Origin of the sequence: Peptoanaerobacter stomatis, assembly GCF_000238095.2 — a bacterium.
Lineage (GTDB): Bacteria > Bacillota > Clostridia > Peptostreptococcales > Filifactoraceae > Peptoanaerobacter > Peptoanaerobacter stomatis_A.
On record NZ_JH815226.1, the window covers coordinates 152,192 to 209,862 of the forward strand.

Below are 57,671 nucleotides of genomic sequence, written 5' to 3' on the forward strand. Positions count from 1 at the left end.
GCTCCAACAGATAAAACCGTCTTTAAGTTGAGTCCGAATCCTAACAATATAACGGCATATTGTAATACTTTTTTAGATGTAAATGCAATGCCACTCAAAAAATCGCCCTTATCCTTAAAAAATATACCTATTATCATACCGAACAGTATGGCAAATACAGGAGCACCTATTACAGGCTTAATATTTCCGAGTATCCATGCAGGAACAGCTATCAGTATGCACATTAAAACACCTTTAATATTTTTACTCATCTTATTCACTCCTTTTAAAGCTAAATTTTTCAATAAATCTTATTTTCAATAAAATATATATTTATAAAAAATGAAATCCATAATATTGCATAACAAATAGTAGATATCGTAAAATAACTATAAAATAAATGTATTATTAAACTTATTATTTTTTAATATAAAACAATAGCAAAAATTTAAAAATATACAACTTTATAACCTAATATATTAGTATTTTAGTTTAATATTGATATAATCTTTCATTAAAAACAAAATTCTAAAATTGCAATTTAAATTATACTACCTCATAATTATTTTTTCAATAAAAAATCAGTGCTCAAATAATAAAGCACTGATTTCTTAATTAACTGCAATATATAATTTATAATGTATTTAAGTAAAAATTTTACCAAAATTTTACTTTTTCTTTTTATTTGTATAGAATGTGTCTTCCATAGGTAGTTTTGGTCTTAACTTATGATCTCTCGCATAATATGCTCCTTGAACTGCCGGTGCAGTAGGTATTGTGGCTATTTCTCCTATTCCCTTTGAACCATATGCAACTCCGAGCAATTCGTCTTTTTCTACATATATAGCATTTATTTTCGGTATATCTATTGATTTCATAAGACCTAATGTACCAAATTTTGATTTAGGAACACAATCTTGAAGTTTAAAATCTTCCGTAAGTGCATATCCAAGCGACATAAGCACTCCACCTTCAATTTGTCCTTGTATAGATATAGGATTTACAACTTTCCCTGAATCATGTGCAGCATAAACTTCTTTTACCTTGCCATCATCGTCCAATATAACAACATGAGTCGCATAACCGTAAGCAACGTGTGATTTCGGATTAGGTACATCTGCACCTAATTTATCTGTAGGCTCAAAATACTCATCATAATATTCTTTTCCATCGAGTTTGCTTAAATCTCCGTCTACCTTATCGAGATCATTTTTAAGTAATGATGATACACGTCTTACAGCTTCTCCACTTATAAGTGTTTGTCTTGAACCTGATGTAGTTCCTGAATCAGGTGCAATCTCAGAATTACAACCCATATTTTTAAATTTTGACTTAGGCATATTTAAAGTTTCTGCAGCCATTTGTATAAAAATCGTAGCACAACCTTGCCCTATCTCAGAACCTCCGCAATAAATTTCAATAATTCCGTCATTTACTATTAATTTTGCACGTCCTGTGTCAGGAAGTCCAACTCCAACACCTGCATTTTTCATAGCACAAGCTATACCTGCATTCGGATAATTCTTTTCATACACATCTTTTACCGCATCAAGTGTTTCTTTAAGTGCTGTTGAACAATCTGCTATCTGTCCGTTAGGAAGTACTTTTCCAGGCTCTATAGCATTTCTATATCTTATCTCCCATGGAGATATTCCTACCATTTCTGCGAGTATATTTATATTTGACTCCAATGCAAACTCACTTTGGCATACACCAAAACCTCTAAAAGCTCCGGCAGGGGGATTATTTGTATAATAACCGTATCCTCTTATATCCGTATTTTGATAACAATATGGACCTACTGAATGCGTGCAGGCACGTTCCAATACAGGCCCACATAATGAAGCATATGCACCTGTATCAAAATATATATCACAATCAAGGCCTGTAAATATACCGTTTTCGTCACAAGCAAGGGTAAATGTTCCATGCATTGCATGACGTTTCGGATGAAATGCCAATGATTCATCTCTCGTAAACTTGGCTTTTACAGTTCTTTGTAATTTCACTGCACAAAGAGCAGCTATATGCTGAACTGACATATCTTCTTTTCCGCCAAATCCACCACCTACAAGTTTATTTTCTACAACTATTCTTTCTTTATCCCAACCTAACATTATAGATACTTCTTTTCTCGTATCAAAAACACTTTGATCTGAGCTGTATATCTTTACACCATCTTTGTAAGGAAAAGCTATAGCACATTCCGGTTCTAAAAACGCATGTTCCGTAAAAGGTGTATCATAAGTACGAGTAACTACATATTTAGAGTTTGCAATAGCTTCTTTAGCGTTACCTCTAGTAACGTGTCTGCTTTGACACAAATTGCCGTTAGGATGTAACTTAGGTGCATCTTCCTTCATAGCTTCATCTATATTTCTTACAGGTTCTAAAACTTCATATTCAATTTTTACAAGAGGTTTTGCTTTTTTAAGTATTTCTTCACTTTCTGCAACAACCAAACATATGGCATCTCCCATGCATCTCGTAATATCACCTTTTGCAATCATTACATCCCAATCTTGCTGTATATGTCCAACTTTATTATTCGGTACATCTTCTGCTGTTAATACTGCTACTACTCCATCTAATTTGAGTGCCTCAGAAAAATCTATATCTATAATCTTAGCTCTCGGATATTTTGTTCTTACGGCTGAAACGTGTAACATATCATCTATTTCAACATCATCTACATATTCTCCATATCCAAGAACTTTTTCACGCACATCAATTCTGAAAGCATTATCTCCTACACCATATTTATGGCCTTTTTCAAGTTCTTCATCTATACTGCTTTCCCCTCTTAGGATTTTTGCAACTAATTGTATTCCTTCGATTATCTTTTTATAACCTGTACATCTGCATATATTATTTTTTAACGCCTCTTTTATTTCATCTTCATTAGGATCCGGATTGGTATCAATCAAGGCTTTTCCTGATATAACCATTCCAGGTATACAAAATCCGCATTGTACAGCTCCCTTTGCACCAAAAGCATATACAAACGCTTCTTTTTCTCTGTCACTAAGACCTTCAACTGTTATAATATTTTTTCCTACCGCTCGTTTAGTTGTCAATATACAGGCTCTTGTAGCTTTGCCATCTACTATTATTGTACAAGTTCCGCAAGCACCTTGACTACATCCGTCTTTTACTGATTTAAGCTTCATATCATCTCTAAGAAACCTTAAAAGCGACTTGTCTTTATCAGTCTCAATCACATTACCATTGACCGTAAAACTATAAGTTTCAGGCATAATTATCTCCCCTTTTATTATCTCCCAATAATATTATTATTTTTATACAATCACATAATAATATATAAATCTTTCATGTAAATACAAAAATTTAGTTGCTTAAAAAACAATACAATAATTTATCCAACGAATTTAAAATATACACTGATAAAACTCTCGTTTAATCAGTTGTGCAAAAAAATAATATTCTAAATTCATTTGCACTCATAAAGACAAATAGTATAGTTTTTTAATTTAAATTTTTGTGTACACAAATTTTTTATATGATATAAATAAATTTGCAATTGTTTAATATATATTAACATAAAATATAAAAAAAATAAATAATGATTTTTTGTTTTCAAACCCTTATATCAAGGTGTTATAAATATTTTATCCATTTTTTATCATTACGATAATTATAAAAATAAACATACTATATTTATAAAATTGCTCGCTTAAAATTTTAAATAAAAAGTTTTAAATAATATATCAAAAATTTTTTTTAATAACAAAATAGATAATTGCAATGTATCTACAAATTTTTAAAAAAGTCAATAATTGATTTTAAAAAAATTTGTAGTAAAATATTATAGCACACAATATATAGTATTCTAATATTAAAATTTAACAAAATATTGTGTATTAGAAAGTGCGTTATACTATTACATAAAAATTATTACGACATATTGCACTTTGATTTACTTTTAAAGAAAAGGTTTTAAAATATTTTTTACTTTTTATAAAATTGATATATTTTATAAAACTCTTGTAATTTTCTGTAAATAATTTCTAAGCATAAATTAATTTCATAATTTACTTAATAATACGGCATATTTAATACATTATCAATACTGACACAACGTCTATGAAATTAGTTTAGAGAATTGTGATTTAAAGAATATATTTGATGTTTTTATTATTTTTAAATATAGATTTGCTTCGATAAAAAACGGATAGGGGATTAAAATGCAAATTAAAGTTATAAAAAGAAATGGGAAAGAAGTAGATTTCGATAAACAAAGAATAGTCAGAGCTATTGAAAAAGCTATGAAATATGGTAGCGGTATCTACTCATATCAAATTGCTGTAGATGTCGCAAAAGAAATATATAGTGAATGTGTAAACGAGAATATAACGAAAATTTCTATATTTACAATAGAAGACAAAGTTTTCAACAAACTTATAGCTCACGGTCAAAATACAACAGCACAGGTATATGAAGCTTATAAGGCTGTAAGAAAATATCAAAGAGAAAATAATACTACAGATGAAAATATAATGACTCTTATAGATAGAACAAATGAGCAAGTAATAAATGAAAATTCCAATAAAGATGCTATCCTCAACTCTACTCAAAGGGATTTGTTGGCAGGTGAGATATCAAAAGATATTGCAATGAGAAAATTAATCCCTGCTCATCTTGTACAAGCTCATAAAAACGCAAGCATTCATATACATGACATGGATTATATCCTTCAGCCAATGACAAATTGTTGCCTTATAAACATAGGTGATATGTTTGAAAACGGAACTGTTATAAATAAAAAACAAATCAAAAAGCCACGCTCTTTTCAGGTAGCTTGTACAGTTTTGACACAGATAATCGCACAGGTTGCAAGTAATCAGTATGGTGGTCAATCAGTAGATTTAAAGCATTTAGCCCAATTTTTACCTATTTCATACAAAAAATACTACAACAGCATAATAGATGATGTAAAAGATGAAGAAACTGCAAAAAAAATAGCTTCCAAACTCACAAAAAAAGAACTTCAATCAGGAATCCAAACTATACAATATCAGGTAAATACACTACTTACTACAAACGGTCAAGCCCCTTTTGTAACCATGTTTATGGATATAAAGGAAGGTATGCCGTATGAAGACGAAATGGCAATGATAATAGAAGAAGTTTTGAATCAAAGGATAGAAGGAATCGAAAATGCAGTCGGAGTAAAAATAACTCCATCTTTTCCAAAGCTTGTATACGTTCTGAATGAAAGCACAACAAAAGGCGGAAAATACTATTATCTTACTAAATTAGCTGCAAAATGTACAGCTAAAAGAATGTATCCTGACTATATAAGCGAGAAAAAAATGTCGGAGATATATGAAGGCAATACATTTTCTCCTATGGGTTGTAGAAGTTTTTTACCTGCTTACAAAGATGAAAATGGCGAATATAAATTTGAAGGTAGGTTGAACATAGGAGTGCAGACACTTAACTTACCACAAGTAGCTATACTTGCAAACAAAGATAAAAACCTATTTTACAACATACTCGAAGAAAGACTTAATTTAATAAAAGAAATGGGACTTCTAAGATATAATCTGCTTAAAAATCAACCGTCAGATGTATCACCTATACATTGGCAATATGGTGCAATAGCAAGATTAGAGCAAGGCGAAAAAATAGGAAAATTATTTTTAGACGGTTATGCTACAATATCTGTCGGATATATAGGTTTACATGAAGCTGTATATGCTATGTTAGACGATTCTATAACAACAGATGAAGGACATCAATTTGCACTTGATATACTTAATTTTATGAAGAGTAGAGCAGATAAATGGAAATTGGAAACAAGATTGGCATTTACATTATATGGTACACCAAGCGAATCAACTGCCGGTAGACTTTGTGAAATAGATGCAGAAAACTTCGGAATAATAGAAGGCGTTACAGATAAAGGTTATTACACTAATTCATATCACGTAACACCATCAGAAGAGATAGATGCATTTAATAAGCTAAAACTTGAATCCGATTTTCAAAAAATATCAACAGGTGGCTGCATATCATATATAGAAATACCTAATATGACAAACAATATAGAAGCTATAGAATCTGTAATAGATTTTATGTACAACAATATAACTTATGCAGAATTTAACACGAAGTCTGACTACTGTCAAGTATGCGGCTATGATGGTGAAATTATAGTAAATGATGATTTAGAATGGGAATGCCCACAGTGTCACAATAAAGATATGCAAAAAATGAATGTAGTAAGACGTACTTGCGGATACTTGGGAGAAAATTACTGGTCAAAAGGAAGAACAAAAGATATAAAAGACAGAGTAATGCATTTATAATTGTTTACACCCAATTTGCTTCACTACAGCTACTATAATAAATATCTTTAAATATTTGTAAACAGCTTATTTATCTCAAATTTAGTATTAAATTAAAAGGGGTACAAAATTAAACGTACTCCTTTAATTTTTTATAAATATCTTAAAAACAGATATTTATAAAAAATTGCCTAAAGCAAAATATATCTGAGTATTATATTAAAAGTATCTACGTTTCATTGGATAATAGTATAATCATATCTTATACTAAACACTAATTAAAAATACATTACAATTATATGTTTAAAAATTTATATTTTTTCGAAACAACAAATTATCTAAATTTTATAATTTGTAATAGAGTTTAGTATAAAATAAAAATTTTTCAGTATCTAATTAGGTTTTTGTATAAATTTATAAAAAGTAGGAATTGTTATGAAATATGCACAAATAAGACATTATGATATATCAAACGGTCTGGGAATAAGAACAAGCGTATTTTTTACCGGCTGCACACATAACTGCTATAACTGTTTTAACAAAGAATACCAAGATTTTTCGTACGGAAAAGAGTTTACACAAAAAGAGATTGATTTAATAATAAAATATATAAAAGAAGATGAAGTCTCCGGTCTCACCCTGCTCGGAGGAGAACCTCTTCAACAAAATGTAGACGAGATGTGTAACTTTTTATCTCAAGTAAGGAAAGCATCTGATGATGTGAACAAAAAAATATGGATATATTCAGGTTATACATATGAAGAAATTTTAGAAGATTCAGAAAAAACAAAAATTATATCATATTGTGACATACTTGTAGACGGAAGATATGTAGAAATATTGAAAAATCTAAGATTGAAATTTAGAGGAAGCACTAATCAAAGAATTATAGATATTCAACAATCATTAAAAATGGGTAAAATCATAGATATATCAGACTATATATAATTTAAAAAAATACAAATATCATTAATAAAATTCCTAAATCTTTAAATAATTATATTTTCAAACTTCAAATATATGAGATAAATCTATAAAATTTTTAAACAAAATTAATATAAAACAATATTTTTAAAATATAGTCAAAAATACTTGTTGTAATTTATATAAAAGTGTATAATAAGTTGTTATTTTCATATACTTTTTATAATTTTATAATAAAGGTTAATAGAATAACAGATATTTTCTGTTTTTAAGAATTTATTAGCTAAGCGAAGTTAAGTATACTTAAAATAAATTATATAAATATATCCATTAATTAAACAGGTATTAATATCAGCTTTTATTTAAGTATAAAAAATAACAAAACTGCTAAAAACAATTTAAATAAAATAGATTTTTTAATTGGGAGATTTTTTTATGCAAAACAAAAAAATGGATTTAAAACAGACTCAAATAGCTATAAAAACTGTTAAAGACTATTTTCAAAACAATTTATCTAAAGCTCTTAACTTAACAAGAGTTTCTGCTCCTCTTTTTGTAAGACCTGAAACAGGTCTTAATGATAATCTTAGCGGAATTGAAAAACCTGTATCTTTTGATTTAGGAGATTCCAATATACATTTGGAAATAGTGCAATCTCTTGCAAAATGGAAAAGATTTGCTCTTCTTAGATACGGTTTTAAACTTAATGAAGGATTATACACAGATATGAATGCCATAAGAGCTGATGAAAAATTGGATGAAGTTCATTCAATATATGTAGATCAATGGGATTGGGAAAAAATCATAAGCGTAGAAAATCGCAATGAAGAATATTTATATTCTATAGTAAATAAAATATATGATGTATTTAAAAATACAGAAAAAATGATTAATGAAAAATATGAAGGTTATTTTTCTCAAAAATTACCGGATGAAATATATTTTATAAAGTCACAAGAACTTCTTGATATGTACCCTGATTTAAATTCAAAGGAAAGAGAAAAGGCAATCTGTAAAGAAAAAAAAGCTGTATTTATACAAGGTATAGGAGGCAAACTTTCAAACGGTGCTTCTCACGACGACAGAAGTCCGGATTATGATGATTGGTCATTAAACGGAGATATACTGTTTTGGAATCCTGTAATGAATGATGCCATCGAACTTTCAAGTATGGGTATAAGAGTAGATAAAAATTCATTGTTAAATCAATTAAAAATTTCCGGTAAGGAAGACAGACTTGAACAAAGTTACCATAAAGATCTTATAGGCGAAAAACTTCCCCTCACAATCGGAGGTGGTATCGGTCAGTCAAGAATATGTATGTATATGCTTGAAAAACGACATATAGGAGAAGTTCAGTCATCTGTTTGGGATGAAAAAAATATTAAAAAATGTGAAGAATTAGGAATAGAATTATTATAATATAAAAAAGGATATATTTTAACTTTTTAAAGTTGTATATCCTTTTTTCAATACCTTTTGTAGTATTTTTCAATCATTTCTATATGTTGTGTCATAACTTTTCTCGCCATCTTCTCATTGTTTTCTTGTATGGCTGATATTATATCCTCGTGATGTTTTGTTATCATAGGTCTATTTTCACCGGCAATTATATTTTCTCTGGTAATCAAGATAAATGATGTCATTATATGGTTTACTCCTCTTAAAAGATTTGTAAAAAATATATTTTTAGATATTTTCGCAATTTCATAATGAAATTGTCTATCATACTCTGCACTTTCTGTTGGATTTTTCCCATTTTCAATTTTGTCAAAAAGTTTTTTTAATCTTAAAATATCAGATTTATCCGCATTTTTAGCCGCCAATGATACCGTCTCTATTTCTATAGCTCGTCTTAATTGCACTACCTGCTCATAGCTGTGTCCGCTTAGGGAAAATAAAAGTTCTATTGATTCCGACAAATTATCTTCTATGTTGTCATTTACATAACTGCCATCTCCCCATATGGTTTTAATTACCCCTATCATCTCCAGAGATCTTAACGCTTCTCTTACGGACGCCCTTGAGGCTCCTGTTTTTTCTGCTATTTCTCTTTCTGAAGGCAATCTGTCTCCCGGTCTTAATTCTTTATTCATTATATTTGTCTTTATCTGTTCCATTATCTTGTTAGGAATATTTATATTTTTTATAGGTTTCATTATCATGATATGCACCCTCATTTTAAGTTTATAGTATATAACTCTTCATCATAATGTATTTGATTAATTTACATAGTTATTAATAAAAATATAATTATAATTCATTTTTAATCAGTTTTTTATTAATAGCTTAAAGGCTATTAAAAAGGCTTATTTTAATTATCGCTGAAAAAAAAATTAGATTTCAACCACATAGTTCAAATACTACAAGAATAAATTTTTTCAACAGTTGAAAAACAGTCTGCCTTTTAAATAGCCTTTAATTTAATATTCTTTACAATTTTTATTTTGCAGATTTTGGATTTACGATCACAGATATTCCTTCAGGAATAACCGCTATTTTTGCATTTTTACCCTTTTTCTCAAGAGCTATTTCTAATGCTTCCTTGATAGTAGGTACATATTGCATATGCATATCTTCCAATATTTGTTTTGCTGATTCATCTGCTACATACAATACTTCATGTCTTGCCAATATTCTTGCCAATATTTGACTTTCCCATTGATCAGCTATTGTATCTTCCATCTTCACTTTAAGTATTGTATCTTCGACTTCTTGTGCAGATTTTGCATTTTTAAATGTTTGGTAGAAGGATTCTCCCCCATGACCATCGTTGCATTTAGATGCTTCGATTATTATTCCGTCAGGTTTTGCACACGCTTCAGCAGCAGTCATACTCTTAACTGACTGATATATATTTTGATCTAACGGATATCCTCCATTTGTAGTAATAACAATATCTGCATCAGTACCTTCTACAACTGAAAGACCTTTTACAAATGCACAGCCTTCTTCGTGTGCCTTAAACGGATCTCCTGCAAATGCTGCAATAACTTTTTTATCTGCATCTATCGCAACATTCAATATAAATGCAAGTTTAGCCTCTTTAGCTGCAAATTCCATATCTTTGTGGATTGGATTTCCATCAAGATTTCCTGTTCTTGATTTATCAGATGCTATAAACTTCGCACAGTGATTTCCAAAAACAGTCTTTTGTGATGCTATTCCGGGAAGTATTGATTTTCTTCCACCTGAAAATCCTGCAAAGAAGTGAGGCTCAATAAAACCTTCCGATACCAATAAGTCTGCCTCTACAGCTAACTTATTTATAAGCAAATCTCCTCCTGAAGGTAATTTTCCAAGATATACCATATCTTCATCATTTTGCGATTTATGGATTACAAATTTCTCACTTTTTACTATATCTTCTCCATATTTGTCTATCATTTCTTCTTTTGTTGTTTCTCTATGGAATCCTGTAGCAATAAGTATAGTTATATCACAAGTCGGATTATTTTTTCTAATCTCCTTTAAATATAAAGGCAAAGTAACTTTACTTGGTACAGGTCTTGTATGGTCAGAAGTTATAATAACTATATTTTTCTTTCCTACAGCCAATTCTGACACTCTCTTACTACCTATAGGATTTTCTAAAGCTTCTTGTACAAGCTCTTCTTGTGATTTGGTAGGTACATATTCTGTAGCTTTTGATTCCAATACGTCAGTAGAATCAGGCAACTCTACCTCAATTTTTTCTTTTCCAAAAGGAAATTTTATTAACATACTGTATCTCTCCTTTAAACTAAGGATATTTACTAAAAAGTTATCTCAATTATTAATAATTTAATTAATACTGAAAAATTATTTTACTTTTTTTATTTCTTCCATAAAAAGCGGTATTACTGCCATAGCATCGCCTACTATACCTACATCTGCAACTTCAAATATAGGTGCATCTTCATCTTTATTAATTGCTACTATATAGTCTGAACCTAATATTCCTGATAAGTGTTGCACTGCTCCTGATACACCGCAACCTATATAAAGTTTAGGTGCAACTATTTTTCCTGATTGTCCAACTTGTTGTGTTCTTGCAACTAATCCGCTTTCAGTTACAGGTCTTGTAGCTCCTATTGCTCCGCCTAATTGTTTTGCTAAGTCTTCTACTAATTTATATCCTTCAGGTGTACCCATACCTCTACCACAAGCCACAATTATCTCAGCTTCTTCAAGATTTACACTCTCAGATATTTCAGTTACGCTTTCTTTTATGATTGTCAATAAATCTTTTATTTGTTCACTACAATCCTCTTTTATAATTTCCACATTATCAACCGGCGATAATACTTTTTTAAACGCCCCGCTACTAAGAAGGGCAAATTTTGTAGTATCTGAATTTATAGAAGCATCTCTTAAAACCGCTCCACCATATAAAGCTATAGTAAATTCAAAATCATCTTGCATTTTTATATCAGATACATTGGATAAACTTACCATATCCAGCTTTGAAGATGCATATGCAGTTACATCTTTTGCAACCGGTGTAGTTCCTGCTAAAAACAATTTTGGAGAATATTCTTTAACCAATTTAACTACAATTTCTCCATATGATTTTATATTGTATTGCTCAACATCCGCTTCTATTATTTTATTTGCACCATAATCTTTACATATCTTTTCAGTATTTTCATCAAATTTTCCTATCAAAACTGCTATGACATCAAGATTATTTTCTTTTCCAAGCTCTACTCCTTTTGATAATGCTTCTAATGACGCATTTATAGGAGTATTTTCATCACATTGTATATATACCATCAAATTATTTGTATTAGACATATAAACCTCCTATAATACCTTTGCATCACTCATCAAAGAAATAGCTTGAGCTACTGCTTCTTCAGGTGTTTTACCTACAATTTTCACTCCGGCTTGTCTTTTAGGGCGTGAGTATGTTTTTTTAACAACTATCTTACTGTCATCAAGTGATATGTCTGATATTTCATCTATTACTTTTTTTCTGGCTGCCATTTTATTTTTTACAGTAGCATACCTTGGATCGTAAGGAGGTTTGCTAACTGTAACAACACATGGAGAAACGCCTTCTATCATATCATATCCCATTTCTGTTTCGTGTTTTCCTACAACTTTTCCATCTACATAGTCTATATCGACAAGGTCTGTTATAACTCCCATATTCATAGCATTGGCAAGCATAACTCCAACTTGACCTGCTGTATAGTCTGTAGTTTCTTTACCGCAAAATATTATGTCAAATTTATTGCCTATTTTTTCTTCTATTTTCTTTATTCCTTGTGCAAGTGCATTTGCTATTGAATATGAATCTGAATCTTGATATTTATCATTTAAAATTACAGTAGCCTCATCTCCACCTACAGCCAAACCGTTTTTCAACGCATTTTTAGAAGCATCTGTACCTATAGATAAAAGCGTAATATGTGTGTCACCTATTTTTTCTTTAAGTCTTGTAGCCATTTCAAGTGCATAAGTATCAAACGCATTTTCTACTTTTTCCACATTTTCAGGCAAGAATTTATTAGATGTCTCATCATACCCAATCTCTACAGAATCATCAAATACCTGTTTTATACAAACTAATATATTCATCTGTTCATTGTATGATACTTTGAAATACCATACTCTCCTTTCTTTTAAGTAATTATTTTAGATTGATCGTAATTAAAAAAACTGTTCTAATCATTATAATAAAACAATATTTTATTTTTTTCAACATAAATAAACTATATATTTTTTGAGAGTGCGGATAAAAATATCTACACTCTCAAATTGTATATGCCTTAAAATCTCCATATGAATTATCTTCACTTTATAAAAAATACGTAAATAAATCATCTACAAGGGCTATTATTTTTTAAGCAAAAATCATCCATACGTCTGTCTTAAAACATAATCAAACAAAACCAATTTGATTAAATAATATTTGAATTATATTTTAATTTTTTTAAATCTCTATGCTATTATATTGTTACCTACTACTATTCTTAATATTTCATTTGTTCCTTCAAATATTTGGAATATTTTTGCATCTCTTAAAAGTTTTTCTACAGGATATTCCCTTGAATAACCGTATCCGCCAAATGATTGTATAGCTTCACTTGCTACTTGCATTGCTATATCTGACGCATAGCATTTTGCTATTGCTGATTCCATGCTGAACGGCAATCCCATATCCATTTTTGTAAGCGCATGCGCTACCATTTGACGAGCTGTTTCAATTTTTATTTCCATGTCTGCAATTTTGAAATGTATAGCTTGATTTTTGATTATAGGTTTTCCAAATTGTTTTCTTTCTTTTGTGTAAGCTATTGCTTCCTCCATAGCTCTTTGAGCTATACCTGTAGCTACACAACCCATCCAAGTTCTTGCTTGATCCAATGTTTGCATTGCAATTTTAAATCCTTTGCCTTCTTGTCCTATTAAGTTTGATGCAGGTATTTTACAATCTTCAAATACTACATCACAAGTATTTGAACCTCTTATACCCATTTTATCTTCATGGTGACCTGTGCTTAATCCGGGTGTTCCTTTTTCTACCAAGAACATTGATATTCCTTTTAAGCCGGCTTCTTTGTCTGTCATAGCTGTAACACAATAAAAATCAGCCATTTCCCCATTCGTTATGAAGCATTTTCTACCGTTTAATACATAATAATCTCCGTCTTTTACTGCTGTTGTTTTTCCTGAACCTGCATCAGAACCTGCTCCCGGTTCGGTAAGTGCAAACGCAGCAAATCCGCCGTTTAATATTATATCACAAACTTTTTTCTTTTGCTCTTCGTTTCCTGCAATAAGCACAGGTTTCATTCCCAATCCGCTTGCTGATATAGTTGTTGCAAAACCTGCGTCAGCTTTTGCCATTTCTTCCATAAGTGCCGCAATATCTACTCTTGATAAACCTATTCCACCATATTCTTCCGGTACTTCAAGCGCTGTATATCCTTGTTCTATAGCCTTGTCATATATTTCTTTTGGCCATTCGCCTGTTTTATCATATTCTTTCGCTTGTTCTCTTACCTCGTTATCACAGAATTTTTTAATATCTTTCAATAAATCTTTCGCTTCATCAGAAATAATATATGCCATGATCATAACCTCCTAATTTTTAACTTTGTAAAATTTATATTAAAACAATTATTCAATTAGTTTATAAACCACACTCAACTTTTTAATTAACTTTGTAGCAAACTTTTCCTGGATTAAGTATCATCTTAGGATCAAATGTTTCTTTTATTCCCTTCATCAATCTCATTTGCACTTCACCTGAGAAGCTTGCCAAATAATCACGTTTACCAAATCCTATACCATGCTCTCCTGATATAAGTCCGCCCATTTCAGCAGCCTTATTATAAGCATAATCGAAAAACTCAGCTACTTGTTTCTTAAATTCATCAAGTTGCATATCATTTGAACAAGTATAAATGTGTAGGTTTCCATCTCCTGCATGGCCGAAGCTTTTAACTGTAAAATCGTATTTTTCACCGATTTCATATACATATTTTAAATAGTTAGCTATTTGATTAACAGGAACTACGACATCACACTCATCAAGTAATTCAGTTTCAGCTTCTATTGCTTCAAGGAATGTACTTCTTGCTGCCCAAGCATCTTTTTTCTTAGTTGGTGTATCAGCCACCAAAACATCTACTGCTCCGGCTTCCAATACGACTTCAGCTGCTCTTTCTGTAACTTCTTCTAATTGAGCCATATCTTCACCGTCAAAAGTAAGTAGAAGATATGCACCTATATCTACTCCTTCAACCTCTTTCGGATATACCGCTCTTCCTATATATCTCTCAGATGCAAGCACTATTTCTTTTTCCATAAATTCTACAGCTTGAGGATTCAAGTGATTCAAGAATATTTGTGGAACAGTTGCTATACAGTCATCCAAATTTTCAAACGGAACTATAAGACTTATAGTTTCTTTTGGTGCAGGGATCAATTTAAGAGTCAACTCTGTTATTATTCCAAGAGTTCCTTCTGAACCTACCATAAGATTTATAAGACTGTAACCTGTACTTGTCTTTGAAACTGTAGCACCTAATTTTATGATTTCACCTGTAGGCAATACAACTGTCATAGCTCTAACATAATCTCTTGTAGTACCGTATTTTACAGCTCTCATTCCACCTGCATTTGTAGCCACGTTTCCACCTAAAGTTGCAAATTTTTCACCCGGATCAGGCGGATATAAAAGTCCTTGCTTTAAAGCATCCTCTGCCAAATCATTTAAAAGAACTCCCGGTTCAACTTTCACAACAAAATTCTCTTTATCATATTCAAGAATTTTATTCATCTTAGTCATATCGAGCATAACACCGCCATACATAGCAACAGCTGCTCCTGTTAAACCCGTGCCGGCTCCTCTTGGTATAATAACTATATTGTTGTCATAACATATTTTAACTATCTTAGCTATATCTTCTGTATTAGTTGCTTCTATAAGTACGTCAGGATATCCATTACCATAAATAGGCATTTCATCGTGTGAATAATCTTCATTTATATCATCCGCTGTATGTACCTTACCGGGTACGATTTTTTTAAACTCCTCTATAATTTCCGGAGTCACCTTATTGTATTTAGTTTCGCTCATTTTACCCTCCTACATTTTTTATTTTTTTAATAACAATACTATATTATATTGCAACAAAATATTTAAAAAATATTGTGCAAAAATTATAGACAATGATTTAAATTTAAAGCTCTGATTATTTATGTCGAAATCAAGTTTTTCTTATATAAACAAGTTTGCTCCAAAAAAGACAACCAATCCATATATAACAGCAAATATCACAAAATATTTAACTACTCCGTTTAATATTTTACTTTCTTCACCTACTATATTGGCAGCTGCAGTTGCTACTGCTATACTTTGAGGAGAAACTATCTTTCCTGCTGTAGAACCTAATGTATTTGCAGCAACTAACCATGTCGGATTCATACCGAGCGTCTGAGCTGTTGAATACTGCAATTTTGAAAACAACACACTGCTTGATGTTGAACTTCCTGTAACAAAAGTACCTATTGCACCTATAAGCGGAGCAATAAGCGGATAGAAATTACCTGTTGTTGCAACCATAAAGTTTGCAATATCTTGTGTCATTCCTGAATATCCCATTATTTTAGCTGTTGAAATTACTGCAACTATAGTTATTATAGTCTTTTCCATCTGTTTTACTGAAGAAAACAATATACCGAATATTTCTCCTAAAGAACATTTTTGAATCAAACCGCCTAATATCCCTGCTAATATTATAAGTACTCCCGGAGTAATAAGCCAAGAAAATTCATATGGTTTCGCTCCTTCTCCTGAATAAATTTGAACTGCAGTTTTTACAACTGCAAGAGGTCCTCTTATTGCAGGGAATAATGAAGATGTTATAACCAAGAATAATAAAACGAATATAAATGGACTGCAAGCCACAAGTCCTTTATTTAAATCTATGCTCTCATTAGATTTCTCTGAAGGTAAATCAAAATCACTTTGTTTATCTCCTATAAATATCTTGGCACAACCGATTGTAACCCCCATACAAAAAACAGAACCTATTATAGATGGAAGCTCCGGTCCAATAAATCTGGCTGTAAAATATTGTGGAACAAAGAAACTGAAGCCTGATATAAGTGTTGTAAGAAAGACTCCTTTGAATGATTCTCCAATACCTTTTCCATTTTGTTTTCCAATCATAGCGACTAAAAAAAACGGAACCAGTATACTCATAATACCTGATTGTAACACTATACTTGTACCTGTCATTATAGGATCAAGTTCAGTTACTTTTATTGCAGTAACTGTCGGAATACCTATTGAGCCGAATGCGACGGGTGTAGTATTTGCAACCAAACATATTATAGCGGCAAATAAAGGTTCAAACCCGACAGCCACAAGTATACCCGCCGGAATTGCAACAGCTGTTCCGAAACCTGCCATGCCCTCCATAAATCCGCCAAAGCCCCATGCTATTATAAGGGCAAGAATACGTTTGTCTTTAGATACGGAAACAAGCATTTGCTTGATTACTTCCATATACTTAGTATGTACAACAAGATTGTAGACAAATATGGCTGCAATAATTACAAGACATATAGGCCACAACGCCATAGCAGCTCCTTCAAGAAAACCTGTAAATACATCTTTTGCAGGTTGTTTCCATATGAAAAGTGCCTCTAAAGCTGCAATTATCAAGGCAATCGGACAGGCCTTAAAACCAGGCATTTTAAAATAGCTCAGCACAATTATCAAAAATATTATTGGTAATAATGCCAAAATAAAATTTAACACAAAATCACCTCCATTAATAATTGGTTACAGGTCAGACCAGATACTTATATTTAAAACTTTATTTTTATTTTTGTCAACTATAGATATTTTTTTCACAACACTTTATATTAAAAATACTTTTTCTCATCTTATTCTTTTATTTATTTATAATATATTTAGTCAATAAATAATTTTTATATTTTTTATTTTTTATAGATAAACGATATTTATTGTTAAAAATATAACTTTTAAAAATAAAAAAAAAGAGCATCAAAAATTAAATGCTCTTTGTTATAAAAATTATTTATTTTAATCTATGTTCATTCGTCAAACAAATTTTAGTATTACATTAAATTTCAAAATATGGTGGTAGATTTCTCTTATGTTCTGATTTTTGATGTAAAAGCAATATTGTTTTTTCATCTTTTTCAGATATTTTTTCTCCTCGCATATATTTTTCTATACTGTCATAGCTTACTCCCATTTCCGCTTCATCTGTTTGATTTTCCCACAAATCTGCTGATGGTGCTTTGGATAGTATGCTTTGAGGAACTCCTAATATTTTCCCCATTTCATATACATCCGATTTGAAGATTTTTTTCAACGGCAAAATGTCCACTCCACCATCTCCATATTTGGTAAAATATCCGGTGTATGTTTCATCTGCATTGTCCGTACCTACTACCATATATCCTAAATTATTTGCTATTGCATATAGAGTTGACATTCTAAGTCTTGCCCTCAAATTTGCATCTGTCATCCTTGAATACTCATCTTTATAAAGCCCTATATTCTTTAATTTTTCCATAGATTTTTCAAACAGTTTTGAATGTTCTTCACTTATATCAACAGTTAGGCTGCTTATTTTACATTGTTTTACAAGTAAATTTGCATCTTCCACACTATTTTCACTTGAATTTATAGGCAATATTACTCCAAGCGAATTATCAGGACACGCTAATTTTATTAGATTCGCAACCACAGCAGAATCAATTCCTCCTGATATTCCTACCAACAGCCCCTTTGAATTGGATGATTTTACTTGCATTTTCAACCAATTTACTATTTCATCTATCAGTATTTTATTATCCATAATTTCAAAAGCTCCATTTATAAATTTTACACCATTACCTATTTTAAATGCCTTATAGTTTTGCTATATTTATTGATTTATCTCAATTATATATATTTTTTTAAAAGGTCTTTAGTATTAGATAAGGATTTGTTTTATTCACCTGTTAATATAGCATATACGCAATCATCATCTACATAGTTTATATCAGCTTTTTTTACTTTTTCTATGACTTCTTCATTAAATGTATGTGGCTGAAACCACAGATTTTTAACTCCTTTTTTTATAGCTTCATCTACTACAAGCATTGATATATTAGGATTTACTATCACATCTATACATTCCACTTCTTCTGTTACTTCTTCTAATGAACCGTACACTTTTATACCTAATATGTCTTGACCTTTATACTTCTTGTTTATTCCGATTACGTTGTATCCTTTCTCTTTCATCACTTCCGGTATTTTATAACCGAATTTTTCTGCATCTGCTGTTATACCGTATATAGCCCAATTTTTTTTACTTAACATTTCTTTTTTTATACTCATAGCTATCCTCCAAAGTTAATGATTAAAATAAATTTACTACAATTGCTCATATTTATACTTTTTACAATTCAAGATAACACTAATTCTAAATAATACTTATCACTAATAGAATAATTTTATACCATTTTTATATTACTGTAAATCTTAATTTACAAATTTTAAAAATAAAAATAGAGCCACACATTTGTATATGGCTCTCAAGTAAAGCATATTATTTTTTTTCTTTTATGATTTTTACAGCTGTGTCAAAAACAGTACGGTCTCCACTGCCATGTGGTAATGTCAAAATTCTTGCATCTAATTTTTGCAATATTTCTTCTGCCTCTTTTTTGCTTTTTGTACTTTCAATTTTTTTAATGACATTATTGATTTTATTTTTAACTATCTCAGCATCACTTAGCATATCAGGATATTTAGTGCTTAGAAAATCTTCTTGCGCCTTTGCAATTTCTTCCCCTCTTGCTATTCTTGCAGCTATTGCAGCAGCTTTTATCCTTTCCAGAGACTCTAAGTATGCGTTTGTACCTTGATCTTCTCTGTTTGTTCCTACAGATGACTTATTTTCATTTCTTTCAATCTTGGAATTTTTCTTTTCCTTAATCTCTTTCATAAGCTCATTATGACGCTGCATTATAATCGTCTTATCATCTTCCCTGCCACTTTCAAATACATCCTGTATTTTCATTCTCACACCTCCTTGTGAATCTTTACTACCATATAGTAGTTATCGTAAAAATTTTTTTAAAGTTTAGGGATTAATTTATATAATTATTTTTATAAATCATATTCTTCTAATTCTTTTATATTTTTGTCTATCCTTGAGTTTATCTTCTCAATGTTGGAATTCAATTTTGTAAGCATTTCTATCGCATAGTTTCTTGCGCCTTCTTTTATCTGTTGAGATGTCATAATTGCTTCTTCTTGTATAGCTCTTGCATTTTCTTGTGCCAGCTTTGTTATTTCGCTGTCTTGTATCTTCTCATCTACATATTTTTGAGCCTCTTCTATTTTTGAATCAGCTTGTTTTTTGGCATCGTCAATTATCTTTTCTTTCTCTTTGTTTACCCATTCAGCTTGTTTAAATTGATTAGGCAGGCTTATTTTTATATCTTTTACTATCTCTAACAGCAATTCTTTGTCTACTGCAACTTTCCTGCTGAAAGGTATGTTTGAAGCCTCATCCAACATTTCTTCTATTTCTTCAAGTCGCTTTATTATATCTCCATCTATAACAGCCATACGATTTTCTCCTTAATATTAATATTTTATCTTACTTAAAAACAATGATACTATTTTTTTATCTTTTTTTCAATCAAATTTAGATTAAATTTTAATTTCATAAAAACTTTTTTGTAAGCTCATCACATACAGGCTTTGGCACTAAATCACAACATCTTCCTCTAAACATAGCTATTTCCTTAACTGTACTTGAGCTTATATAAGAATGTTTTGTACTTGTAACTAAAAATACCGTATCAACTTTTCCTTTGCTCAAAAAATCATTCATATGCGCCATTTGAAGTTCTAAATCAAAATCTGATAATGCTCTCAACCCTCTTATAGCTATATGTATTTCTTTCTGAGTACAATAATCTACAAATAATCCAGAAAAACTGTCAACTTCAACGTTTGGTATATCTACTGTACTTTTTTTTATAAGTTCTACCCTTTCTTCAACCGTAAAAAGCGATTTTTTTTGTTTATTCACAAGCACTGCAACTACCAACTTATCATACATTTTTGACGCTCTCGTAATTATATCCATATGTCCGTTAGTTATAGGGTCAAAACTTCCGGGATATACTGCTATTTTCTCCATTATTTTCACATTACCTTTCCAAATTATTAATCTTCATCACTGTTAATTTACTTATGGAATATATTTTCTCTTTTTCTATAATAAAATCGGAGCATCCCTCTAATGTAAAATCTTTTTCAGTTTCTATTATCAATATTCCCTTATCACTTAAAAGTTTATTATCTGACACTGTTTTTATAATTTCATTTATTTTAGAATAATCATATGGAGGATCTGCAAATATTATATCATATTTTTCTCTTGATGTTTTCAGAAAATCTATGACATCTCTATTTACAAGCTCTATGTTATCCTTATTGACATTTATGGATTTTAAATTTGCGTTTATCAATTTTAATGAATCTTTGGCATTTTCTACCATAGTTATATGTTTTGCATCTCTTGAAAATGCCTCTATACCTATAGCACCGCTTCCGGAAAACAAGTCTAAAAACTTACTGCCATATATATAGTTTTGTATCATATTAAACATAGATTCCTTCACTCTGTCAGTAGTAGGCCTTATGTAGTCATCTTTTGGTGATAATAACTTTTTGCCTCTATATTTACCACTTATTACTCTCATATATTCCCTTTTTTATATTTAAAATTAATTAAAAAGATGAACAATAAATATTTTAATCAATATCAATACTAAAACCTGTTTTAATTAAGATATATACATAAAATGGTAATTGATTTTTTAATGATTATAAGTTAAATCTACCTATTATTTTATCAGGTATTAGTATAAAACTTATTTTAAAAAACATATGTTCCATCAGATAACAGTATAAGCTTATTATTTTATTCATTTACTTTTATGCAAAGCAAACTCCCTTTTTCTATGCTTACAAAAACTTTTTCACTTTTTGCCACATTAGATGTGAGTATACTGCTATCATGACTTAAGTTATAGTTTTGCAATTCATATTCAAAGCCTTTTAAACTTATACCGCAAACATCACCTGATATGCTTACAAATGATATCGTCTGTCCTACATAGGTATCAATAAAATTTTCTTTTTTATTTAATAAAATTATTTCATTGTTTTCATCTAAAATGGACATATCTATATTCAATTTATCTGCATAATAAAGCAGATTTATATTTGTAAGCAAGTGGTCTATTCTATTACCGATTGCACCTATCATAACAATCTCATTCATGCCGAGGCTTTTTATAATATCTATTGATATTTCTGAGTCTGTCTTATTTTTTTTAACCGGATACTTATGTACAACCACATTTTGTGAATTGTAATAAGACAGCGTATCCTCACTTATAGAGTCTAAATCTCCTATAATAAAATCCGTATGAATTTTATATTTATATAGCAGATTTGCCCCGCCATCAGCACAAACAACAACCTCAGCGTTTGACAATATATCTTTATAATAAGTAATATCATCTATATTTCCATTTACTACAAGAACTGCATAACCCATAAATATGTCACCTTGAATAATTAATTTATCTGCACATTTTTTCTAAATTTTCTACATTTTCTTTTATGCCTTTTTCGTTGAATACTGCTGAACCTGCCACTAACAACTCTGCACCTGCATTTACTGCTTTTTTTATTGTTTTTTCGTTTATTCCTCCGTCAACTTCTATTATATAGTCATAACCATACTCTTTTTTCCATTTTGACAACATTTCTATTTTATATAAGCTGTTTTCAATGAAACTTTGTCCGCCAAATCCTGGATTTACACTCATCACAAGCACTAAATCCACTAAGTCAAGCACCGGTTTTAACATCTCTATAGGAGTTGAAGGATTAAGTGTTACTCCGGCTTTCATTCCAAGAGATTTTATATGTTCAAGTGCTCTATGCAAGTGAACACAAGATTCAAAATGTATTGTGAGTATATCTGCCCCACACTTTTTAAAATCTTCTATATATCTTTCAGGTTTTTCAACCATCAAATGCACATCAAATTTCATAGAAGTTATTTTTCTTATAGACTTTATAAAAGGTTGACCTATCGATATATTAGGCACAAAATTTCCATCCATAACATCTATGTGAAGATACTCACAATTTGTATCATTTTCAACCGTTTTTATATCTTTCTCAATATTGGCAAAATTAGCTGACAATATTGACGGAGCTATTTTAATCATTAATACTTTCTCCTTTTTTCAAAATTTTTTATATCATTAAGAATTTTTAAATATGAATCATATCTTGATTTTTGAATTTCTCCATTTTGAACTGCATTTTTTATACCACAACAAGGTTCGTACTCATGTAGACACTTGCTTGCAAATTTACAATCATCTTCAAATTTTTTGAACTCCAAAAAATAATCTTTAAGCTCATATTTATCTATATCTGTAATTTTAAGCGATGTAAATCCAGGTGTATCCGCTATATATGAGTTTTTGGCAAACTCAAGCAAAGTTGCATATGTCGTAGTATTTTTTCCTTTTTGAAGTTTCATACTTATATCTGAAGTTGTTTGTGAAAATCTGTCTGAAATACAGTTTATAAGACTACTTTTTCCTGCACCTGAAGGTCCTGCTATAACTGTAATATTTCCACTTATTTTGAGCTTTATATCCTCAATACCTATATTATCATTAGATGATATTTCTACTGTTTGATAACCTATATTTTGGTATACCTTTACTATATCTTTATAATTTTTGTCTTCATCCAAATCAATTTTTGAAAAACAAATCACTACGTCTATCTGCTCTTTTTCTGCTATCACAAGAAAATTATCTATTAAAAATGTATTTAATTTCGGATTTTTGACAGAAAATACCAATATCATTTTTGTTATGTTTGCAATAGACGGACGAATCAGCATATTTTTTCTATTATACACTTTTTCCACAACCGCTTTTTTATTCTCTTCATCTAAGATAGATATATCTACATAATCTCCGACTATTATGTTTTGTTTATCTTTTTTAAAACTTCCTCTAGGTTTTGATTCATAAACCTCTGTTTCAGTTTCAACATAGAAAAAATCTGCTATTTTTTTTATTACAAGACCTTTGATAATTTCCCTCCATCTTTCATAATTCTTCACTAATTAAACAACTTGTATAACAAAACTATTATAAATAAGAATATGCAAGTAAAACAATATCTTTATATTCAGTTTTTGAACAGGATTTATACCATCATTTAAAATACATGTATTTTTTAATATATTTGAACACATTCTAATTTAAATAGTAGTTAGTATTATTACAAGTATAATTATAAAAATTTAAAATTAAATTTTTAATTGAACACAATTTCTCCTGTAGTAGAATAATATTCTCCGTTTATATATATATCATAGACTTTTGTCTGACCTAAATAAGCTGATAATGTTATATCTACATTTTGGTTGACAGCCGTTGAAATTGTTGTAGTATAAACTACCGCATTATCCAATTTATCAAGTACTGACAACAATAAATTGTCTTTTTGAGGTAAAACCAAGGTTATAGTCTTAGATACGGGTATTTGCAAATCAGATACGTTGCTTGTATTGTTTTCGTTGTTGGTCTTCGACAATTTATTTATGACAAAGTCAATCTCTGTACCAACATCATGAGTGGTATTTGCTTTTGGATTTTGGTGTAGTACTATACCCTCTTTTTTTGATGTATCTTCTTCATAACTCACATTGCCTACTTTAAAATTACCTATATTAGACTCTACATAATCCAAACTCATACCTATAAATGAAGGTATTTTTTCCTGTTTTACTTCTTTTCCTTTACTGACTTTCAATTTTACTACATCATCTATCTTCGCCTTTACATCTGAACTCGGGTCTTGGGATATGACATGATTCTTTTCCACATTATCATTAAATTCATAATCTACACTTGGTTTTAAATTTGCTTGTTCCAAAATAGATTTTGCTTCTTTTTCTTCTTTATCCAATACACTTGGTACTATCACAATATTTTGAGGCTCTTTTGCAACTACAACTGACACTTCTTCGCCCTTTCTCATTTTTACACCTGATTCAGGGTTTTGCTCCAATATAGTGCCTTCTTTTTGAGTATCGTCTTCCTTTTCAGACATTATTTTCAATTTCAAGTCACTTTTTTCCAAGTCTTTTTGTGCCTCTATTATAGTTTTTCCTTTTATATCCGGTATTATAGTTGTGTTTGTATTGTGTATGGCATCAAATATATTGCCTCCATTTATAAGTAATATTGCAAACATAACTACAAGTATTACGGTTATACCTAATATTGTTACAGGCAATTTTTTTATTCTGCGTTTTTTTACTTTTGATTTATTTTTATTTATACCTTCATTCACTTCTTCTTTAGGAAGTTTTATTATTCTTGTATTAAAGTCATCATCTCTGTCAAAATAATTTATATTTGAATTGCCATCTTGAATTTTATCTATATCTGATATTATTTGGTCAACTGATGTATATCGCTTATCCATATTTTTTTGTGTCATTTTAAGCAACATATTTTGAATAGAAGGCGATATTTTATCTTTATATTCTTCAGGTATTGTTATATTCTCATGTAAATGTTTTAAAGCTACATTTATAGGGCTATCTCCGTCATATGGTATCTTTCCTGTCAAGAGTTCATAAAACACAACACCTAATGAATATATATCTGAACGCTCATCCATATATCCTCCTCTTGCCTGTTCAGGAGAAAAATAATGAACAGAGCCTATAACTCCTCCTACTGTTGTGATTGTCGCAGATGTAGTTGCTTTTGCAATCCCAAAATCTCCTACCTTTACTATATTATCTTTATTTATCATAATATTATGCGGTTTTATATCTCTGTGCACAATCTTATTTTTATGAGCATCTCTCAAAGCTAAACATATCTGTCTTAATATATCAAGTGCTTCTTTTTCACTGAATTTTCCTTTTTTGCTTATCAGTTGCTTTAAATTTATCCCATCAACATATTCCATAACTATATAAGCAATGTCATCTTCCTGACATACATCATATATATTTATTATATTCGCATGATTAAGAGACGCAGCCGCCTTTGCTTCATTATTAAATTTTATTAAAAATTCTTCATCTTTAGAAAATTCAGATTTTAATATCTTTACTGCAACTATCCTGTTAAGCGTATGACAATAAGCTTTATATACAGTAGACATTCCTCCATCTGCTATTTTTTCAAGGAGTTCATATCTATTTCCTAATATTATTTTGTCCATAAGTATTCTCCATATACGTTGAATTTATATAATAATACTGATTACGGTTATATTATCTCTTCCACCATTATCATTTGCTAATCTTACAAGCTCTTCACAGATATCTTTCGGCTTGGAATTTTTCAACATATTTTTTATAACTTCATCTTCAACCATTGTTGTAAGACCGTCAGAACATAAAAGAATTTTATCATCTTTTTGAACTTCTCTTACATAAAAATCTACTTCTACTTGTTCTTCAAAGCCCACCGCTCTTGTTATTTTATTTCTGTCTTTATGAGTTCTTGCCTCTTTTTCATCAATAAAGCCTTCATCCAATAAATGTTGAACATATGAATTATCCTTAGTTATTTGTACAAGATTATTTTCACTCATCATATATGCTCTTGAATCACCTACATTCGCCACATACAATTTTTCATTTATTATAAGAGCACAAACCAAAGTAGTCCCCATAAGGATTTTATTTGAATTTTCAAATATTACATCATTTGCTATTTTTATAGAATTACATATTACGGATTTTACATAATCATCTTCTAAGTTTCCAAAATTCATATTGTACATGTGTTCATCAATTATATCTTTTACCACTTCAACACATTTTGCACTTGCATATTCTCCATAATTGTAGCCTCCCAAGCCGTCAGCTATTATAAACAGCCCCACAGGCACATTATTATATTCTTTGATATTTGCAAAAAAACTGTCTTCATTTTTTTCATGCCTTTGACCAATATCCGTTAATGAAAAATAAATCATAAGTTCTCCTTTGAAATAGTTGATATTCTCAGTTGTCCGCAAGCACCGTTTATATCACTGCCCATTTCTCTTCTTACAGTTGCATTTATATGGTTATCAGATAAAATCTTCAAAAATTTCTTTATTTTTTGCTCATTCGGTTTTTCATAATCATTATGAGATGCACTATTTACAGGTATTATATTTACATGGCATAATTGATGACCTATAAGTTTGGATAAAGCCAAAGCATCTTTTTCAGAATCGTTTACATTTTTTATTATCGCATACTCATAAGTTATACGCCTATTTGTCTTTTTTATATAATAGTCTGTTGATTTTATAAGTTCTTCCAAAGAAAATTTTCTTGAAATAGGCATTATATTCTCTCTTTTTTCTTGATATGGAGAATGTAAGGATATAGCGAGGTTTATTTGCATTTTTCTATCTGCAAAATCTCTTATCTTATCTGCAATTCCACAAGTAGAAACCGTTATATGTCTTTGACCTATATTAAGTCCGTTTTCATCACCTATCAACTCTAAAAACTTGATAAAATTGTTGTAATTATCAAACGGCTCTCCGCTTCCCATTATAACTATATTTGAAATTCTCTGCGACGCATCTTTTGACATAGATACTATCTGACCTATCATTTCTCCTGCTGTCAAATCTCTTATCTTTGAATTTACCGTTGATGCACAAAATGTACATCCCATAAGACAGCCTACCTGAGAAGATATACAAGCCGATAATCCGAACTTATATTTCATAAGTACGGACTCTATTATATTATCGTCATCTAATTTCATAAGATATTTTTTAGTATAATCCTTTTGCGATTGTAATTTTTTATATATAGACACAGGATTTACGCAAAAATTCTCATTCAAAAATTCCTTTAATTTTTTGGGTATGTTGTTTATTTCATCAAATGACGATATTTTATCAAAAACTAAAGGATATATCTGTTTTGCTCTATATTTTTCAAAAGAATTGGATATCAATATATCTTCAAACTCTTTCATATTTAAATCTAATATATTTTTTTTCATATCTTCCATAATTTAATTTTTTCTCTAAATTTTTAATAAATTGGTAATTCTTTCAGTTTAATATTATTCATCTATAGATAAATTATTAAGAAAAGCACTATTTAATTTATAACATTTCTAATATTGCTTTTTTTAATAATTATTGGCATATTAGCGTTTATAAACTGATTTAATTACTAAAATTTTTAACAATCTTCATTCTTTCTCATCTTACATACAAAAAAACCGTCTGTTGAATCTATGTGTGGATAATATTCTTTTTGAAAAATCAGTTCAAAATTAATATTTTTACTCAAAAATTCACTTATAATATCACTATTTTCTTCTTTTCCAAGAGTACAAGTGCTGTACACTAATATTCCGTCTTTTTTTAGATATAAAGATGCGTTTTTCAATATTTGTTTTTGAACATCTATAATGTTTTGTATATCCTCAAATTTTTTATATCTTATCTCTGGTTTGCGCCTTAATATGCCTATACCACTACAAGGCACATCACACAAAACCTTATCAAATTTATTTTTATATTCGCTTTTATATATAGTCGCATCGTTTACATATGTTTTTATTATATTTATTCCCAGTCTTTTTGCCTGTTCTTCTAAAAGTTTGAGTTTTTTTGATGATATATCAAGGCTTGTTATACTACCCTTATTTCCCATAAGTTCTGCCATAAACACAGACTTTCCTCCAGGAGCCGCACATATATCGAGCACATTTTCAAACGGTTCAGGAGATAATGCAAGTACAGCTTTCATACTGGCATAATCTTGAACGCTAAAAAATCCGTTTCTGTACATATCATTTTTACTTATATCCTTAAAATTTTTAAGCGATACTATCATATTTTCTTCATCTATAATTTCAAACTTATTACCTAATTTTTGTAAATTTCTTTTTAAATCATCTATATCTGTTTTTAATCTGTTTCCTCTTATAAATATATTAGGTGTATCTGACATTGACATAAGAAGTTCTTCTGTAAATTTATTTTTGTAATTGTCAAGCAATCTTTGCGCTATATAATCACTTACACTATATCTTGTCGATATATACTTTATGTCTTCTTTTATATCCGAAAACTCATAATTCTTAGCATTTTTTATATTGTTTTCATCTGATGTAAACTTTCTAAGAACTGCGTTCACAAAACTCTTAGCCCTATTATCGTATTTTTTCACAAGTTTTACATTCTCATTTACACTCGCATAGTTTACAGATGAATTCATAAAAATTATTTCAAAAAATGCCATTTCAAGAATCAGTTTAGCTTTTTTGGATATTTTTGAAAATGCTATATCGCTGTATTTTTTTATAAAATAGTCCAAATAATTTATATTGCTCAAAACGCCATAGACAATATACGTTATGAAACCTCGCATTTCATAATCTAAATCAACGTTTTTAAATGTTTCATTTATCGTTATATTGGAATATTTTTTATCATATTTCACGTCATATAATATTTTATATATAACCTGCCTTGTATTAACCATATACTCCTCTAAAAAATTTTTATTCTATTAAAACTCTTTTTAAAACATTGATATTTTATCATATTTTGATAAATAATACAAGAATTGCCAAATATTTGAATATAAGCCTTTTATAACTACCTATTTTTCAGCTTGCTTTATAATAACTTTGACATTTTTACACAAAAAAATTGCATTTTTTTAAAATTTCTATTGACAAATAAAAAAAAAGTATTATAATACATCTTTAAATAATTAAAAATTGGCATAAAAAAGAATAGTATTCAGGTAAGTTTTTCAGAGAGTAATCGGTTGGTGCGAGATTATATATGAACTGAAGAATCCACTTTTTGCCACATCAGGAAAGGTATAATAATTTTTAAAAAAACTGAGCATAAGAATATTCATTAACTGATGCGTATATTCTGCGTTAAGGAATTTGAGATTGAAGTAAAGCTATTTATTTAATTCATTTATCAAAAATTTTACTTCAATGAACTTGGGTGGCACCACGAATATTTCGTCCCTCGGCATTTAGCCGAGGGATTTTTTTATATACAAAATAGCCCAAAGAATATTCCTTGCAGGGCTAAGCAAGGTTTATTCTGCAAGTATGTTAAGATTATATCCCAAGTAAATATTTTAGTTATACTTGTATTTTCCGTCGACGGTTATATTTTTCATATTTTATAATTATTATTTAAAGGAGATATAACCATGAAACTTTTTATTCCGGGTCCAGTTACAGTAAGACAAGATGTTTTAAACGAGATGGCTAAACAAATGATAGGGCATAGAACAAAAGATGCCTCTAAACTACAAAAAGACATAACTGAAAAAATGCAAAAAATATTCGGCACTAAAAATCAAGTATTGCTGTCTACTTCTTCAGGCAGTGGTCTAATGGAAGGTGCAATAAGATCTTGCACATTAAAAAGAGCCGCTTGTTTTGCAATAGGTGATTTTGGCGAAAAATGGTATAAAATGGCAATAAACAACAATACTCCTGCTGATTTGTTCAAATCAGAATTAGGTGATATAAATACTCCTGAGCAAGTAGATGAAGTGCTTAAAACAGGAAAGTACGATCTTATAACAGTAACAGGAAATGAAACTACAACAGGAATTGCCAACCCTATAAAAGAAATAGGCGAAATAGTAAAAAAATATGATGATGTAATATTTTGTGTAGATTATGTAAGCTCTGCCGGTGGCGTAAAAATTGATGCAGATGACTTTGGCGTTGATATAGCAATAACTTCTTCACAAAAATCATTAGGTCTTCCTCCGGGACTTGCATTTTGCACTTTTTCTCCAAAAGCTGAAGACAGAGCTAAAAAAGTTGAAAATAGAGGAAGCTATTTCGATCTTTTAAACCTTAAAAGCTTCATTGACAAAAAGGACAACCAATACCCTACTACACCTGCTCTATCTTTAATGTATGCTGCAAACTTCCAGTTAGATTATATATTAAACGAGCAAACTCTTGAAAAAAGAATACAAAACCATAAAAATATGGCTGATTTGGTAAGAGCTTGGGCAAAAAAACATTTTGATTTGTTTGCAAAAGAAGAAAAATATGCATCAAATACGGTAACTTGCATAAAAAATACAAAAAATATAGATGTTGCCAATCTTATAAAGGAATTAAAAAAACAAGACATACTTCTTGGAAACGGATATGGAGATTTAAAAGATAAAACCTTCAGGATTGCACATATGGCGGATTTTAACATAGATGATATGCAAGATTTATTAAACAAAATTGATAATATTTTAGGATTTTAATTTATATTTTCATAATGGTTTTAATCTTTTATACTAATACCTGTTTGACTAATTGATATCACAAGGAATAATAATTAATTTTTTGATGATTATAAACTGAAAATATCTGTTATTTTATTATATTTTAGTACCAATACATTGAAATCATATTTTTAAAACCACTAAAATTAATATTAATTCTATTTATTATAAAACAAATTGGAGAATTAAAATGAAAATACTTGCAAATGACGGACTTGACAATATAGCCGTAGAAGAATTAAAAAAACTTGATATAGAAATAGATTTGAATCATTATGATGACGAACTGCTGATAAACAAACTCAAAGAAGTCGATATTGTCATAATACGTTCTGCTACAAAATTGACTTCCAAAATACTCGAAAAGACAAAAAATACGAAGCTTAAACTTCTCATAAGAGCAGGAGTCGGACTTGACAATATCGATGTTGAATACGCCAAAAACAACGGATACATTGTAAGAAACACACCCAATTCAAGTGCCAATTCAGTGGCAGAATTCGTTATAGGCGCTATAGTTTCACTTGCAAGATTCATACCTATAGCAAATTTTACCTGCAAAAATAAAAAGTGGAACAAAAAACAATATCAAGGTATAGAAATACAAGGCAAAACACTCGGCATAATAGGTATGGGTAATATCGGCAAACTTCTTGCAAAAAAAGCCGATGCACTCGGTATGAAAGTAGTATTTTATGATAAATTTGTGAATAAATGCGAAAATTATGCCTATCTTTCACTTGAAGATTTACTTAGAACATCAGATTTTATAAGCATACACACACCGTTTGTAAGAGATAATTTCATATCTACAAATGAGTTCAATATTATGAAAGATGGTTGTTATATAGTAAACACATCCAGAGGTGATAACTTGGACGAAGATGCACTTATAACAGCCATAGAAAACGGAAAAGTTGCAGGCTGCTTTATGGACGTATTAAAAAAAGAACCTATAGAAAACGAAAAATTAATACAAAATGACAAGATATATTTATCCCCTCACTTAGGCGGTGCAACCGATGAAGCACAGCAAAAAATAGGTATGGAAATAGTTGACATTGTAAAAGAATTTATGAATATATAATTTAGAAATAATCAAATTTTTCATTTAAAAATTGGAGAATATTATGGATATACGAGGATTCAAAGCATTAAGACCGAAAGCAGATTTCGTAAAAGATTTTTCTACCTTGCCCTATGATGTAGTAAACGATACACAGGTAAAAACTGCAATTCAAAATAACACAAATCTGTTTTTCAAAGTTATAAAGACAGACTCTTTATATGATGAAAACATCTACGAAAAAGCAAGAGAAAACCTTGAACAATTAAAAAAAGAAAATTTATTAATACAAGATGAGAAAAAGTCATTTTATATATATCAAGAAATTTTCAAAGACATAAATCAAACAGGTATCGTCGCAACTATAAATATTGATGAATATATAAAAGGAAATGTAAAAAAACATGAAAAAACTCTAAAAGAAAAAGAAATAGACAGAATAAATAACTTTTATACTTGTAAAGCCAACACTGAACCTGTATTTTTATTTCAAAACAGAAATGCAGAAATTGAAAAAATAATTTATAATACAAAACTTACCAAGCAAAAAGAATATGATTTTATAAGCGAAGATAATGTAAGACATATTTTATGGAAAATAGATGACGAAACAGTTGTAAATAAGCTCGAAAGCTTGTTTAAGAAAGTAAACTCTCTTTATATAGCTGACGGGCATCATAGAACAGCATCATCCATAGACGTAGCACTAAAAATACGACAAGAAAATCCTGCTTATGATAAAAATAGTGAATTCAACTATTTTATGGCAGTTATATTTTTTGAGGACGAGCTAAAAATATTACCATATAACAGAATTATAAAAAACTTAGAAAAATATGATATTGAAAATATATTGAAAGAAATAAAAACAAATTTCAAAGTGCAACTATATGACAAAGTAACTTTTCCCACTGAAAAACACAGCTTTACAATGATAGTAAACAATAAAATTTATAAACTCACAGCAAACAAAAGCATAATAGACGAAAAAGATCCAATAAACTCATTGGATACTATAATACTTCACAAAAATATAATAGAACCTTTATTTAAAATAACAGATATAAAAAATGAAGATGATATTGAGTTCGTAGGCGGTACAAACGCACTGAAAAATATAGATGAGCTTAAAAATGGAAATATTGTATTTTTAATGTATCCTACTCAAATTGAGCAGATAAAAAACATAAGTGATATAAATGCGATAATGCCTCCAAAATCCACTTGGTTTGAGCCTAAGCTAAGAAGCGGTCTATTCATACACGAATTTTAAAAAATTGGATAATAAAAACTTTTAAGTCTAAAATTTAATAAAATAACGGATATTTTTGTTTTTAAGAATTTATTTTAGCCAAGTAAAATTAAGTACATTTAAAATCACAACTACCAATTAAGTTTGGAGTTGTGATTTTATAAGTTAATTAATCAATTAAAATTTATCCAATGTATCTTTAAATACATCTAATGCTTGGCATATTGTTTCTTTTTTGCTTATATCCACTCCTGCTATTTTTAATTGATCTATTGGATAATTCTTATTTCCATCTTTTAAGAAATTTATATATCTGTTTACATTTTCAGAACCTTTTAATACGGCTTGCGATAAGAACGTTGCACAAGTAAACCCTGTAGCATATTTATATACATAATAATCTGAATAGAAATGTGGTATTCTCGCCCATTCCAAAGCAATTTCATCATTTAATTTCACAGTAGGATAATATGTCTTGTTCAAGTTATAATATATTTCATTCAAGCTCTCTGCCGTCAATGCTTTACCTGACAAAACTTCATCATGTACAATTTTTTCAAATTCTGCAAACATCACTTGTCTGAAAACTGTTGTTCTGAATTGCTCCATATTATACACCATAAGATTTTTCTTCTGAATATCTGTATCTGCATTTTTCAGCATATAATTATAAAGCAACAACTCGTTTGTAGTAGACGCAACTTCTGCTACAAATATGGTATAGTCTGATTGCAAGAATGGATTATTTTTTCTTGAATAATAGCTGTGGATTGAGTGACCAAGCTCATGCGCCAACGTAAATACTGAGTTTAAGTTATCAGTATAATTCATAAGTATATACGGATTGGTGTCATATGCACCGAAAGAGTAGGCACCGGCTTTTTTACCTTCTTTAGGATATACGTCTATCCACCTGTCTTCAAAACCTTTTTTCAATATTGAAAGATATTCTTCTCCTAAAGGTTTCAAAGCATTTTTTATTATTTGTTCAGCCTCTTCATATCTATATTTTGTTTCGTCTTTTTCAAATAACGGTACATATAAGTCGTAGTTGTGTATTTCATCTACTCCCAAATATTTTTTCTTTATATCCATATATTTTGAAAGTACCGGTATATAATCATGTATTGCTTCTATAAGAGTATCATATACTTTTTCATCAACATTATCTCCAAATAATTCTTGAGATAAATTTGATTTAAAATTTCTCACTTTTGCCAATTTTTCCTTAGCCTTTACATGACCATAATAATCTGCTGCAAACGTATTTACATATTTCCCGTAAGTTTCGTACATTTTTTCAAAGGACTCTTTTCTTACCTGTCTGTTAGGATCAGTTTGAAAATTGCTGTAATTAGCATGAGTAAGTACCCTTTTTTCTTTATCTGACTCGATTACAGGAAATCTCATATCTGCATATGAAAGCATATAAAAACTGTTTTCTGTATCGCTGGCTATATCTTGAGCCATACTTAAAAGATATTCTTCTTTTTCACTCAAAACATAAGGTTTATTCCTTAATGTTCTTGATATAACTTGCTTATAATCATCCCTGTCAGATTTTTTCATAAAATCATTTATCTTTTCTTCGCTTGTACTCATAACAATCGGTTCAAATGATGAGAATTCTTCGCTCATTTTTGCAGATAATGCTTCCACTTCAAGCGCTGTTTTTTGACTTTTAGATACCGTTGTATCTTCATCTCTTTTCATATTTGAGTATGCTATAAGTCTTGACATAATAACAGATGCTTCTTCTACAACTTTCAGCAATTCTTCAAGAGATATATTTTTTTCTGATTTTATATTGCTGAACTTAGCAATCAAATCTTCTATTTTTTTCATATCTTTTTGTATAGATTCATCAGAATTATATATAAGCGATAAATCCCAGTTAAATTCTTTCATATAATTTCCCTTTCTTTTGTCAAAACTATTATACAATCAATTTTTCTTTATTATTTTTTTCAAATGTTCTGTCAAAAATTGCGATGTGATACCTATAAATATACCTGTTCCTATCGAAATAAATGACATATACGGCAAATAATAAAATATCTTAGTATTTGATATCATAAATGATGCTACCAAAAGCTGACCTATATTAAAAAATAATGCTCCAACTACTGATATTCCTATCATGCTTACAGATTTTAAATCCAATTTTTTTAATATACCCATGGCTATAATGCTCAATATTCCTCCTGATATACTATACATAAATGTCGATATTCCACCATAAAATGTAGATGAGAGAAATATCCTCATAAACAAAATCACAAAAGCCTCTTTAAAACCGAAAACATACAGGCATGTAAGACTTATGATATTTGATAATCCCAGTTTTGCACCGGGAGCTATCAAATTTATCGGAGGCAACATATTTTCTATATAATACAAAACAAGAGAAAATGACAGCATTATAGCAAGCAACACCATCTTACTAGTCTTATTCATTTAATCTCTTTTCCAATTCAGTTTTCTTATCTTCGTATCCTTTTTTACCTAAAAGCGCAAACATATTTTTCTTATAATCTTCTACACCTTCTTGGTCAAAAGGATTTACATTATTTATATATCCGCTTATTCCACAAGCATATTCGAAGAAATAAATCATATATCCTAAATTAAATTCATCAAGTTTTTCTATATTTAAAATAAGATTAGGTACTCCTCCGTCTATATGAGCAAGTAAAGTAGCCTGCATAGCTTTTTTATTTACAAAATCAACCGTCTTTCCTTCAAGATAATTGAGTCCATCCAAATCCTGTTCTTCTTTTTTAAGCGTTATATCTTTTCTTGGAGAAGATATGCTTATAACTGTTTCAAATATATTTCTGTTGCCGTCTTGTATAAATTGTCCCATTGAGTGTAAATCAGTAGAAAATACCACGCTTGCCGGGAATATACCTCTTTGATCTTTTCCTTCACTTTCACCGTATAGTTGTTTGAACCATTCGTTGAAATACATCATTTGAGGCTCATAGTTTACAAGAATTTCTACAACTTTCCCTTTTCTATAAAGTATATTTCTGTGAATTGCATACATAAGTGCATCATTTTTAAGCACATCATCTTTTTCAAACTCATCTTTCGCTTTTTTAGCACCTGACATAAGTTCATCTATATTCATACCCGCTATCGCAATTGGAAGTAAACCTACTGCAGTAAGTACGGAATATCTTCCTCCTACATCATCAGGAACTACAAAAGTTTCATAACCTTCATCATCGGCAAAATTCTTCAACGCTCCTTTTTGTCTGTCAGTAGTCACGAATATTCTGTTTTTTGCCTCTTCTTTTGTATATTTTTTTAACAATACTTCTCTTATAATTCTAAAAGCTATCGCAGGTTCTGTAGTAGTACCTGATTTTGATATTACATTTATAGAAAATTCTTTATCTTGCAAAAATTCTACAAGTTCGCTTAAATAAGTAGAAGATATGGAATTTCCAGCAAAAATTATCTTCGGAAACTTATTTTCAGTTTTTGACATAAAATTTGTAAAATTATTTGAAAGTGCCTCTATGACAGCTCTTGCACCCAAATATGAACCACCTATACCTATAACTACAAGCACTTCGCTGTTAGACTGTATCTTATTTGCTGCCTTTTTTATCCTGTCAAACTCTTCTTTATCATAATTGCAAGGTAAATTTACCCAACCCAAAAAATCTTTACCTGCTCCATTGCCTTTTTTTAACATATCTTGTGCATTTTTTGCCGTTTCAATCATATTATCTATTTCATGTTTTTTTATAAATGTGCTGCATTTTGAGTAGTTTAATGTCAAATTGCTCATAAAAAATACCCCCTGAATGAATAATTATAGTTAATTAAGTTTGTCTAATTTAATCTCAGACCTATGTTTAAAATTATATAAAAATTTTTAGATTAATACATGATAAAAAATTAATTTTTTCCGAAATTAATATGATAACAAACCACAAAACACTTGATAAATTATATCATTGTTTTTTAATTTTGTAAATTACACTAAGTCTTCATTTTATACCATATAAACTCCTAATATAAGTTATCTGTTATTGTATTGGAGAATTAAAATAAACCCTATATAGATTTCAGTAAAACACTATCTACTATATAGGGTTTATTTTATTTTCTTAAATTATTTCATAATTGTTAATTTAAAACCAATAATTTATCTACTTTTATTGAACCATCTTTTCCTTGTTCATTAGATGGCCAAACAAGACATTTACTGTCTTTTTGTATGTTGTCGAATGTAGTTTCTTTTCCATCTTTCAAAGATATAGGAACAAGGTTGTTATCAACACTCCACTTAGCTCCCGGCTTATCTGAAAAGATTGTTTCGTTTTCTCCTTTTTCTACGCTGTCAACTTCTAAATAAGTTGGCAACACACCATCTTTTACATTAAGCAATATCACATATGCTGTTGTTTGTGGCGGCATGCTTGCTGTAAATGCATTAGAAACCCAAGCGAAAACTTCAGTTCCTTTTGTTAATTGTGAGCGTTCCACCTTCATACCTGTTTGTGCATCTACAACAGGTGTATTTTCATCTACATTCAGTACAATCTCTTGTGTGTCTTTTTCTGTGGCGCCTTTAACCTCTATACTGATTTGATTTCCTGAAGCATCATCAGACATTATTGTTCCCATTTGAGGTACTTGAGGAAGTTCCGGTAATGAATCTTGTGCATCTTCTTCACTATTTTCTTGCTTATTTTCAGTTTGGCTTGTTTCAGTTTTTTTGCCGGCATCATCACCCTTAGGTTTATCTTGCGAAGTGCAAGCAGCAAGAGAAAATGCCATAAGCCCGATTAACATAAATCCTAATAATTTTCTTTTCATAATTTTATACCTCGTTTTTATAAATTTTTTTCCATAAGAATAATTTTTACTTTATTCTCACGGGACATATATTTTAAGCAAATAAATTGCTTAATTTGATTTTTTATCTTATACTAAACACTAATTAAAACTGTATTATAATTATATAGTCAAAAAATTATATTTTGTAATACTGTTTAGTATTATATAAAAATAATAGATTATTTTTATTTATCTTCTTTAAAAAAATTCCAGAATTCTTTTTTATATCATATAATTAAACAAATATATTATTTTTTCTCTAAACTATATATGTACGCTGCCATATTAATGGCAGCTTAGCTTTCTAATTACCAAATAGTGAATTTAATGGAGATGATTGTTTCTTTTGAGTATTTACTATCTCATCTTCAGTCATCAAAGTGGTCTTCAATACTATTTCTTTGTTATCTCTTTCTATTGTTATGGTTACAGGTTCGTTCAGGTCTTGACCATACTTATATAAACTTGCTTGCAAATCTGACATATTTTTTATTGTGTCATCGTTTAGTTTTATAATTATATCTCCTTTTTTGAGACCTGCTTTTTGAGCCGGTGAATTCTCATATATGCTGTGAACATATACTCCGTCTTTTGTTTGTGTTTCCAATTTTGCTGAATTTTTTATCTGACTGAGCGTAATCGCTTTTACTCCTAAAATAGGTTTATCCTTTATTTCTCCGTTTTCTTTTATTATATCAACGAATACTTTTGCAGTATTTATAGGAATTGAAAATCCAAGACCTTCTCCGCCTGTTGCCTTAATTGTGTTTATTCCGATTACTTCACCATTTGCATTTAATAGCGGTCCACCACTGTTCCCTTGATTAATTGATGCATCTGTTTGTAATAAATTACTCATAGATGTAGAGTCGCTTACGCTAACTGTTCTGTCTATTCCGCTTATTATTCCTTGAGTCATTGTTCTTTCAAATTGCAAACCTAATGGATTACCTATTGCTATTGCTATATCTCCAACTTCTACTTTATCACTATTTCCAAGTTTTGCTACTGGATAATTTTCGCCTTCCACCTTTATTATTGCAAGATCCAAACTTGTATCATACCATTTTACTTCAGCTTCTTTTGTTGTGCCATCATTAAACAACACATTGACTTTTTCAGCTTGACCGTCTTCTACAACATGTGAATTGGTCAATATATATCCTGATGAATCAACGATAACCCCTGTTCCAAGACCTTCTCTAACCCTTGAAGTCGCACCGTTGCCAAAATAAAAATCAAAATATGAATCTTGTGATGAATCATCTAAAAATACTGTTGTTATACCAACTACTGATGGCATAGCCGATTTTGCCACATTTTTATATAAATTTGTAAAATCATATTTACTTATATCCGCATTTGTTTTTTCTACTGCTATTTCATTAATTGCATTATTGCTTGTATTGGTGGTCATAACTCTATTTGCCTGTGGTACAATCGCCACAAATGTTACAACACATCCGATTACTACTCCTAAAAGTCCCGAAAAAAAGTTGCCCAATCTATTTCTCATTGCTGTTACCTCCAAACTTTTTAATTTTTTCTATCTTGTAAAGTCTTATTTCAAGTGCTGAGTTTTACGCTTAACACTATCATATAAAGAGCATCTATACTGTCACTTTCTCTGATGTAGTAAACTGTTCAAGCACTGAAAGTTCTACATCACACCCCACTTTAATACCATGCTCGGATAATATTGAAAGTACACTTTGATAAGCCAATATAGGAATGTTGTTTTGTCTTGACAAGTGAGCAAGCATTATTTTATAAGCTTTTTCTTTTACCAAAGATGCTGCACATTCGCCGGCACTATCATTTGACAAATGCCCAAAATTAGATTTTACCCTTCTTTTTAATTCATAAGTGTACGGACCTGCATCAAGCATATTTATATCATGATTTGCCTCTAAAATTATTACCTCACATTCTTTAATAAAATTCATCAGCTGTTTTGTTACTATACCAAGATCTGTAACTATTGACAAAGCTTTTTTTCCATCTGTTATTTTATAAGCTACAGGATCTGCAGCATCGTGATTTATAGGAATTGACGATATCTTTAAATCACCTATGAAAACATCATCCATATTTTTTATAATTTTTATGTTATGCTCTTTGATATTACCTATTTTATGCATCATGCTTTCCCATGTTCCTTGTGTGGAATATATAGGTATATCAAATTTTCTTGATATTATGCCCGCTCCTTTTATGTGATCCGTATGTTCATGCGTTATGAACACAGCCTTTATATCATTAAGCTCAATATCGTGCCTTGCCAACGAATCTATTATACTTTTTCCACTAAGACCTGCATCTATTAAAATTTTTGTATTTTTTTCCTGTAAGAAATGGCAGTTTCCACTACTTCCGGATGCTACTGATATATATTGCATATCTATCCTCTCATATATGATTTTTAATTCTAACATCTAAGACTTAAATTAATCTAAATACTTTATATTTTTTTAATTTATATTATATTAATACCAAAAATATAGCATATGCCTATATTTTATTGATATATATTTTTTGATTTTTATATTATTTTAAACAAAAAATATATATTTGCTTTATATCATTTAAGATTATTTTAAAAAATATAAAGCCTTTAATTGACTACAGTTCTTATTATACCACAAAAAAAACACTAAAAAATAGTGTTCTTTAAAAAATGAAGCTAAAAAATTTATCCTATAAATATTTTTTAATCTATTTTCATAGTTTTCTCGTCATAAATCAAAATCATATCTTTGCCGGATTGTTTAGCATAACGTAAAGCGACATCCGCCTCTGCCAATATATTGGTTGGTGCTTTATTTATATCAGATACTGTTATTCCTATGCTTAAACTCACCTGTTTTCCGAACTCATCTTTACATTCTCTTTTAAATCTTTCTTTTATTTGATTAAGTTCTCTTATTGCTTTGTCGATATTTTCATTTATTCCTAAAACAAATTCTTCTCCTCCATATCTTATAGGAACAAAATTGTTGCTCTCATATCTTTTCAAGATATTCCCGAATATATTCAATATCCTGTCTCCAGCTGTATGGCTAAACTCATTGTTAACATTGCTCAGATTATCAATATCACATATAGCTATACAAAACTCATTTCCAAACAAACCTTCTTTTGCATCTTCAAAAAATTCTCTAAGCATTATTTTTGTATATACGCCTGTCAATCTGTCAACATTAATACTATTTTTCAGGGTTTGTATATCAATCATTGTAGATATCAGTTTTTCCTGCTTTTTTCTAATATATACCATTATCAATACAGCTAATATAAAAAATATTATAATCATTGTTTCTATCAGTAAAATATCTACAGAAAAAGCGAAATTTACAACTAAATCAGAATCATATTTAATCAAAAATGCACTTATCATTATACAAAATATAGATAATATTGTAATAATAGCCGCCATACCTATACTTCCATATATTACTGATAATAAAATAGGCACTGTGAATATAAAATACACTGCCGAAAAATACTGATGTACAACTGCTACTACAAATATTTGAATTACAAAAGAAATATTTACTACTATGTTTTTAATATTTTCAAATTTTTTATCATTCGTACTATATCTATTGACAAGATACGCAATAAAATATAGAGACAAGTTAATAGATGTTGGAACCAATAAATATCTAATCAGATAAGTAGACGAGCTAATAGTCATATATTTTTTATATCCTATAATAAGTATTATCAGCTCCATTAAAAAAGTTACAAATATGATTAATAATTCTATCTTTAAATGTATTTTTCTCCATTTTTGGTTTAATGGAATAGTTCCTTTTTCTATCAAACTTTTCTTAAACTCATCTTTATTAAAATAATTTATACTATACATAATATAATCAACTCAATTTCTTTCAAAATTTATACTAAACTATAGCTTACATTATATCATAAAAAAGATGAAATAATTCAAATTTTAACTATTTTTATACTATTATCTAATTAAATATAGATATTCTTTAATATATTTTTACAAACAAGATTGCTAAAACTTTTATAAATATCTACTTTTCATGTATTTATAAAAGTGAATATAGCAAAATATATTTTAACATACTTTAATTTAAATAGTATTTATACTAAAAACCAAGAACAATATGGATTATCTCTACTGTTTAATTGGTTATTATACTGATATTCCATTAAATAGATACTACTACTCAACGCCTTAAAGATATACTTTTAACTATATTTTTTAAAGTGTATTATATCTTATTTTCTTCTTTTTTATGTAGTTATTTTATAGAAGTTTAGTATTAGTATTAATGTGAATATAAAATAATTTTCAATGCAATATAAAAAAGTATATTTATATAAATTTCAAATTTTATAAAAATATACTTCTTTATATCTTTTTTATATATTTGAATGATTTTATGCACCTAAATATGCTTTTCTTACTATATCATCATTCAACAAATCTTTTGCATTTCCTTCTTTTATTATCTTACCTGTTTCCAATACATAGGCTCTATCTGCAATGCTAAGTGCCATTTTTGCATTTTGCTCTACCAATAATATTGTAGTATTATTATTTTTATTGAGGTCTTTTATTATTTCAAATATTTCTTTCACAAGCAAAGGTGCTAACCCCATTGACGGTTCATCTAATATGAGTATCTCAGGTCTGCTCATTATAGCTCTGCCTATCGCAAGCATTTGTTGTTCTCCACCTGATAGAGTTCCTGCAAGCTGTTTTTGTCTTTCTTCAAGCCTTGGAAATCTCTCATATATTTGTGCTATTTCCCTCTTTTTACTCTCCATGCTATCTTTTATACTGTAACTGCCTAACATAAGATTGTCGTATACCGTTAAATGCGAAAATATTCTTCTACCTTCCGGTACTTGTGCTATACCCTCTTTAAGTATTATATGTGCCTTCATTTTGGTTATATCTTTATCATGGTAAATTATTTGTCCGCTTTTTGCTCTTATTATTCCTGATATGGTTTGAAGCGTTGTAGTCTTACCTGCACCGTTTGCACCTATCAGTGATACTATTTCTCCTTTTTCTACTATCAGGGATATATCTTTTATTGCGTGTATGTTTCCATAATATACATTCAAATCTTTTATCTCTAACAATGACATAAGTTTTTCCTCCTAATCCCCTAAGTATGCACTTATTACTCTTTCATCTTTTATTACTTCTTGCGGATTACCTGATGCCAACATTCTTCCATAATCCAAAACATTCAATTTTTCACATATTCCAAGCACAAGGTTCATATCATGTTCGATCAATAATATAGATATTTTAAATTTATCTTTTAATATACCTATTGTTTCCATAAGTTCTGCCGTTTCCGTATCATTCATACCGGCCGCAGGTTCATCCAGCAACAACAATTGTGGAGATGTAGCCATAGCTCTTGCTATTTCCAATTTTCTTTGTTTACCATATGGAAGGTTATCCGCTTTTTCATCTTTATATTCATCTAATGAAAATATTTTTAAAATATCCATTACTTTATTATATATTTTTCTTTCTTCTTTAAAAAATCCTTTCGTTCTAAAAATGGATGAAGGAATTGATGTTTTCATATCTTTATTAAAGGCTACAGCAACATTTTCGGCAACTGTAAGTGCTTTAAAAAGCCTTATATTTTGGAATGTTCTTGCTATACCCATAGACACTATTTGATGAACTTTTTTTCCGTTCAGCAAAGTTCCGTTTAATTTTATTTCGCCTTCTGTAGGTTCATAAACTCCTGTAAGTAAATTAAATACAGTTGTTTTTCCCGCTCCATTAGGTCCTATAAGTCCAACTATTTCATTTTGATATATTTCCAAATTAAATTCTGAAACTGCTTTCAAACCACCAAATGTTATTCCTATATCTTTTGCTGATAATATAAGATTATTACTCATTTGCCCCACCGCCTTTTTTCAATTTTGCATTGGGCAATGCTCTATCAATCAGATTAGTAAGAGAAAACTCTTTTGTTCCAAGCAAGCCATATGGTCTAAATATCATCATCAATATCAATATTATAGAATAAATAAACATTCTATAATCATTAAATCCTCTAAGAAGCTCAGGTAAAACTGTAAGCACTATTGCTCCTATTGCAGAACCGGTAAAACTTCCAAGTCCTCCAAGCACAACAATAACCAATATATCTATAGATTTATTGAAATCAAAATTTTTTGCTCCCAATATTCCTATATAATGTGCATACATACCTCCTGCAAGTCCTGCAAAAAAAGCAGAATATACAAAGGCAAGTGTCTTATAAAACGTAGGATTTATACCTGATGCTTCAGATGCTATCTCATCTTCTCTTATTGACAGTATAGCTCTTCCGTGTCTTGATTTCATAAATGTATACATCATAAATACACATAAAACCATAATAATATATATTACTGAAAAGTTTTTATACAGTTTTATTCCTGTAAGTCCTTTTGCTCCGCCTGTAAACTTAAAAAACTCAATCAAAACTCTTATTATCTCACAAAATGCAAGAGTAAGAATTGCCAAGTAATCTCCTTTAAGCCTAAGTGCAGGTATACCTATGCCCAATCCTATTATAGCAGCAACCAATCCGCCTAATATAAGCGCTACTATATATCCTGCAAATCCCGGAATTAAACCTGATTTAGTGAACAATCCTGCTGTATATGCACCTATTGACATAAAACCTGCGTGTCCAAGTGCCATTTGTCCAAGACAACCTGCAGTTATGTTAAGACTTATTGCAAGAACCATATTTATACATACCAAAATTATTATACCACTTAAATAATTGGTTATTACTCCTATTTGCATAAGAAAATTGATTAACAGGAAGACAGCAGTTACACCGAAAATATTTATTATGAAATTTTTCTTTTTAAATGTATTCATATGCTCCTCCTATACTTTTTCTTTTTTATTTATTCCAAAAATTCCTGCCGGCTTAAACAACAACACTACTACCAATATACCGAATACAACTGCATCTGCTAATTGTGTAGATATATATGCTTTTGTAAGCGCCTCGACTATACCTATTATAAATCCGCCTATCATTGCGCCAGGAATTATGCCTATTCCTCCAAGTACAGCTGCAACGAATGCTTTCAAGCCAAGCATAGAACCCATTGTAGGCGTTATCTGAGGATATGAAGATACATATAATATAGATGCTACCGCTGCAAGAGATGACCCTATCGCAAATGTCATAGATATTATATTATCGACATTTATTCCAACCAACTGTGCAGCAGAAAAATCTTCTGACACCGCAACCATACCTTTACCTGCCTTAGTTTTAGTTATAAATAATTGTAATGATACCATTAATACTATTGATACAAGTATAGTTATTATAGTTGATATATTTATATTCAACTCTCCTATTTGAATGGGAGTTGTAGAAAATACAGTTTCAAATGCTCTCGGATTTGGAGAAAATATAAGCATAAATGCGTTTTGTAACAACAATGAAACACCTATTGCAGTTATAAGCGAAGATATTCTTGCCGAATTTCTCATAGGTCTATAAGCTATTTTTTCTATTAAAATGCCTGTAACAGCACAAAATGCTATTGCCGGTACAACTGCAAGCCAAACCGGAAGTCCCATAGATGATAATATAGGTAACGATATGAAAGCAATGTATGCTCCGACCATTATTATATCTCCATGTGCAAAATTTATAAGTTTAACTATACCATAAACCATTGTATAGCCAAGCGATACGAGTGCATATATGCTTCCTATTTGTAATCCGTTTATTAATTGTTTTATGAAATCCACTGATTATCCCCCTTTCTTACTATTATAAATTAAAAAAAGGGCAGCAAAACTGCTTGCATACCCTTTTTAAAAAGCTATTCTAATTTATTCGGCTACCATTTTTTTGTAAAGTTTATATTGATCGCCTTCTATTGTAGTCATAAACACTGATTTTATAGGGTTTCTATTCTCATCAAATTTGAAAGAACCTGTTACTCCGTCATAAGATATATTTTTAAGTGCTTCTACAATTGCCTTGGAATCTGTAGAATTAGCATTTTTTATAGCTTCAGCTGTCAAATATACTGAATCATATCCAAGTGCTGAGAATGATTGTGGAGCTTCATTATAAGTATCTGTATATTTTTTTATGAAGTTTTGTACTTTTTCTTCCGGATCATCAAGTGCAAATGTATTGCAGAAATATGCACCTTCTACTGCTTTTAAATCATCTTGTTTGATAGATTTTATTACTCCATCCCAACCGTCTCCACCTATAAGTTGTACATTTATTCCAACTTGTCTTGCTTGTGGAGCTATTAGAGATACTTTTTGATAATAATCAGGTATAAATAATACATCCGGATTTGCATTTTGTATTTTTGTAAGTTGTGATTTAAAATCTACATCATTTTCTCCATAAGATTCGTCTGCTACTACTTCCAAGCCTAATTCTTTTGCTTTATCTACAAACGCTGTTGCAAGTCCGTCTGAATAATCGCTTGAATTATTTCTTATTACTGCAACTTTTTGAACTTTCAATTCATCTTTTGCAAATACAGCCATAACCTCACCTTGATATGGATCAATAAATGGTGCTCTGAATATATTTTCTCCATGTGTAGTTATAGATTGTGCAGTTCCTGTAGGGGTAATCATAGGTATTCCTGTATCTGCCGCAACTAATGCCACTGCATCTGAAGGTTTTGATGTAACCGCTCCTACAAGAGAAACTATTTTATTTTCTACCAATTTGTTAAATGCATTTGTTGATTCAACCGCATCATTTTTATCGTCCATAACTTCAAGTACCAATTTTTTGCCTAATACTCCGCCAGCTTCATTTATTTCATCTACAGCCAATTTTGCTCCGTTCATAGTTGAATTACCGTACATAGCTGCATCTCCTGTGATAGGTCCTATTCCACCTATAAGTATGCTATCTGATGCCTCCGCTGTATTATTATTTGGCTTTTCTTCTGTTTTTCCACATGCTGCCAAAGTAAAGATCATCGCTGCTGTTAAAGCTAATGATAAAAACTTTTTCAAACTCCTTTTCATAAAAATCGCTCCTTAATTTAAAATAATACAATATTATATTGTAAGTAAGAAAAAATATTTTTAAATATTTAAAATAAAAAATATTTAAAATAATTTAATAAACAATAAAGCATTAATATCCATAAACAATTAGAATATTAATATTTTTTTGTATAGTGTAATATTCTACCACAAAAATTTTATTTGTAAAGATTTTTATTGCAATTTTACGTACATTTTAAAAAAACTATATTTTAAAGTTCAGTATCTATTATTTCAAAATATTGTGCCAATAGATTTGCAGCTCTCTCACAATCTTTACTTTCAATAACTACGGCTACAGATATTTCTGATGTAGAAATCATCTCTATATTTATATTATTATCTCCAAGCACAGCAAACACATCTGCTGCAACTCCAGGGTTGGTAATCATTCCTGCACCTACTACTGTTATGCAGGCTACATCATCAAGTGCCTCTATTTTTTTACCGTCAAGTGCTATAAGTGTTTTTTCCATTGTTTCTATAGCATCTTGTTTTGAATCTTTATCAATTATAAAGCATATATTATTTACACCGAACTCTCCTGATGACTGTGCTATCAATCTGACGTTTACCTTATTGTCTGCTAACGACTTAAATATAGTTTTAGCAATTCCAGGTTGATCTTTTATTCCAAAAATTGTCATCTTCACTACATCATAATCGTGTGCTATTCCAGTTATCACTCTATCCTTTTCCAATTTATCCACCTCTTGTACTATTGTTCCCTCATTTAGATTGAAGCTTGAGCGAACATGAATTTTTACATTATATAATTGTCCAAGTTCTACACATCTCGGATTTAAAACTTTAGAACCTTGAGATGCTAATGTGAGCATTTCTGCATATGAAATTGAATTTACTTTTTTAACATTTTTTACCAATCTCGGATCTGCACTATAAACTCCGTCTACATCAGTATATATCTCGCAACTGTCGGCATTTAATGCGGCAGCAAGAGCAACAGCTGTTGTATCTGAGCCTCCTCTACCCAATGTTGTAATGTCATTCTTTTCATTTATGCCTTGAAATCCTGCAACTATTAATATATTACCATTATCGAGCTCTTCTTTTAATCTGTTTGAGTCTATATCTACTATTTTGGCTTTGCTGTAAAAATCATTTGTTTTTATTCCTGCCTGTGCACCTGTAAGAGATATAACTTTCTCTCCCATAGACTGAATAGCCATAGCCAATAATGATATTGATACTTGTTCACCTGTAGAAAGCAACATATCCATTTCTCTTTTTGGAGGATTAGGACTTACTTGTTTTGCTAATTCAATTAAATCATCTGTAGAGTCTCCCATAGCAGAAACTATTACTACTACTTGATTTCCTTGTTTTTTAGTATTTACTATTCTGTTTGCTACATTTTTAATTCTATCGGCATTAGCAACAGACGAACCGCCATATTTTTGAACTATTAGTGACAACTTTTTTTACCCTCCTATTTCTAATTTTATTGCACCCTCTTTAACAGGGCTAAGTATTTTTATAGTACCTTTTATATTATTTTTTTTGCATTCTTCTTTTAAAATTTCATATAATTCCTGAGACATTGTCTTGTGGCAAAATGCCATAAGAGTTGAGCCTGATCCGCTTATAAACGTTGCCAATGCTCCATTTGATTTCATAATATTTTCAAAAAAATCATATTCTTTTATAAGCGATTTTCTATATGGTTGATGAATTTTATCATCCACAACTTTTGATAAAAGTTCATAGTCGCTTGTAATCATTGCCATTATAAGCAGAGATGCTCTTGATATGTTATATATACAATCTTGTCTGTCATATGTCTTTGGCAATATTTTTCTTGCTTCGTTTGTTGACATTTCATATTCAGGTATCAATACTATTGTATCAAGCATATCAGGCGGTATTATCTTTTTGTATTCAACTGTGTCGCCTAATATAACTGATGCTGTTATGCTTCCTACAAGCGCAGGAGTTACATTGTCAGGGTGTCCTTCTATCTCATTGGCAATATTAAGTATTTCATCTTTACTCATATTTGTACCTGCTATATCATTAGCGCACAAGAGTGCACCTATAACTATAGATGAACTGCTCCCAAGGCCTCTTGCTATCGGTATATAATTGTGTATTTTTATCTTTAAGCCTTTAAATTTATATCCAACTTTGTCAAAAAAATACTTTGCTGTTTCATATGCCATATTATTTTCATCAAGCGGTACTGTATCGCTACCATCACCTATAACTTCTATTTCAAGTCCTTTATCAGTTTCTTCAAAACTTATAGTATTATAAATATTTACAGCCATCCCCAAACAATCGAATCCCGGTCCTATGTTAGCAGATGTAGCAGGAACTTTATAGCTTACCATTAGCCCTCCAATTTTTAGAAAAAATTTTATTTTTCATTAATCAATTTCATTACATTTTCTTTTGTTGCTTTTATTTTTTGTGGTGTAGGTATTTGTGACAATGATGTTGTCGGGTCTTTTAAACCGTTTCCTGTAAGCACACAAACAACTGTTTCTCCACCTTTAAATACACCTTTTTCTTTCAAATTAAGAACTCCTGCCAATGTTATACAAGATGCAGGTTCTGCAAATATTCCCTCCCTGCTTGCAAGCATTTTATATGCTTCCAAGATTTTTTCGTCAGAAATTGCATTTATCTGTCCGTTTGACTCTTTAAGTGCATTTACAGCCTTATCCCAACTCGCAGGATTGCCTATCTTTATAGCTGTAGCTATCGTTTGAGGATCTTTAACAACTTCATTTTTAACTATCGGTGCAGCTCCTTCAGCTTGAAAACCTAACAAAGTAGGTAAATTATTTATTTTACCGTCATTTTTATATTCATTAAATCCCATCCAATACGCTGATATATTGCCTGCATTTCCAACAGGAATTGCCAAATAATCAGGCGCTTTTCCAAGCTCATCGCATACTTCAAAAGCCGCCGTCTTTTGTCCTTGAAGTCTATATGGATTTACAGAGTTTACCAGTGTTATAGGCTCTGTTTTTGCTATATCTCTAACAATATTAAGTGCATCATCAAAATTCCCTTCTATTGAAATGACTTTTGCTCCATACATAAGTGCTTGTGCCAGTTTACCCATAGCTATGTTGCCGTCAGGTATAAGCACATAACAGTCAAGATTATATCTTGCCGCAAACGCTGCAGCTGACGCTGATGTGTTGCCTGTAGATGCACATATTATAGCTTTTGAACCTTCTTCTACCGCTTTTGCAACTGCCATTACCATTCCTCTGTCCTTGAATGAACCTGTAGGATTTAATCCGTCATATTTAAAATATAAATCAAGACCTAATTCTTTAGAAAGATTTGTACTTTTTATAAGCGGAGTATCACCTTCCAAAAGTGTTATATCAGGTGTTTTTTCTGTAACCGGTAAATATTTTTTATATTTTTTTATAAGTCCTTGATATCCCATATCTTCCTCCAAATCTTTAATACTAAATATTATCTTCTATTCTTATCATATTACCTATTTCTAAATTTTTATTCAAATTTTTGAGAGATTCTATACATTGTTTAATTTTGCTTTCTTTTACTTTTTCTGTTATTACAATTATTGTATTATTGTTCTGTATATCTTCTTTTATGCTTTTAACTATGCCTATACCCATATTTTCAAAAATTGATAATATTTCTAAGCTGATGTCTATATTGGATTTTAAACTTATCCTTAAATAATACTTGGTAAAAATTTCATCTATACTCAATATTTCTTTCTTCTCAAAATTCCTATCTAATCTTTCAACAGGAAGGTTTAAACTCATATTTTTTACAATATTTACAATATCAGACAATACTGCACTGGCAGTAGGTAAAGAGCCTGCGCCTTTAGCGTAGTACATAGATTCTCCAAGCAGATTGCTTTTTAAATATACTGCATTATAGGCATCTTTAACATTTGATATTTGACAAGTGTTTGGAATAAATGCAGGGTATACATATGCCTCTATTTTCCCATCATTTTCTTTTGATACTCCAAGTAATTTTATGTTATATCCCATTTTTTTTGCATAACTTATGTCTTGCTTAGTAATATTTGTAATTCCTTCAGTATACACATCTTTAAAAGTTACATATGTATTAAAACAAAGCGAAGATAATATAGCTACTTTTCTCGCTGAATCATAGCCTTCTACATCAGAAGTCGGATCAGCCTCTGCATAACCCAATCTTTGTGCTTCTGAAAGCACGTCTTTATATTCCAAGCCTTCTTGATACATCTTGCTTAGAATATAATTTGTAGTACCGTTCATAATACCCGTTATTTTTTCAATTTTCTCTCCAAAAAGATGATTGTTTATAACTCTAAGTATCGGTATACCGCCACACACACTTGCCTCATACATAAAAAAACAATTATTTTCGTAAGCTGCTTTATATAATTCTTGACCATAAGTTGCAATTAAATCCTTATTTGCACTTACTACATGTTTTCCTCTTTCAAAAGCTGTAAGTATACATTTTTTAGCAAAATCCATACTTCCCATAACTTCAACAACCAAATCTATATCGTCAGTAATAACATCTGTAAAATTATCTGTAAAAATATTGGGATTTATATCTTCAGCTCTTTTTTTAGTCTTGTCTGATACCAATATTTTTTTAATTATAAGATTTGCATTAAGTTCTTTTTTTAATGTTTCCTCATTTGATTTTATAGCATTATACACACCGCTACCAACTGTACCGAAACCTAATAATGCGATGTTTATAGTTCTCATAAACCACCTCAAGCCTTCGTAATTTTTGCATTATATCTATAGTCAATCAATCCATATCAAGATCACTTTTGCCTTATATATGTGTCTATAATATAATAAATCATTTTTATAAAATAATATTTTGTTTTTAAATAATCATTTTTGAGTTTTATCAAATAAATTTGTAAGGTTTAACATAAAAGTCATGTATTTAACAAAAATATTTAAGAAATAAATAGTCAATTTTTAAAACAAAATTTCAGATATGTTTTATAATATATAAATACAGTATTTATAATATATACACTATATAAAGTAGTAAAATAAAATACAAATGTGTTTTTCTTCTAAATACAGATTAATGTCCTACATTATAACACGATAAGTTTTATATGTAAATAGATATAAAACATTTATTTTTCAAATATTTGCTATCCATTAAAATAAATGTTTTCTTAAAAAATATATTTGAGCATGATATTGGAAAATATCCATGTTTTAATTAGATAACATTATAACATATTAAAAATACTATAATAAAAAATGTTTTAATTAGACTTCAATTAATATGTACTGTATATAATAATTGTGATATACTAAAAAAATATTTTTTAATTCAGCAAGTAAATTAAAAATATAAGTTTTTATAAAAATTATTGTTAGGGGAGATTATTATAAAAAGTTTAGGATTTTTTGAAGCTGTTTTATCTGCTGTAATGTTCGGTGCTATGCCACTTTTTACAAAAATTTTATACAGTTATGGAAGTGATGCTGTAAGCTCCGGCTTTTACAGAATGTTATTATCTTTACCATTCATATTCATATGTTCAAAATTCATATTTAAATACGATATGAGTATAAACAAAAGCGAATTTAAACCGCTTTTTATTGTATCTTTAGGTTTTTCATTTACTGTAATAACATTATTTAATTCATATAATTATATAAATTCAGGAGCTGCTACTTCAATACACTTCACTTATCCTATAATAATATTCATAGCAACAAGCATAATTTCAAAAGAAAAACCCTCAACTACAGAAATATTATGTATTATAGGTGCAAGTATAGGACTTATACTTATAACAGATTTTAATGCTTTGTCAAATTTTAAAGGTGTTTTTTATGCCTTTTTATCAGCTTTTACTTACAGCTTTTACTCAATATACCTTGAAAAAAGCGATGTAATAAAAAAAATGCCTCCGTTTAAAGCGCTGTTTTATATAAATGCAATAGGTGCCGTAATCTTGTTTTTTTATGCACATATAGCATTTATTGGTATTTATAGAAACTTTTCTATTAACATATGGCTTATTGTATTTGCATATTCTTTTATTTTAACAGTTGGAGCAACATTTTTGTATCAAAGAGCCGTTTCCGAAATAGGTGCAAAGTATACATCTATATTAAGTACTCTTGAGGTTGTAACAAGTATAATTATAGGTTTTTTCATATTAAATGAAAAACTTACAGCCACTCAAACAGTAGCTGTAAGTTTAATATTTTTGTCAAGCCTTGTGCTTGTTAAAAGCAGAAAATAATTTATTATTTATTTTTTTCTTGCTGATACTATATAATTGTACGCCCAATGGCTCTGTTTTACATCAGAATATGCTTTTTTGCCTTCAATATTAGGTTTTATATCAAATGCTCTGCTAAGCATTGACACCATTTCTGCTCTGCTTATTTGCTCATCAGGTTTAAATGTCTCATCTGCATAGCCGGATATAATTCCTGCATCTGCGCAAGCTGATATTGCTCTCAATGCCCAATGCTCTTCTGATACATCTTTAAATGTTTTTGTCCCTGCATCTAATTTTTTCAGTTTCGCTATTATGAAAGCAACTTCTGCTCTTGTTATATTTTTATTAGGTTCAAATTTATCACTTGAACTCAATTTGAAATATCCCAATTTATCTAATTGTAAAACTGAATTTGCATACCAAGAGCCCGGTTTTACATCTGTAAACGGCAATTTTATATTTTTATCTTCATCCGGATCCACCAAAGTCAAAAACATAACAGCAACTTCTGCTCTTGTCATTTTTCCGTCAGGTTTAAATGTATTGTTAGGATATCCTGACATATATCCAATTTTTAAAATATTTGTTATACGTTCTATTCTTGCTTTTTCCAGTACAGTATCCAATAAGGCTTTTGAATCTCTTACTCCATATCTGAACGCCTCAAATGCATCTTGTACTTCCTTTAATGTTTCTTTGCTATATAGATTTTTATTGTCCAATATCTTCTGAATTTTAGCGTCTATTTTAGATTTTATATCTAAATATTGTTTTGAAAGCTCACCTTTTTTTACAGCAGGATTTACTGTCTGAGTAGAGGCTACACTTCCGCCACCTCCACCTCCGCCACCGCCGTTTGAACCTGGCGTTGAAGGTCTTTTCGCATTATTATTATTATTATTAGATTTTAATTTTAATGCTTCTCTCTTTTCTTTCAACTCTTCAAGAGCTTTTTTAATGTCTCCTTTTTCAATCTTTGATTTGTTTAAAACTTCTTCCGCTCTTTTTAATGCCTCTTTAAATTCAGCTTGTCCGATATTTTCATAAGCACTCAATTTTGATTCTATTTCTTTAGAATATTCCACTTCTTTTATTAATTCTTCTTTATCTATTTCTTGAATAGCAAATTTTGAGAAGTGTTCTGTATAGAAAGTAATCACTTGTTCATCTTCATCATAATTGGCATTCGTTATGGAAATAGGAACCAATTTATTTGCATCTGTATTATCATCCAAATATAAGACATCAAAATCCGATTCATCAGGTTTTGTATAAGGTAATGTGACTTTTATTTTGCCTGCATTGAAGTTACTGTGTTCTTCGTCATCTTTTTTAATCTCTACTATATACTTCAGTTCTTTTTCTAATTTTTCCCCATAGTTTTTATTCAATGCTTTTAACTTATTCATATCAACTTCTGATATATTCAGTAGTTTTAGCGAGAAATTTACATCTTTATCATCTGAGCTCAGATTATTAATCATTTCTTTGTTAAGTTCAAGCTTCCCTACATCTCCAAATGATATAGATACATTTTCTACATCCTTTTTAACTAATTCAGACAATACTTCCTTCGGTAGTGTTAACCCTACTTTCTTAACTTCCCTATTGTAAGCAGTGTTAAGACTAATATTAACTTTTTTATCAATTATATTTTCCGGTTGTAATTGAGCTTGTGTTGTTGCAACTCCATCAAACACATCCGGTATCAATACGATAGTTTTATCATTTTCATCAACTTTAACATTTATGTTCACATCATCATTCGGCATTAAGAAACTGTTATCAAATCTTCTAACTCTTACACTTCTTGCATATTTTCCGGTAATTACGCTTATATTTGTTATTCTATATTTTTTAGCATATTCTCTGCCCTCAAAATATATTTTTACTCTATCGCCTGATTTAAATTTATCACCTTTATTAGGTTTGATACTTGAACTTATATTTAAAATTGTACCCGTAGTAGTAACGCTAATATCGTTTATACTGTAGTCATATTTATCGTCACTGCCATCTTTTAGTATTAGATTATTCTTTGCAGTTTCCAATTTTTCAACAGCTTTATCTATCTTGTCTTGTAATGCAAGATTATCTTTAAGCACAGATTCAGCCTCTCTTAAAGCTCTTATAAATTCTAATTTTGTATCTAATTTGTACAAATCTAAATTTATATTTTTATATTCCTCTATTTTATCTCTTAATACGCTTCTTTCAGCTTTTGATTTTATTTTACTTAAATAAAGTCTTAAAGAGCTGATTGTTCTTTCCATATCTTCTACTGTTATATCCGGGCTTTCAAGAAGTTCTTTTGCAGATTTATATCTTGCTTCAAGATTTTCCATGGCATTATCTTCATAATAGTTGTTTTTATTATCTATTATATTTTTTATCTCTTCAAGAAGTTCTTTCAATTCTCTTGTATCTATTTTCCCATCTTTTCTTTCCAAATTCTTTATGGCTCTATCAATTGCTTCTATTGCAATTTTTATATCTTCTTGCGTAGCTTTTTTGTTTTGAAGCATAGCCTTACCCATTTTTATCATAGTGCTTAAATAATCTTTTGAAGTATTTGTATAATCATCACCAAGACTGTCAAATATTTCTTCCGCTTTTTTTATTTTTTCTTCAAGATCTTTCTTACTGAATTCTTGTTTTTTAAGCTCTAAAGAATTTATGGCTTTTGTTAAATCGCTTAATGCTTTATCAACTTCTTCTTGAGAAGCGTTGGCTTTATCATATGTGTTTTGTGCCAATTCAAGCGCATCTTTAAATATTTCCCAAGATTCTTCTTTATAGTCATCCTTATCCAAGTTTTTAGCTTGAATTATCTTTAACAGTAAAGGTTCCTTTTCTACAGGTACAGGTTTTGAACTCATGCCTGATACAAGTTTTATATCTACACTGTATTCTCCAAATAAGAATTCTTTATTAATAATATCACTGCCATAATTCCCGGCTTTGAAATTTGTAGTATATATTTCAAACGGCAACTTACCCGGTAAATTAATCTTCTTGCTGTCTTCTCCTTTATTAAAATGTAGATAATATCTTGTTTTATAAAGGTCTTTTCCTCTAAATAACACATCAAACTCTGAATCGTAGCCGTTTCTTTCTATATTTACAGTAACAGAATTCATCTTTTTCCTTGATATTGTTATATTTATTCCATATTCAGTCTTATTTTTTCTAACAGGAAGATAATCTCCTCCAGTAATTAATGCATAGAAATCATCGCTTAAATCTCTTATTATAATTCTATAATCTCCTACCGGTACGAATCCCATATAAAGTTGTTCATTTTTCTTGTTAAGCTCATATTCCTTTCCTGTTTCTTTATCCGCCAATATAAGTCTGAATTTTGCACCATAAGGATTTGACATTGATAAAACAGCTTCTTCTCTATCTTTATGTGCAAATTCCACTTCCACTACTTTTTGAGTATCGGATTCTGTTATTTCAAAAGATATTTCTTTCGGTGACAATAATTCATACTCTTCATCTACGCTTTCTATAACAAGAGTATATTTTCCAACTTTCAAATTATATGGATCCGCCCATTTACCTTGAGCATCAAGCACTTTCCATTTAAACTTATTTGAAGGTATGGTAGCTGATGATAGTTTAGGTTTTACAAGTATTGTTTTTTCATTACCTGTTCTTATTGATTTATCAAGAGGCAGTTCAAGGACGTTATACGCATTATCTTGTATTTTTATTTTTGCCTCAGTAGTGTCTACATTTTCCGGTAATCTCTCAAATTTACCATCGCTGTCGGGTTTATATATTTTATCTCCATAAACTATAACACTACTTCTCACTCCTGAGTCTTTTTCTTCAACCTGCTCCAATTTATATATACGAGTAGACTCATCATAACTACTCTTTACTATTCTTGGAAATACAGTATCTACAATTATAGGGAATTCCATTTTTTGAGGTTCAAGATTATATCCGTCCAATTTTGCTTCCACTACCATTTTATACTTACCATCTGCAACTGTTTCAGATGAATTATTTATTCCTTCCCATTTCCAGTGAGATTTAGTAGTTGATAAGTTGAAT

General features: G+C 29.8%; 46 protein-coding genes and 1 other annotated feature (2 of these 47 running past the window's edge). Of the genes, 7 read left to right on the forward strand and 39 right to left on the reverse strand.

The genetic code is table 11. The features are described from left to right. Both HMPREF9630_RS09010 and xdh read right to left on the reverse strand, forming a co-directional pair. A protein-coding gene (locus tag HMPREF9630_RS09010) for a YeiH family protein (protein ID WP_009528081.1) crosses the window boundary here: on the reverse strand, positions 1–251 show its 5' portion. 793 nt of this gene lie to the left of the window's left edge; the window shows 251 of its 1,044 coding nt (coding positions 1–251); the start codon lies at positions 249–251; its stop codon lies off the left edge, out of view. A gap of 396 nt (positions 252–647) precedes the next feature. Further along, entirely contained in the window at positions 648–3,236 is a 2,589-nt protein-coding gene (xdh, locus tag HMPREF9630_RS09015) for a selenium-dependent xanthine dehydrogenase (protein WP_009528082.1), read from the reverse strand. 948 nt (positions 3,237–4,184) lie between these two features. On the opposite strand from xdh, the gene nrdD reads away from it, so the two are divergent. The 3 genes from nrdD to asnA all read left to right on the forward strand — a co-directional run bounded on the left by nrdD (position 4,185) and on the right by asnA (position 8,636). Further along, the gene (gene nrdD, locus HMPREF9630_RS09020) at positions 4,185–6,311 is read left to right on the forward strand and encodes an anaerobic ribonucleoside-triphosphate reductase (RefSeq protein ID WP_009528083.1); all 2,127 of its coding nucleotides are present in this window, start codon (positions 4,185–4,187) and stop codon (positions 6,309–6,311) included. A 414-nt stretch (positions 6,312–6,725) separates the two neighbouring features. Next, complete coding sequence (nrdG, locus tag HMPREF9630_RS09025) at positions 6,726–7,238, forward strand: anaerobic ribonucleoside-triphosphate reductase activating protein (protein WP_009528084.1); 513 nt, start codon at positions 6,726–6,728, stop codon at positions 7,236–7,238. 411 nt (positions 7,239–7,649) lie between these two features. After that, a complete protein-coding gene (asnA, locus tag HMPREF9630_RS09030) occupies positions 7,650–8,636 on the forward strand; it encodes an aspartate--ammonia ligase (protein WP_009528085.1) in 987 nt (328 codons plus the stop codon). 47 nt (positions 8,637–8,683) lie between these two features. Here asnA and HMPREF9630_RS09035 read toward each other — a convergent pair whose 3' ends face one another. The 20 genes from HMPREF9630_RS09035 to rsmB all read right to left on the reverse strand — a co-directional run bounded on the left by HMPREF9630_RS09035 (position 8,684) and on the right by rsmB (position 29,341). After that, positions 8,684–9,379, reverse strand: coding sequence for a FadR/GntR family transcriptional regulator (locus tag HMPREF9630_RS09035; RefSeq protein ID WP_009528086.1), 696 nt, complete (start codon positions 9,377–9,379; stop codon positions 8,684–8,686). A gap of 277 nt (positions 9,380–9,656) precedes the next feature. Beyond that, positions 9,657–10,937 (reverse strand): nickel-dependent lactate racemase, encoded by a 1,281-nt coding sequence (gene larA / locus HMPREF9630_RS09040; RefSeq protein ID WP_009528087.1) that lies wholly within the window; start codon positions 10,935–10,937, stop codon positions 9,657–9,659. A 78-nt stretch (positions 10,938–11,015) separates the two neighbouring features. Continuing rightward, positions 11,016–11,990 carry an electron transfer flavoprotein subunit alpha/FixB family protein gene (locus HMPREF9630_RS09045; protein WP_009528088.1) on the reverse strand — a complete coding sequence of 325 codons (975 nt, stop codon included), beginning with the start codon at positions 11,988–11,990 and terminating at the stop codon, positions 11,016–11,018. A gap of 9 nt (positions 11,991–11,999) precedes the next feature. Beyond that, positions 12,000–12,779: an electron transfer flavoprotein subunit beta/FixA family protein gene (locus HMPREF9630_RS09050; protein ID WP_009525054.1), complete on the reverse strand. Its 780-nt coding sequence runs from the start codon at positions 12,777–12,779 to the stop codon at positions 12,000–12,002. Between the two features lie 363 nt (positions 12,780–13,142). Further along, the gene (locus HMPREF9630_RS09055) at positions 13,143–14,276 is read right to left on the reverse strand and encodes an acyl-CoA dehydrogenase family protein (RefSeq protein WP_009525055.1); all 1,134 of its coding nucleotides are present in this window, start codon (positions 14,274–14,276) and stop codon (positions 13,143–13,145) included. An 82-nt stretch (positions 14,277–14,358) separates the two neighbouring features. Further along, positions 14,359–15,789 (reverse strand): FAD-binding oxidoreductase, encoded by a 1,431-nt coding sequence (locus tag HMPREF9630_RS09060; protein ID WP_009528089.1) that lies wholly within the window; start codon positions 15,787–15,789, stop codon positions 14,359–14,361. Between the two features lie 141 nt (positions 15,790–15,930). Then, positions 15,931–17,478, reverse strand: coding sequence for an L-lactate permease (locus HMPREF9630_RS09065; RefSeq protein ID WP_009528090.1), 1,548 nt, complete (start codon positions 17,476–17,478; stop codon positions 15,931–15,933). Between the two features lie 328 nt (positions 17,479–17,806). Further along, on the reverse strand, positions 17,807–18,550 hold the full coding sequence (gene nadE, locus HMPREF9630_RS09070; RefSeq protein ID WP_009528091.1) for an NAD(+) synthase: 744 nt from the start codon (positions 18,548–18,550) through the stop codon (positions 17,807–17,809). 134 nt (positions 18,551–18,684) lie between these two features. Then, positions 18,685–19,077 (reverse strand): CoA-binding protein, encoded by a 393-nt coding sequence (locus HMPREF9630_RS09075; RefSeq protein WP_009528092.1) that lies wholly within the window; start codon positions 19,075–19,077, stop codon positions 18,685–18,687. Positions 19,078–19,288: 211 nt separating this feature from the next. After that, the gene (locus tag HMPREF9630_RS09080; protein ID WP_009528093.1) at positions 19,289–19,762 is read right to left on the reverse strand and encodes a hypothetical protein; all 474 of its coding nucleotides are present in this window, start codon (positions 19,760–19,762) and stop codon (positions 19,289–19,291) included. 89 nt (positions 19,763–19,851) lie between these two features. Next, complete coding sequence (locus HMPREF9630_RS09085; protein WP_009528094.1) at positions 19,852–20,316, reverse strand: hypothetical protein; 465 nt, start codon at positions 20,314–20,316, stop codon at positions 19,852–19,854. 97 nt (positions 20,317–20,413) lie between these two features. Next, complete coding sequence (gene coaD / locus HMPREF9630_RS09090) at positions 20,414–20,896, reverse strand: pantetheine-phosphate adenylyltransferase (RefSeq protein WP_034911031.1); 483 nt, start codon at positions 20,894–20,896, stop codon at positions 20,414–20,416. A 10-nt stretch (positions 20,897–20,906) separates the two neighbouring features. Continuing rightward, complete coding sequence (gene rsmD, locus HMPREF9630_RS09095; RefSeq protein WP_009528096.1) at positions 20,907–21,461, reverse strand: 16S rRNA (guanine(966)-N(2))-methyltransferase RsmD; 555 nt, start codon at positions 21,459–21,461, stop codon at positions 20,907–20,909. A gap of 221 nt (positions 21,462–21,682) precedes the next feature. Then, positions 21,683–22,324, reverse strand: a complete 642-nt coding sequence (locus tag HMPREF9630_RS09100) for a thiamine diphosphokinase (protein WP_009528097.1) — start codon at positions 22,322–22,324, stop codon at positions 21,683–21,685. A 25-nt stretch (positions 22,325–22,349) separates the two neighbouring features. Continuing rightward, positions 22,350–23,006 (reverse strand): ribulose-phosphate 3-epimerase, encoded by a 657-nt coding sequence (gene rpe / locus HMPREF9630_RS09105; RefSeq protein ID WP_009528098.1) that lies wholly within the window; start codon positions 23,004–23,006, stop codon positions 22,350–22,352. After that, on the reverse strand, positions 23,006–23,923 hold the full coding sequence (gene rsgA / locus HMPREF9630_RS09110) for a ribosome small subunit-dependent GTPase A (protein WP_009528099.1): 918 nt from the start codon (positions 23,921–23,923) through the stop codon (positions 23,006–23,008). Before rsgA ends, rpe begins: the two co-directional genes overlap by 1 nt. A gap of 197 nt (positions 23,924–24,120) precedes the next feature. Further along, positions 24,121–26,049 carry a Stk1 family PASTA domain-containing Ser/Thr kinase gene (gene pknB, locus HMPREF9630_RS09115; RefSeq protein WP_009528100.1) on the reverse strand — a complete coding sequence of 643 codons (1,929 nt, stop codon included), beginning with the start codon at positions 26,047–26,049 and terminating at the stop codon, positions 24,121–24,123. A gap of 24 nt (positions 26,050–26,073) precedes the next feature. Beyond that, positions 26,074–26,811, reverse strand: a complete 738-nt coding sequence (locus HMPREF9630_RS09120; protein ID WP_009528101.1) for a Stp1/IreP family PP2C-type Ser/Thr phosphatase — start codon at positions 26,809–26,811, stop codon at positions 26,074–26,076. Next, a complete protein-coding gene (gene rlmN, locus HMPREF9630_RS09125) occupies positions 26,808–27,845 on the reverse strand; it encodes a dual-specificity RNA methyltransferase RlmN (protein ID WP_176662137.1) in 1,038 nt (345 codons plus the stop codon). Before rlmN ends, HMPREF9630_RS09120 begins: the two co-directional genes overlap by 4 nt. Before the next feature lie 185 nt (positions 27,846–28,030). Next, positions 28,031–29,341 (reverse strand): 16S rRNA (cytosine(967)-C(5))-methyltransferase RsmB, encoded by a 1,311-nt coding sequence (rsmB, locus tag HMPREF9630_RS09130; RefSeq protein ID WP_009528103.1) that lies wholly within the window; start codon positions 29,339–29,341, stop codon positions 28,031–28,033. Between the two features lie 237 nt (positions 29,342–29,578). Next, positions 29,579–29,851 (forward strand) — a binding site (T-box leader). A gap of 186 nt (positions 29,852–30,037) precedes the next feature. Here rsmB and HMPREF9630_RS09135 point away from each other — a divergent pair. The 3 genes from HMPREF9630_RS09135 (at position 30,038) to HMPREF9630_RS09145 (ending at position 33,468) form a co-directional block, all read left to right on the forward strand. Continuing rightward, a complete protein-coding gene (locus tag HMPREF9630_RS09135) occupies positions 30,038–31,108 on the forward strand; it encodes a pyridoxal-phosphate-dependent aminotransferase family protein (RefSeq protein ID WP_009528104.1) in 1,071 nt (356 codons plus the stop codon). Between the two features lie 211 nt (positions 31,109–31,319). Beyond that, complete coding sequence (locus HMPREF9630_RS09140) at positions 31,320–32,216, forward strand: NAD(P)-dependent oxidoreductase (protein WP_009528105.1); 897 nt, start codon at positions 31,320–31,322, stop codon at positions 32,214–32,216. 43 nt (positions 32,217–32,259) lie between these two features. Continuing rightward, positions 32,260–33,468, forward strand: a complete 1,209-nt coding sequence (locus tag HMPREF9630_RS09145; RefSeq protein WP_009528106.1) for a DUF1015 domain-containing protein — start codon at positions 32,260–32,262, stop codon at positions 33,466–33,468. A gap of 156 nt (positions 33,469–33,624) precedes the next feature. On the opposite strand, the gene pepF is transcribed toward HMPREF9630_RS09145, so the two are convergent. The 16 genes from pepF to HMPREF9630_RS09225 form a co-directional block, all read right to left on the reverse strand. After that, on the reverse strand, positions 33,625–35,355 hold the full coding sequence (gene pepF / locus HMPREF9630_RS09150; RefSeq protein ID WP_009528107.1) for an oligoendopeptidase F: 1,731 nt from the start codon (positions 35,353–35,355) through the stop codon (positions 33,625–33,627). A 36-nt stretch (positions 35,356–35,391) separates the two neighbouring features. Further along, positions 35,392–35,904, reverse strand: a complete 513-nt coding sequence (locus HMPREF9630_RS09155; RefSeq protein WP_009525078.1) for a Gx transporter family protein — start codon at positions 35,902–35,904, stop codon at positions 35,392–35,394. Then, a complete protein-coding gene (locus HMPREF9630_RS09160) occupies positions 35,897–37,249 on the reverse strand; it encodes a glucose-6-phosphate isomerase (RefSeq protein WP_009528108.1) in 1,353 nt (450 codons plus the stop codon). The genes HMPREF9630_RS09155 and HMPREF9630_RS09160 overlap by 8 nt, the downstream gene beginning before the upstream one ends. Positions 37,250–37,590: 341 nt before the next feature. Next, a complete protein-coding gene (locus HMPREF9630_RS09165) occupies positions 37,591–38,283 on the reverse strand; it encodes a hypothetical protein (RefSeq protein ID WP_009528109.1) in 693 nt (230 codons plus the stop codon). A 325-nt stretch (positions 38,284–38,608) separates the two neighbouring features. Further along, a complete protein-coding gene (locus HMPREF9630_RS09170) occupies positions 38,609–39,820 on the reverse strand; it encodes a S1C family serine protease (RefSeq protein WP_009528110.1) in 1,212 nt (403 codons plus the stop codon). 94 nt (positions 39,821–39,914) lie between these two features. Next, positions 39,915–40,703, reverse strand: coding sequence for an MBL fold metallo-hydrolase (locus tag HMPREF9630_RS09175; protein ID WP_009528111.1), 789 nt, complete (start codon positions 40,701–40,703; stop codon positions 39,915–39,917). Between the two features lie 311 nt (positions 40,704–41,014). Beyond that, complete coding sequence (locus HMPREF9630_RS09180; RefSeq protein WP_009528112.1) at positions 41,015–42,175, reverse strand: GGDEF domain-containing protein; 1,161 nt, start codon at positions 42,173–42,175, stop codon at positions 41,015–41,017. Positions 42,176–42,717: 542 nt separating this feature from the next. Continuing rightward, on the reverse strand, positions 42,718–43,434 hold the full coding sequence (locus HMPREF9630_RS09185; RefSeq protein WP_009528113.1) for an ABC transporter ATP-binding protein: 717 nt from the start codon (positions 43,432–43,434) through the stop codon (positions 42,718–42,720). Between the two features lie 12 nt (positions 43,435–43,446). Further along, positions 43,447–44,214: an ABC transporter ATP-binding protein gene (locus HMPREF9630_RS09190; RefSeq protein ID WP_009528114.1), complete on the reverse strand. Its 768-nt coding sequence runs from the start codon at positions 44,212–44,214 to the stop codon at positions 43,447–43,449. Further along, a complete protein-coding gene (locus tag HMPREF9630_RS09195; protein ID WP_009528115.1) occupies positions 44,207–45,193 on the reverse strand; it encodes a branched-chain amino acid ABC transporter permease in 987 nt (328 codons plus the stop codon). The genes HMPREF9630_RS09190 and HMPREF9630_RS09195 overlap by 8 nt, the downstream gene beginning before the upstream one ends. Before the next feature lie 9 nt (positions 45,194–45,202). Next, complete coding sequence (locus HMPREF9630_RS09200; RefSeq protein ID WP_009528116.1) at positions 45,203–46,087, reverse strand: branched-chain amino acid ABC transporter permease; 885 nt, start codon at positions 46,085–46,087, stop codon at positions 45,203–45,205. A gap of 84 nt (positions 46,088–46,171) precedes the next feature. Then, the gene (locus HMPREF9630_RS09205; protein WP_009528117.1) at positions 46,172–47,347 is read right to left on the reverse strand and encodes an ABC transporter substrate-binding protein; all 1,176 of its coding nucleotides are present in this window, start codon (positions 47,345–47,347) and stop codon (positions 46,172–46,174) included. Positions 47,348–47,580: 233 nt separating this feature from the next. Continuing rightward, on the reverse strand, positions 47,581–48,804 hold the full coding sequence (locus HMPREF9630_RS09210; protein WP_009528118.1) for an aspartate kinase: 1,224 nt from the start codon (positions 48,802–48,804) through the stop codon (positions 47,581–47,583). Between the two features lie 6 nt (positions 48,805–48,810). Continuing rightward, the gene (gene thrB / locus HMPREF9630_RS09215; RefSeq protein ID WP_009528119.1) at positions 48,811–49,719 is read right to left on the reverse strand and encodes a homoserine kinase; all 909 of its coding nucleotides are present in this window, start codon (positions 49,717–49,719) and stop codon (positions 48,811–48,813) included. A 26-nt stretch (positions 49,720–49,745) separates the two neighbouring features. Then, a complete protein-coding gene (gene thrC, locus HMPREF9630_RS09220) occupies positions 49,746–50,798 on the reverse strand; it encodes a threonine synthase (protein ID WP_009528120.1) in 1,053 nt (350 codons plus the stop codon). Positions 50,799–50,820: 22 nt separating this feature from the next. Continuing rightward, a complete protein-coding gene (locus HMPREF9630_RS09225) occupies positions 50,821–52,104 on the reverse strand; it encodes a homoserine dehydrogenase (protein ID WP_009528121.1) in 1,284 nt (427 codons plus the stop codon). Positions 52,105–52,739: 635 nt separating this feature from the next. On the opposite strand from HMPREF9630_RS09225, the gene HMPREF9630_RS09230 reads away from it, so the two are divergent. Next, positions 52,740–53,624 (forward strand): DMT family transporter, encoded by an 885-nt coding sequence (locus tag HMPREF9630_RS09230; RefSeq protein WP_009528122.1) that lies wholly within the window; start codon positions 52,740–52,742, stop codon positions 53,622–53,624. Between the two features lie 8 nt (positions 53,625–53,632). Here the strand turns inward: HMPREF9630_RS09230 and HMPREF9630_RS09235 are convergent, their stop codons facing one another. Beyond that, positions 53,633–57,671 carry the 3' portion of a S8 family serine peptidase gene (locus tag HMPREF9630_RS09235; RefSeq protein WP_009528123.1) on the reverse strand. 2,846 nt of this gene lie beyond the right edge of the window, so only the last 4,039 of its 6,885 coding nucleotides appear in the window; its start codon lies beyond the right edge, outside the window — the gene reads right to left on this strand; the stop codon is at positions 53,633–53,635.

Bases quoted from the DNA above. Each gene is read 5' to 3' on its own strand.
- xdh (WP_009528082.1), bottom strand. From the start codon at position 3,236: ATGCCTGAAACTTATAGTTTTACGGTCAATGGTAATGTGATTGAGACT.
- nrdD (WP_009528083.1), top strand. From the start codon at position 4,185: ATGCAAATTAAAGTTATAAAAAGAAATGGGAAAGAAGTAGATTTCGAT.
- nrdG (WP_009528084.1), top strand. From the start codon at position 6,726: ATGAAATATGCACAAATAAGACATTATGATATATCAAACGGTCTGGGA.
- asnA (WP_009528085.1), top strand. From the start codon at position 7,650: ATGCAAAACAAAAAAATGGATTTAAAACAGACTCAAATAGCTATAAAA.
- HMPREF9630_RS09035 (WP_009528086.1), bottom strand. From the start codon at position 9,379: ATGATAATGAAACCTATAAAAAATATAAATATTCCTAACAAGATAATG.
- larA (WP_009528087.1), bottom strand. From the start codon at position 10,937: ATGTTAATAAAATTTCCTTTTGGAAAAGAAAAAATTGAGGTAGAGTTG.
- HMPREF9630_RS09045 (WP_009528088.1), bottom strand. From the start codon at position 11,990: ATGTCTAATACAAATAATTTGATGGTATATATACAATGTGATGAAAAT.
- HMPREF9630_RS09050 (WP_009525054.1), bottom strand. From the start codon at position 12,779: ATGAATATATTAGTTTGTATAAAACAGGTATTTGATGATTCTGTAGAG.
- HMPREF9630_RS09055 (WP_009525055.1), bottom strand. From the start codon at position 14,276: ATGGCATATATTATTTCTGATGAAGCGAAAGATTTATTGAAAGATATT.
- HMPREF9630_RS09060 (WP_009528089.1), bottom strand. From the start codon at position 15,789: ATGAGCGAAACTAAATACAATAAGGTGACTCCGGAAATTATAGAGGAG.
- nadE (WP_009528091.1), bottom strand. From the start codon at position 18,550: ATGGATAATAAAATACTGATAGATGAAATAGTAAATTGGTTGAAAATG.
- HMPREF9630_RS09075 (WP_009528092.1), bottom strand. From the start codon at position 19,077: ATGAGTATAAAAAAAGAAATGTTAAGTAAAAAAAATTGGGCTATATAC.
- HMPREF9630_RS09080 (WP_009528093.1), bottom strand. From the start codon at position 19,762: ATGAAAATACAGGATGTATTTGAAAGTGGCAGGGAAGATGATAAGACG.
- HMPREF9630_RS09085 (WP_009528094.1), bottom strand. From the start codon at position 20,316: ATGGCTGTTATAGATGGAGATATAATAAAGCGACTTGAAGAAATAGAA.
- coaD (WP_034911031.1), bottom strand. From the start codon at position 20,896: ATGGAGAAAATAGCAGTATATCCCGGAAGTTTTGACCCTATAACTAAC.
- rsmD (WP_009528096.1), bottom strand. From the start codon at position 21,461: ATGAGAGTAATAAGTGGTAAATATAGAGGCAAAAAGTTATTATCACCA.
- HMPREF9630_RS09100 (WP_009528097.1), bottom strand. From the start codon at position 22,324: ATGGGTTATGCAGTTCTTGTAGTAAATGGAAATATAGATGATATTACT.
- rpe (WP_009528098.1), bottom strand. From the start codon at position 23,006: ATGATTAAAATAGCTCCGTCAATATTGTCAGCTAATTTTGCCAATATT.
- pknB (WP_009528100.1), bottom strand. From the start codon at position 26,049: ATGGACAAAATAATATTAGGAAATAGATATGAACTCCTTGAAAAAATA.
- HMPREF9630_RS09120 (WP_009528101.1), bottom strand. From the start codon at position 26,811: ATGATTTATTTTTCATTAACGGATATTGGTCAAAGGCATGAAAAAAAT.
- rlmN (WP_176662137.1), bottom strand. From the start codon at position 27,845: ATGAAAAAAAATATATTAGATTTAAATATGAAAGAGTTTGAAGATATA.
- rsmB (WP_009528103.1), bottom strand. From the start codon at position 29,341: ATGGTTAATACAAGGCAGGTTATATATAAAATATTATATGACGTGAAA.
- HMPREF9630_RS09135 (WP_009528104.1), top strand. From the start codon at position 30,038: ATGAAACTTTTTATTCCGGGTCCAGTTACAGTAAGACAAGATGTTTTA.
- HMPREF9630_RS09140 (WP_009528105.1), top strand. From the start codon at position 31,320: ATGAAAATACTTGCAAATGACGGACTTGACAATATAGCCGTAGAAGAA.
- HMPREF9630_RS09145 (WP_009528106.1), top strand. From the start codon at position 32,260: ATGGATATACGAGGATTCAAAGCATTAAGACCGAAAGCAGATTTCGTA.
- pepF (WP_009528107.1), bottom strand. From the start codon at position 35,355: ATGAAAGAATTTAACTGGGATTTATCGCTTATATATAATTCTGATGAA.
- HMPREF9630_RS09155 (WP_009525078.1), bottom strand. From the start codon at position 35,904: ATGAATAAGACTAGTAAGATGGTGTTGCTTGCTATAATGCTGTCATTT.
- HMPREF9630_RS09160 (WP_009528108.1), bottom strand. From the start codon at position 37,249: ATGAGCAATTTGACATTAAACTACTCAAAATGCAGCACATTTATAAAA.
- HMPREF9630_RS09165 (WP_009528109.1), bottom strand. From the start codon at position 38,283: ATGAAAAGAAAATTATTAGGATTTATGTTAATCGGGCTTATGGCATTT.
- HMPREF9630_RS09170 (WP_009528110.1), bottom strand. From the start codon at position 39,820: ATGAGAAATAGATTGGGCAACTTTTTTTCGGGACTTTTAGGAGTAGTA.
- HMPREF9630_RS09175 (WP_009528111.1), bottom strand. From the start codon at position 40,703: ATGCAATATATATCAGTAGCATCCGGAAGTAGTGGAAACTGCCATTTC.
- HMPREF9630_RS09180 (WP_009528112.1), bottom strand. From the start codon at position 42,175: ATGTATAGTATAAATTATTTTAATAAAGATGAGTTTAAGAAAAGTTTG.
- HMPREF9630_RS09185 (WP_009528113.1), bottom strand. From the start codon at position 43,434: ATGTCATTGTTAGAGATAAAAGATTTGAATGTATATTATGGAAACATA.
- HMPREF9630_RS09190 (WP_009528114.1), bottom strand. From the start codon at position 44,214: ATGAGTAATAATCTTATATTATCAGCAAAAGATATAGGAATAACATTT.
- HMPREF9630_RS09195 (WP_009528115.1), bottom strand. From the start codon at position 45,193: ATGAATACATTTAAAAAGAAAAATTTCATAATAAATATTTTCGGTGTA.
- HMPREF9630_RS09205 (WP_009528117.1), bottom strand. From the start codon at position 47,347: ATGAAAAGGAGTTTGAAAAAGTTTTTATCATTAGCTTTAACAGCAGCG.
- thrB (WP_009528119.1), bottom strand. From the start codon at position 49,719: ATGGTAAGCTATAAAGTTCCTGCTACATCTGCTAACATAGGACCGGGA.
- thrC (WP_009528120.1), bottom strand. From the start codon at position 50,798: ATGGGATATCAAGGACTTATAAAAAAATATAAAAAATATTTACCGGTT.
- HMPREF9630_RS09225 (WP_009528121.1), bottom strand. From the start codon at position 52,104: ATGAGAACTATAAACATCGCATTATTAGGTTTCGGTACAGTTGGTAGC.